A 57,671-nucleotide genomic window follows, 5' to 3' on the forward strand; every position below is an offset into this window, starting at 1 on the left:
CCTGCTTTAACGATAGTTGCGATGCCCTACCAGTCTCAGAAGATATCTACCCTACTAAATCCGAATGCACAATTATGTTAGCGCGAATTAAAGAGCGAAGGCCTGATGCTGTGCTCATGTGCGGCGAAGTCTATCGGTAACCGCGCTATACTCCAATAAAGTAAGCGGAGGATAAGCAAATGGCGCGTCGTCAGGATGTACCAATAGCCTTTAGAGCCTCAATCGTCATTGAGCCGAGTGGACGGAAAGTTGTCTCAACCGCTCGATTTATTGCTGAGCTTGAAAAGGTTAATCATCACTACAGCCCATCACAGGCTAACGACTACATAGTCAGATATGAAAGAAGCTGGAAGCTCATGGATGAGCAAGATAACGGATTAAATACTTACTTTATGTTCAACAGTTACTAAGCGTCACCACCTCAATGAACCTCGCTAATGCGGGGTTTTTTATTGGGAGTAAATCATGAGCGACTCATTCGAAAAGTGGCTCAACGAGCCTATCGGCCCTAACGGTGAACAACGCCGCTACGTCCTCAGCATACCACGTCAACACTTCGCTAAAACAGTATGGAACGATTGCGAGAAAGCAATCAAAGGGAAACGGACTTCATCTAAATAACTGGAGATTCCCTATGCGTATCGAAATAGAAAATTACGTCATCACTAGTGACGAATATCAGTTCACGCTCAGTTCAAAGAATGTGTTTGGCAATGATAGCAAGCATGCTGGGCAGACCTATGAAAAGACTGTCGGGTATTACCCAAAGCTGAGCCAGCTTATCACCGCATTGATTATGCGTAGCGTGATGAAGTCAGAAATTGATTCTTTGCAAGCTATGCAGCAGCACATCAACCGAGTAAGTCTTGCATGTGAAAAGGCACTGAAAGATTTCACATCCGAGCCGGTAAATGACGAGGTGGCTTAATGTGCGATGAAATTGACAGGGCCCAAGAGCTTGAGTCTCTGGACATAGAAATCGGTATCGCTAATCGCAAGCCAGCAATGGCATTCACTGGCTTCTGCCACTTCTCAGAGTGTCGACAGCCAATCACTCGCGGACTCTTCTGTGACGAAGGATGCCGTGACGACTTCGAAATTGATGAGCGAAGGAAAGGGAGAGTGGCATGAGTAGAGGAACGATTATTTGCCTGTGCGACCTGACTGGAATTATGGCGGGACCGTGGGTTACGGCTGGGTATGATGCAATTTTGATTGACCCTCAGCATATCGAGAAAAGTAACCAGGGAAGAATACGAAAGTGGCCAGAGACAGTTCTCACGGCAGCCGGCGCATTGGGTGACGTTATCCGGAAAGAGAAAATCGTTTTTGTTGCAGGGTTCCCGCCATGTACTGATGTGGCAGTAAGCGGTGCCGCCCACTTTGAAAAGAAACGCAAAGCTGATATCCACTTTCAAGCAAAGGCGGCACTGGTGGCTGAGCAATGCCGGATGATTGGCGAAATAACCGGAGCTCCCTGGTTCTTTGAAAACCCTATTAGCGTTTTCAGTGGCATATTCGGAAAACCAGATTTCATCTTTAATCCGAGCGACTTCGGCGGTTATCTGCCAGTTGATGACGCACATCCAACCTACCCCGATTACATTGCCCCGCGTGATGCCTATCCCAAGAAAACGTGCCTATGGACCGGTGGAGGGTTTGTTATGCCAGATAAGTTGCCAGTTCCTGTTCCTGAGGGTTATTCAACTCAGCATCTGAAGTTAGGTGGAAAGTCAGAACGTGTGAAGAACATTCGAAGTGCCACACCACGAGGTTTCGCTGAAGCTGTTTACCAAGCTAACGCTCCGCATCTTAAAGCAGTAAAGGAGGCGGCATGAACGAAATCAAACACCCCGCTATACGTTACCACGGTGGAAAATTCAGATTGGCACCGTGGGTTATCAGCCACTTTCCCGCCCACACCCATTATGTAGAACCATTCGGTGGCGCAGCCTCAGTGCTTTTAAGGAAAGAACGGAGCTACGCAGAGGTCTATAACGATTTAGATGGTGACGTAGTTAATCTCTTTTTAGTTCTGCGCGACATGACGCTGCGTGAATGCCTTATCGAGTCATTGATTCTGACCCCCTACTCTCGCGACGAATTTACAGGCGCATACGGCGAAGCAGAAACGATGGTCGAGAAGGCGCGGAAATTAGTAATCAGAGCAACAATGGGATTTGGTTCTGCCGGCGCAACAAAAGGAACAACCGGTTTTCGACTAGATACCAAGCGCAGTTCTGCAACCGCTCAGCACTTGTGGGCAAGGATGCCTGAAAACTTAGCGGCAGTTGGACAGAGATTCGAAGGTGTCCTGGTAGAGAATCGCGATGCAGTCCAATGCATGCTAGACCACGACACAGTTTCAACGCTTCACTTTGTTGACCCGCCATACGTCCATGACACCCGCGTCATTTCATCCCGATACTACCGCCATGAAATGGATAATGCCGCCCACTTAAACCTGCTCGATACCGTGAACAAGCTTGAGGGTATGGTCGTGCTTAGCGGCTACAACACGGATATGTATAACGACATTCTTGGCGGCTGGGCAAAGCAGGAAAAACAATCATCGGCAGCCGGACGAAAAGGCTCGGTTAAGCGCCTTGAGTGCCTGTGGCTGAGTCCTAATGTTTTATCTGGGAGTAAAGCAGCATGAAACTACCAAAAATATCAGACGGTGTATGGTTCTTTGTCGTCATCATCACATGGGCGGTGCTGGCAACTATTTACACGATTGAGAATGAAGCTGTTATGGGGATATTCGGATGATGGCTATGAAAATTGATTTCGCTAAGTGGAAAGTTGAAGAGGTACCGCTAGGAGTTACATGCTCATTTTGCAAAAAACCTGAAAGCGAGGTTCGCATTATTACCGGCCCATCGGTAAATATTTGCAATGAGTGCGTTGGCTTGTGCAATGAAATATTGGACGGGGAGGAATTGGCTCGGCGTAATTCAGCAATTGAGGACATTTTAAATATTCAGAATGGACTTGCTGATAGCTATCAGCCTATTGATGTTGCTGAGGCTATTTATAATGCTGGGTATCGAAAGGTTAATGGTGATTTATGAGTGTAGCTAGCTTTGTGATGACGTACCTAGATTGGATTCTGCTGCTTATCGGCGTATGCGCTGCGTTCTATCTCGTTTGGGTGAAAGGATGGTGACATGTGACTCCTGAAGAGAAACAAAGCGCCCTCCTATCAGCCGCAAAGAATTGTAACAGCGAAATCAAAACCACCCTAGCCGCTCTGCCGGCCAACACAAACAAAGACTCCATTACCCGCCCTATCATCCTGCGCCACTACGAGAAGATAAAGCCACTTGGCTACAAGCTGGCTTGGCTTCTTTTCGCCATTGGCGTTCTGAATGGTCAGTTTAAGTGGAATCGGTGATGGGATTGATAAAGAGATAAGAGGTCAACTATGAAAACAAGTAAGGAGTCACTTGGACCTGACTCGCTAGTAGACATGAAATTTATTACTGCGGACACCGGCATGACGTCCAAATGGTTTTATGATCTGATTAAGCGAGGGGTGTTCCCAAAACAAATTAAGCTTGGACGAATGTCTCGCTGGAAGTATTCTGATTATCTTGCGTGGAAATCGAACCTGGAAATCGAACCACGAAAAGCAGCATGAAAAACGAATTGGGGGTGTTATTGGGGGTATCCATATAACACCGCAATTTAAAACCCTTTAATTTAGCGCCTCTCAGACAATTTAATGAAGTCAGTCGGGGACACCATAACCTTGTCTACTTGAGCATTATCATAAGGTTTAAATGTTTTTCCTGTGCATACCATCAGTATCAATTTCTGCCGAATAATCCCCTGCACAAACCCATTCCTCAACCCTGTCTAAAAGCTGCAGGGGAGAGAGTTTTAGTCTACCTTTTATCGCACACTCCCAGATAATCATTACATGCCAGCCACCATCCCTGAGCTTTTCATAGACATTTTTATCCCGCACAACGTTTTTCCCAATTTTTTCCATCCAAAAATCAGTTCTCGTGGCAGGTGGTTTGAACAGATGGCAGTCATGCTTATGCCAAAAACAGCCATGAGTGAAAATTATTTTTCTATATTGTTCAATAACAAAATCAGGTTTTCCGGGCAATTCTTTTACCTGTGTTTGAAATTCAAATCCAAGATCTCCAAGCATAGTATTTAGCTTAAGTTCAATCTGCGTATCATGATTACGGATCGCCTTCATATTCTTACTGCGGATCTCAGGACTATGAACATCAGCCATAAAAACTCCAATAATCAGATAAAATCTATAACATACTGATTTAAATAGGTATTAAAACCACTAACACTCACTATAAGTCCGTTGTATATCATCCCTTCACTTTTCTCAGACATTATAGATTAAAGAGTGTGTGTATAAAAATCACACAAGCTAACTCTCTTTAAAGATCACACAGAAGAGGCTAGAATTATCAACAGATATTTAGATTCATAAAAATAAACTATAAAACAAGGAGATGTAGTATGCCATTCATGAATCAGGGACAATTGCAGTTACTGGGAGCGGATGCAGGCGCTTATTCTGAGGTAACAGATCGTGAAGCAACAGGAGATCGCAGCATTACTCTGGATCGTTATGAAAAAGACATATTAGCCAAATATTTCGATCTCAATGAATTCAACAGACGTGGAATAAGTAATAAAGAAAAATTACCAGAGAGAGTAAAATTATTAACTCTAGAAGATGAGGGGTTTGAAAATTTAGAAACCAAAGAAATCCTTATTGTTCATCCGAAAAAAAAAGGAAATGAGTTAAGATTATATATGAGTATAGAGTTTTATGGTAATACGGGGGATATATTTATAATATATACTAAAAATAACATATCTCTTCCAATAATTGGTTTTATTCCACTACAAACTTGGAAAAAATTTTCAGACGACAGTGATAAAGCTTGTCTAATAAGCACTCTGGATACTGATGATGACAAATATCAGAAAGGAATTTTACTTTCACAGGCCGGTATTCCCTTTGAGAGAACTAGTTTACTGTTTCCAAGAAACGTGGCTATAGCACGGCAAGCTCTCGAAAAAGCAAACTATCAATGTGAATATGGAAGCGCTCATAAAACATTTATATCCCCGATAACAAAGCTTGAGTTTATGGAAGCTCACCATCTAATACCGTTATCAGTGCAGAAGGATTTCTCAATTTCACTTGACCATATATGTAATATATTTTCACTATGCCCAAATTGTCATAGAAAAATTCACTTTGGTAGTGTTAAAAGTAAAGAGGAGATACTTGAAAGACTATATAGATCAAGAGAAAAACTGTTTCTTTCGAACTGGAAGCTGAGTTTCGAAAAATTATGTAATTACTATGGAATAACGATATAAATTTGTATGTATAAATTACAAAAACAGCTTTCAAAATTATTAACAGCACATACATCTGAAAGCTTGAAACTTTCAGATGTATGATTAGCAATTACATATCAATTAATTATCAAGCCACCTTACTACTTTTTTCAATTAAAGATGTAGCTTTTTCTAGTGCTTCAACCAGTTGGATTGCAACTGCTTCAATAACTTTTACACAAACAGAATTTCCAAATTGCTTATATATCTGCCCATGAGATACGGCATCAACAACAAACTCTTCTGGGAATCCCTGCAAACGGGCACATTCGCGCGGCGTAAGCTTTCTGGGATTTTTACCAATTTTACTTTGATCGATAAGGATTTCAGAACCATCTTTATAGTAACGGGCACTGATAGTATTAGCATATGGACTTTTCTCATTAAAAAGAGAATATCCAAACCCATTGCCTTTTGTTTTATGTTCTTCCTTTCTTTTCTTATGCCCGCTCCACAGCTTATCAGAGATAGTATATACATCTTTATTAAGGCTAATCTGGATCTCATCTAATTCATTCTGGGACTGAAGGATCTCACCTAAACGAGTTTGTGTCTTGGGAGCTTCAGGCCATGAGAACAGCGTATCAAAGTTCACCCCTTTAAAATAATCCTTATCAAAACCAATTATAAATATCCGCTCTCTGTTCTGAGGAACTCCGAAGTCTGCTGCACGTAAAACTTTATAATCAACCCAATAATTCAGGCGTTGAGACAAAGCATTACGAGCCTCATCGCTCATAGGAATAGCAGCCGGAATTTCTTTCTCATTTTTTCCCTGAAGAATATTAATAATTGTTTTAAGCGTATATCCTTTATTATGCCCTTGTAATTGCTTAACATTTTCAAGAAGAAATACTTTTGGCCTTTTTTCAGTGAGTATACGCTGGATCTCAAAGAACATGGTTCCCCGCGTATCACTGAACCCTTGTTTTAAACCTGCCTGCGAGAACGCCTGACACGGAAAACCACCCAAAAGAATATCATGATCAGCGATATCAGACGCCTTTATGGTAGTAATATCGCCATCGGGCATCTCGCCATAATTAGCCAGGTAAGTTTTTTGAGCAAACTTGTCCCACTCGGACGTAAAAACACAATATCCACCTAACTTCTGGAAAGGTAAGCGAATTCCACCAATTCCAGCAAACAGATCAATAAATGTGAATTTACTGTTTTCGATAGATTCTTGCTTGAAAGGGGAATTTACAGATTTAGTTCTCATGGCATCTTCCAGTTTAATGATCTCTTTCCACTTATTAAGTGTGGGGTTATGTTCACCGGACTCCCATCCCCTCACCGTGCGTTCACCAGATACACCCATTCCCAGAAGATTAGCAAAATCAGTCTTACCCAGACCCAGTCTTTTTCTTAAATTCTTGATATAGTATGCTTTGTTTTTTTTCATAGGTGCAGGCGATTCCATTACTTATCCGGTTTCTGTCCTGGTAATCATAGCGCTGTACAAAAACACATGCAATGGATAATTTATGTATATAAAACCTATTGATGAATTTATAAACGATTGTTCAAAACTATCAAGTTCAATGTCTGTTTCATACGGTCAGGTAGCTCCTAGTTTTATTTTTTCAAATACAGGGCGAAGGAATGGAACAAAATATTTTTCCATCACTCTGCCCCAGCTTATTTCTGTTTTAAAAGACATTCAGAATAACATTGATGAATTTAAGGTAAACAGTGATTATGTAGAAGACGACTGGAGATATTTGTTTTCAGAATATATTAACGATGATGTGATCAACGCATTATCAACAGTTCAGACCTTGCCATTATTTTCACTTATAAACAAAGTAATTACTAGTGCTAACAGCAATGACTCAAACTATGTTGAAAAATCAATGCACTTAGAAGAGGGTTATATCGAAAATGCTATTAATTACTTAAGTGGTCAGTTGCCAGACAATGAAGAATATTTATTCGAGTTAACAGAAAAAAATGTTCCTAATGAAATTATGTTTGGGATAAACAAGATATATTATGGCGCTCCGGGAACAGGAAAGAGTCATAGAATTAATGAATTAATAGGTTCGTCAAAATGCATAAGAACTGTTTTCTATCCAGATATGCAGTATTCTGATTTTGTAGGTAGTCTTAAACCCAGAACGATCGAAGACAGCAGTGGCAATAAAAAAGTAGTATATGAGTTTCGGGCCGGTCCATTTATAAGAGCAGTAATTGAAGCTCTTAATGTCAAAAATCTGAAAGTAAATGTATATCTTGTTATCGAAGAAATAAACAGAGCATCAGCACCTGCTGTTTTTGGTGAAATATTTCAGCTATTAGATCGCAACGGAATTGGGGAAAGTAAATATGAAATTGATATATCAGATCCTGATATGCTTGACTATATCAATGATAGAGTTGGTGAAAAAATAACAACATTAAAAATCCCTAGAAATTTAAGCATTCTGGCAACAATGAATAGCAGTGATCAGGCCGTAATGCCAATGGATACTGCGTTTAAGCGCCGCTGGCAATTTGAATATCTATTAATAAATTACAGTCAGGCAACAGAGGGAATTATTCCGATTGATATACTATCTGAAGATGGCGATGTAAAAACAGTCAACATTCACTGGAAAGATTTTGCAAAAATATTGAATGATGAACTGAAATCCCTAAAAATACCGGAAGATAGATTATTGGGACATAGATTTCTTGACGAAATTGAATTGAATACCCCAGAAATTGCGAGAGCAACGCTGGCAGGGAAATTATTAGTTTATCTTTGGGATGATGTGTTACGTCATGGTAAGAAGAACTTCATATTCCGTTCAGAGGAATTTAGCACTTACGGGGATTTATTTAACGCATTTATATCTGGAAAGCCTATTTTCAATGAAAATATAGAAGAGAAAATTGAGTCGGTAACGTCTAAGTATTAATCTTTTCGGAGTTAATAAGTTGAAAAATTTAACATTTTATAACGACCGAATGAATGTGAATAAGATCCCAACCTCTTTGAGCTCTTTTCTGGTATCAAAAGGTATTATCACTGACGATGACATAAATGTTCATTTCGTCGGGTTGGTATATTTTAAAAACAGACCATATATTTTCTTACCAAGAAACAGCGGCATTAGTGACATTGAAAATTTATCTGTTACTGATAAAGAAGGTATAGCCAGAGATCTTTTAAACGCAATTCATATATACCAACAGTCACCAAAAAACCTTGTCAAAAATGACGACTCTGGTGAAGGCTTTGTCGGAGAAAAAAGCCTAAGCCTGATCATTTCTCTTCTGGAGGATTTCAATCTTAACGGGTTATACAAACGCCGCACAAATAGAAAAACAATTAATTCAGGGAAAATAAACTGGAAAAAGACTATTCGTTCATTCTCCCCATACCCTACTGATGATGCGCCGTTTTATCTTGATTTAGAGGGAACAGAGAAGAGAACTGAATCTGATAATGAGATATCACGAATTCACTCGAAAATAATTAGGGGTATAAGCACAGATTTAGGCTGGCTTACTTACTCAGATAATTCTTATTATGAAAATACACTGAATTCCATACGTCATTCTGAAATGGATGTTGACGGACAGCTAGCCATTATTAAAAAAGAGCTGGAAAACACATACACTGAAAGAAATATTTTTTTATTAAACTCCATTTATCAGTATCTTCTAGATGCAAGTGGTAAAGAAAGCAACAATTTAATTACAGGCATAAAAGAATTTCATGGAATGTGGGAGCATATGCTTGGAAAGGTAATAGATAATAAAATATATATAAATCATAGGCTAACAGCCCCTGTGTATAAGATATCAGATGAATATATACTTGCATCGTCCAGAGGGCATAAGACGGATATTGTTATCAAAGAAAGTAATACTAATAGATTTATAATTATTGATGCCAAATATTATAAAGCTAGCAACATCCATGATGCTCCAGGATTATCCGATATAGTGAAACAATTTTATTATGCAAAAGCGTTAGGTTTACTTGAAAATGACGCTGAAGATATAAGAAGTGTTTTCATTTTCCCCGGTAAAAGTGGATATATAGAATCCATACATATGGCATTCAAAAGCTCTAATAAGAAATACTCTTATGATGACTGCCTTGATGATCAATATCCACTTATTTTATGTTTATATCAAGACCCAATAGAATTAGTTGGTTACTACTCTCATGGTAAAAAACTAAAAAAACTGACACAGGAAATAACAGATATCGGAACCAATAATGCTCCGATTTACTCATAGTTCCATTATGTTTTTTGTTGATAAATATAGTTAAATTGGGTGATATAAATAGCCTGTATCACCCCTTTGCTTCAATCTCCTACTTTACCAACTCCTGACGGGCAAGCTCTTTGAACCAGTTGCCAAGGCTGACACCTTCTTGTGTATATCCATACCGATATTAAGCTAAGCCTTTAAATAAAAGATTCTTTGATTAAATGTAAAGTATTTTGTAAAAAACACATCAATTTAGCCAGTATAACTTCAAGATCTCCATTTTCAGATTTAAAAAATAACGATCTCATCACTAACTCATGATAAAGCCGCTCAAGAGATATGTTTTCAAACTGATGATATGTATCGATATTCATCCATTTTTTGATTGTTTCAGTCTGGGTATCCGACCACTTTTTCATCACCACGCTCCGCTATGAATAAGCCCTTTGTGATAGCATAGTAACTATAAGCTTTTAGGCTTTTTCACCGGATTTTATGCGCCTAAAATGATTATTTAAAACTCAAATTCATCCGTTGGTATAAATGTTGGGATTCTTTATGAATAAAAAATAAAATTTTCTTTTAAATCATTTGAATACTTATACATTTGTTTCCTTCTGGGGACACCATAACCGCTTCTCATCGTGTCTCGTTCAGATTCAAATCACTTAAAAATCAAATAAAGACCAGATAGGTCAAAACCTCACTCATTTGAAACCATGTCAAAATTTAGCCATAAAAAAACTGCACCCTAGCTGTTGGGCATCCAACATTTGGGGTGCAGTTCAGCGGTATTGCGATCGGTAATCAATAGCGATCGCAGTGTTTCGGTTTTAAACACTGGCCCCCTGCGGAGGATCAAATGCCGTTAGCGTCAGCGCTGGGCCGGTATATTTCTCAATAGAAACCAACGCAGTATTACCGGAACAACCATTGGCTAACTGAGACGTTGGGATATCCAGCGTCAGGACGTTTGCCCCGCCGTTCTTACAAATACCGGTTGCAGGATCAAGGTCCGGCCATGCACCTTCATGGATACAAACGACGCCGGGCTTAATGCCGTCAGAAACTACCGCACCAACTAACACCTGCCCACGATCGTTAAAGGCTCTGACTAAATCACCATTGGCAATGCCGCGAGCTTTAGCATCCTCAGGATGAATAGTAATAGGCTCGCGATTATCAACAGCATAAAGCTCACGTAGCTTGGCATAGTTAAGCTGGCTGTGAAGACGGTGTGCCGGATGGGCAGTTAATAACTGGAGCTGGCCCTCTTTGGCTGACCCTTTCCACTCATCAGGCGCAAGCCATGTAGGGTGCGGTGGGCAATCTTTATAGCCATAACCTTCGATGGTTTTCGAGAAGATTTCTATTTTTCCACTTGGCGTACCTAATGGATTCATGACCGGGTCATCCCTAAACTCAGCATAGCGAACATATTTTGCGTTCTTTTCATTTTTACGCATTTCAATCAGCTTATTGTCCTGCCAGAACTGATTAAACTGCGGCATGGCAACACGCTGCGCACGAGCGCCCTTCTGTGCCGCGTCATAAAACTCTCGCAGCCAGTCCATCTCTTCTTTACCTTCAGTATAAACTTTACGGCCACCTGGTTTGAGTAACTCAGACATATCAGCAAATACATCAAAGTCATTGCGGGCTTCAAACTGCGGAGCGATGACCTGCTTCATCGGAACCAAATGCTGGTTACTGTAATCACCGGTCATAGTCAGATCATTACGTTCAAACGACGTGGTAATCGGTAAAACAATATCGGCATGCTTAGCTGCGGCAGTCCAGTAACATTCGGAGACCACAATCAGTTCTGGTTTTTGCCAGGCTTTAATCAAACGGTTGGTATCTTGATGATGCGTAAAGTTAGCACCGCCAGCCCACCAGATCATTTTGATGTCAGGGTAAGTCAGTTCATGGCCATTATGCTGATATTTAGTATTCGGTTTTTCCAGCGCTTCAACAATACGAGCCAGTGGGAAACTGTTCACTGCATCTGACGCTGCCCAGTCATTCCCTGCTGAAGATGTTCCGGCGACGGAGGATGATATCGCAGAAAGTACACCACCAGAGCGGGTCGGGTTACCGCCGTTAGAATAGTGATAGGAGAAGCCAAAACCACCACCTTCAGTACCAATTTGCCCCAACATGGCGGCCAGCGTCACCATCATCCAGTGTTTTTGCTCACCGTATTGCTGGCGCTGAATGCCCCATCCACCCATGAGCATGGTACTGTTTTTACTGAAGATCTCAGCCAATAATTCGAGTTGAGCCGCCGGTACGCCACAGATCTCCTCAGCCCAAGCTGCACTCTTCGGCGTATTGTCTTGCTTCCCGAGCAAGTACTCCTCGAAGCGATCATACCCAGTGGTGTATTTCTCCAGGAACGCCTTATCATGTAAGGACTTAGTGACTAAAGTATGCGCAATACCCAGCATCATAGCCACATCAGTCCCCATATTTGGGGCCAACCATTGCGCCTGTTCACCAAAGAAATCAATCGTTTCTGAACGCATTGGGTCAATGGCAATAATGGTTTTTCCTGAACTCTTGAGCTGATTGAAGAATTCAAGGCCTTGCTCGTCGGTACTGCTCCAAGCAATCTTCAGCGTATTCAGTGGATTAACACCCCACAAAACAACGACCTTTGAATGTTCCAGAATCATCGGGTAAGTGGTCTGTTGTTCATAAACTTCAACAGAACCCACCACGTGCGGCATAATCACTTGTGCAGCACCGGTCGAGTAATCGCCCAGATGACCTGAATATCCTCCCGCTAAGCTCATATAACGTTGAAGTAATGTTTGAGCCTTATGTAATACACCACTGGAGCGCCAACCATAGGAGCCAGCAAAGACCGATGCGGGGCCATTTTCTTGACGAATACGCATATGCTGCTCATGAATTAGCTTCATGGCATCATCCCAGGAAATTTTGACAAACTCGTCGCTGCCGCGCTTACCATCGGGTTTACCCGGTGCAGCAAGGAAGCTTTTGCGTACCATTGGGTATTTAATCTTGGCGTTGGTATTTATCTGATCAGGTGCGGTAGTCTGTAAGCTATTAGGTATTGTTGTGGCTAACGCGCCCTTCGATGAAACAACTTTGCCGTCTTTTACTTCAACATACATGGCGCCCCAGCGCCCTGCAGTCAGAATAGTCCCTGCGGGTGCATTAGCCCATGCTGGCAACGGAATGGCAGAAGAGATCACCATCGCTCCAGCAGTAACACCCGCACCTTTAATAAAACCTCTACGTGAAAGATCCATATGCCATCCTCGTTAGACTAGTGACTGTTGATGTCCTTGGCGTTGTACTGAAAATATTTGGTTAAAATGTCCAGGTCTTGTGGCGTGATATCGGTTCTTGCCCCCATGCCTTTTGCTACCGCAGGCCAGGCATTAACGGTGTAATGTTTGGAGGATATTTTGGCGTGACAGCCGGAACAGTAAACGTTATCCAGATTTTCTGCATAACCCCATAATGGCTGGCGATCCGATAAAACAGGTTCCGTAATGGTGACGGTGAGCGTGACCGGCCGCCATTGGTTGTCGTACTCGTCCTTAGTGAATTCCCCATTAATTTTTAACGCTTTTTCACCTTGCTCGGTTAACGAAGCCAAAATCAGGCGCTGACCTTTTTCTATATAAATAACTTGTTCAGCGCCTTTCATCTGAACCCCACTCAACATAATTTCTCGCTGAGTACCGTCAGTGTTAAGTACCTGTAGTGCAGTCGCCGGATAAGCCGTACCAAAATCCCCCAACTTAACGGGCTGAACCGGATAAACTTCTTTCGCTTCGGCAGATGTCTGTTTTGCCAAAGCCATCAATTCGTCTAACGCCTTGTCATCCATTTTGATTTCAGGCGGGAAATGGGCGATTCCTTTATGGCAATCAATACAGGTCTGCTGTTCTTTTATGGCCAGATTATGCATTTTTTGTGCATCGGCACTTTGTGCTGCGAGATCCATCGCATCAAACTGATGACAGGAGCGACAAGTGGCAGAATCATTTTCTTTGAGCTGCTGCCAAACGGTCTGGGCCATAGCCAGACGTTGTTCTTCGAATTTTTCAGGGGTGTCAATACTTCCGGTAATAAACTGGTGATAGACATCTTTGCCGGCTTTTATTTTTGCAATAATAAAATCGAGTGGTGCCTTAGGTATGTGGCAATCTGAACACTCAGCCCGGATACCTTTTTGATTTTTAAAGTGTATTGAAGCTTGATACTCATCATAAGGTGCTTGCATGGTATGGCAAGAAAGGCAAAAACTGGTTTCAGAGGTTTTATGCAATACATAGCTTCCACCACTAAAACCAATTATTCCTAATACAATCCCAATAAAAATCAATATATAAATTTTAGTTTTTTTTATTGCCATGTTTTTATAACCCTGTAATCAAAAAAATCAAACAAACACCAAGAATAGTAAAAACCATAGAAATAACTTTTGATAATATAGATTAATTATTATTAATATCTGAATAAGTCGGCAATGTCACAAAAATGAAAAATACAACATTTCAACCTCAAAATGAAATGCAAAAAATAAAAATAAAAACCCTATCGATATAAATTTTATTACATAACGAAATATTAATAAAATTTAATACTTGAGAAACAATCACCATCAATGACTTGATGGTAAGCAATTGAAAATAAATAAATAAAATAATCACTTAATTGCAGTGTAAAATTAAATATTAAAAATACACCTAGGGATTATAAGATCGAATGGCTGATAGAAAATTCAATGCCGCCATTATTTTATGATTTTACACATCAATCTCATTCTTATATCAAAGTTAGAATAATCACCTAACTTTGATATTTATCAATAAATCTACATTTTATCCATCGTCAATCTGAAGCACTAAACTATCGCATTAACAAAGGTTGCTATTAGGACAATATCCGCTGATTTCACCGTCAGACATGCTGCTAACTTGCCGCGCACCACCACTTTGACGTCGCGAAGTTTGACCTCCTGGCTGGATCTGCACGTGGATGCCCCAACCGGCATCGGTTATCGCAGGAAGGATAAACTTAGTGATGATGGTCCTTATGAGCTGGTTATTTTCCAGCAGGGATAGTGGTTAGTATATTCCATGAATGAGTTTTAGTTTTCATATGACACCAGACAACCATTAAATCCTTAAAGGAGGATATTTACCGGCATAAGCATTTTCCACTACATTTATATCAGTGTCGCCGATAGATTAAATTAAAATAATCACATCGAAATATTAATTCCAATTAATTTTCTGCTCTATTACGTGTATATAAAGTAACATATAATATCTTCAATGAATTTTTATGCATAAAATTCATTACATCAGTGAATTACAATGAGATTTAACACTTGAGAAAAGTCTTCAAATGTGAGTAATTAAATAGAAATTTAAACAAAATCAATACCTTTAATTCCATTACTACTATACTGAATAACCATGGGCAATAATAAAGTGAAATAAGGATACCCAGATGAGCGCTATCATTGTTGATGACCATCCGTTAGCCAGGATTGCTATCCGAAACTTACTGGAAAATGAAGGGATTACCGTATCACTTGAAGCGTCTGATGGTGCAGAAGCGCTAGCGCTGATTGAAAGTCATCAACCAGAGATTGTTATCTTAGATGTTGATATCCCAACACTCACAGGCATAGAAGTTGTTGAAGCACTAAGAAAAAAACAATATAACGGTATTATTATCGTTGTTTCAGCTAAAAATAATATCTTCTATGGCAAACGGAGTGCTGATGCAGGTGCAAATGCCTTCGTGAGTAAAAAAGAAGGTATGACAAATATTACTGCTGCGATAAATGCTGCCCAGAATGGATATAGCTATTTCCCCTTTTCATTAAGTGGATTTGTCGGCAGCCTCAACTCTGAAGAAGAAAAGCTGCAATCTCTCTCATCGCAAGAAATCAAAGTTATGCGGCATATTTTAAATAGTATGGATACCGCGCAGATTGCATCCGAGATGAACATCAGCAGTAAAACAGTCAGTACCTATAAAAGTCGTTTAATGGAAAAACTGGAGTGTAGGTCATTAATGGAGTTATTTTCATTTGCCAGTCGCAATAAGATTGGTTAGTCATTATGTCACAAAAATTTATCAGTATTTTCTTCTCGCTCATGATGCTGATGCCCTTGGCTTATGCAGACCCCGTCACGCCTATCGCGCTTGAACTGGCAGGTCACACTGAAGCAGACCTCCCGACAATAAAACTCAGCAATGATGAGCTACTTTGGTTAGCGAAAAAAAATAAGCTGACAGTGGCTGTCTATCCTCCCGAATATCCCCCGCTGGCATTTAGTAGTCTGACTGGGCGTTATCGGGGGATGAATGCAGATTATTTGGCGCTCTTACAAAGATCCCTTAATACTGACATAGAAGTAAAGCGCTACCCTGACCAACAGCAAGCCTTGGCGGCGATAAAATCGCGTGACGTAGATCTTATCCTCACCAAACAGACCGACTATATCGCTATCAATAGCCCTTTTATTGTCTCTGAACCGATAGTTCGCTCTTATCCCATGCTGGTGGCGCGGCAAGACGAAACAATGCAGCCGCTACATACGAATAAACGCGTCAACATTGCTATTTCAGGGGGATTTCCGTCAGAGGAATTTATCAAGCAATCATTTCCTAATGCCAATATTGTTTCTTTTGACAGTGAATATCGGGCGTTGGAATCGGTTGTCGAGCGACAAAGCGACTATTTTATTGGCAACAATCTCACCGGCAATATCGTCATGGCGAGGGATTTTCCCTATACGCTTAGCGTGGTCAAATTCTGGGAAAAACCGCAGATCAGTAACCGCTTCATCGCGTTAGAAAGCGAAAAGCTGCTCATTGATATTATCAATACATTCCTCAATGTAGAAAGAGATCAAATTCATAATCATGAAACTCAATTTTGGGTTGATGGTGTTAGCCTCTCACACCTTGCTAAACCACTTCCTCTGACGCCAAAAGAACAACTCTGGCTACAAAAAAATCCTAAGCTGCGTGTACTCATTAATCCTTACTATGCCCCTTTTACGATGGTGGATGAAAATTTGGAAATCCGGGGGCTTATTGGCGATATTCTTAATCTTATTCAACTAAAAACAGGCCTGGAATTCGAGCCCATTATCGTCAATTCTAACAGTGAAATGGCTAATATTATGCGCAAGGGTGATTGGGATATATTGCCCACGACAACCTACAGTTTAGAGCGTGAATATTATCTTTCTTTCACTCACCCTTTTATTGCGACACCATTTGTTGCAGTTGTCAGAGATAAACCTGATGGCATTACAAAATTATCTGCGGGCATGAAAGTCGCCATACCTGAATACCATACGCTGTATGAGCAGTTAAAAAGTCGATATCCCAATATTCAATGGATTAATGTCGATAATAGTAGTGTGGCGCTCAACATGGTGAAAGATGGTCGTGTAGATGCTTCTATCTATAATTTACTGTCTGCTCGGTATATGATTGACCATTATTATCTCGGAGAATTAAAATATTTCCGTATTGCTGATGATACACCAGCATTAATTAGTTTTGCATTCCCTCGAGGGAATACAGAGTTACAACAGATTCTTAATAAATCGCTCGACGATATTCCGCAAAAGGAAATATCACGTCTGGCGGCTAAATGGGCGAAAATGCCTAATGTTAAAATTGATACTTGGAATTTATATAACAAACAATTTTACTTGGTCATTGCGTTAGCTGCGCTGTTGATCTTTAGTAGTTTGTTATGGGGGCTTTATCTTTCCCGCGAAATCCGCATGAGAAAAAAAACACAAGCAGCACTCGAAACTCAACTCAGTTTTCGCCAAACACTCTCTAATGCGATTCCCATGCCAGTTTATGTCATATCACTGGAAGGTGAGTTACAGAGCTATAATAGTGCGTTTACAGATTTCTTTTCACCGGAGATGCGTGAAGAGATCCGCCCATCGTTATTTGATAGCCGCCACCCACTCGCCAATATCTTCTCAGTCATCCATCATGATATTGAAAAAGGTCTGATACCGGAATCCGTCCTTGCTCATCACTTGGTGCTCAATAACGGCCAAGAAGAGCGGCATATTGTGCATTGGCTGACCCTTTGCCTTATGCCCGCGAATGTTCCTGCAACCATTATTTGTGGCTGGCAAGATATCACCGAATCGAAGCAGTTAATGAAAGCGCTTCAGATAGAAAAAGACAAAGCGATACATGCCAATCAGGCAAAAAGCACTTTCTTAGCGAGCATGAGCCATGAAATTCGGACTCCGATTAGTACCATTATGGGCTTCTTAGAGTTGCTATCTACCCATAAACAATCTCCTGACGAAGATCAAGAATCGATTCAATTAGCCTATGCCACCGCCCAGCACTTGCTAGGATTAATCGGCGATGTCTTGGACATGGAGAAAATTGAATCCGGCAATTTTGAACTAGCGCCTGAATGGGTCGATGTGGAAGCTTTGATAACCAGTACGCTAAGAACATTTGCAGGGCTGGCGAAACAAAAAAATCTCCAGCTCATTTTTGTTAATCGATTAGTGAAAGGGGAATATCTGTGGCTTGACCCGCAAGCCCTAAGGCAGATATTAAGTAATTTCCTCAGCAATGCCATTAAATTTACACAACAAGGCAGCATTGAGGTCTGTGTCGAAACACATGCCAAGAGTAAGATGCAAACTCAATTAATATTGAGCGTGTCGGATACTGGCTCTGGAATCAGCCAACAAGATCAGCAAAAGTTGTTTACACCCTTTAGCCAAACGCAAGTAGGTAAACAGCAAATGGGGTCCGGCCTCGGTTTGGCAATATGTCGCGAACTGGTCTCACGCATGGGCGGTGAAATTAAGATGCTCAGTGAATTGGGCCAGGGAACGACCTTAACGGCTACGTTTACGCCGGAGGTTTCGCGTGACGCAGTTATCGCAACACTGACGTCAAAATACGCAACCGAGCTACCTAAAAATCTTAATATTCTCGTTGCTGATGACCATCCCAACAATCGCCTGCTGTTAAGACGCCAGTTAGATAAGTTGGGATATCATATCGACGAAGCTATAGATGGGGTTCAGGCATTAGAATTAATTAAGCGAAATAGCTATGACCTGCTGATTACAGATATCAATATGCCGAATATGGACGGCATTACCCTCACACGCCATATTCGAGGCTTCAATCAAGATATTGTTATTTGGGGATTAACGGCTAATGCGCAAGCAGAGGAGAAAGAGCGCTGCCTCGCCATAGGGATGAATTTATGTCTCTTTAAGCCAGTGAATTTGCAACAGTTAGAATCTTCATTACGCTTGATCGATATACGCCAGCCAAGATCTCGATTGGGGGAGCTTATCGATCTCGAATTACTCAAAACATTAACATTGGGTGATGACAAATTAATGCAGCAAATGTTGACGACTTCTCAAGTGGAAAATGGCAAAGACCTGACATCCGCTAAAGAGGCTGCTCGTATAGGAGATTGGGCCGCATTGCAAAATCATTTGCATCGTATTAATGGTTCAGCACAAATTTTAGGGGCTGCTGCCATACTTGCACTTTGTGAACGGTTGGAAAGTCATGAACCAATGCAGGTTCCAGACCCTATTATCGAAGAAGGATTGCAACAATTGGCGCAGCAACTAACTGAACTTAATGATGAAATAGACTTAATGTATCGGGCTTAAATAGACCGATTCGGATAAACAGAAAGCATGTTGATTATTGAGATATAGGAAAAGTAGCATATGAATAAAAACCGGATATCAAAAATTCTGTTTGGTGTCATGGCCTTTGTTGGCACCATTACATTGATTCCTGCAGCACAAGCATGTACCAGAGCAGTGTATCTAGGGCCGGAAGATTTAGTGATAACAGCAAGGTCGATGGATTGGAAAGAAGACCTGCATTCCGATTTGTGGATATTCCCGCGAGGAATGGAACGTACAGGTAATGCTGGACCAAACTCCGTAGTCTGGACATCAAAATATGGCAGCGTGATCACCGCAGCCTACAATATCGCCAGCACTGACGGTATGAATGAAAAGGGTTTAGTGGTGAACATGTTGTGGTTAGCTGAATCTCAATATCCAACGCCAGCCCCAGATAAGCCTAACCTTTCACTGGCTGCTTGGGGACAATATGTTCTCGATAATTTTGCCACTGTCGATGAAGCTGTTAAGACATTAAAAAATGAACCTATTTCCGTATTAACCAGTAAAGTACCGGGTCAAGAAAGGCTGGGGACCATTCATCTCACGCTTTCCGATCCCAGCGGAGATAGTGCTGTATTTGAATACATTGATGGAAAACTGACGATTCATCACAGCCGAGAGTACCAAGTTGTCACTAACTCGCCGACCTATGACAAACAATTAGCCATTGATTCATATTGGCAAAGAATTGGTGGTACTAACATGCTACCGGGCACCAACAGCTCCAGCGATCGTTTTGTTCGGGCACAGTTTTATATTAATGCGATCCCAAAATATACGGATAAGCAATTGGCCACAGCAAGTGTGCTGAGTGTTATTCGTTCTGTTTCTGTTCCTTATGGTATCAGTACCCCTGATGAACCAAATATTTCTTCCACCCGTTGGAGAACACTCTCGGATCAGAAAAATAAGATTTACTATTTTGAATCCACTCTAATGCCAAATACATTTTGGGTCGACTTTAACAAAGTTGATTTTTCAAAATCTGCTGAAGTTAAAAAACTGAAGATAAATACGCCTCAAGCAATTCAGTATACCGGTGATGTTTCTGCACATTTTCAACCTGCGAAACCCTTTGTATTTGAACCTGTAACACCTTCAGTATAACGGATTTGAAGGGAGTCACCTTCCCTTCAAATTTCAATCTATCAATTATGCGTCTATTTTAACGCTAACGCATTGAATGTATCTCTACCATCACTAAATCTGTTAATCCTGTGACTAGCAATTGCAATGAAAGCGTCACCAGAATAATACCTGAAATACGCGCCAGCGTATCCATCGCTCCCGTAGAAAGCCGACCATGTAATGGACCTGATACTAAAAAGGTCAACGCAATTGTCGGCGCCATCATTAATATCACGGCTGACAGCGTCAACATGCCTTCTAATGTACTATTGTGCGCTGCGGAAGATATCCCTACAGCAATCGTTCCTCCTCCCATCGATAACGGAAATAACAACGGCACCACAGCCAGATCACGAAATCGTTTAGGATTATCACTATCTAATGCGTGATTACTTTGCTCTACTTTGGTTCCACGCATCATCAATGGCCAGCCTTGAAACAGTAAAGCAGCCCCGCCAGTGACGGTTAAAGCGTGTGGGCTTAACCCTAATGCCATCAGCATGTAATTACCCAGCCAAATAACAAAGAGCATGATCACGACATATTCAAACGCCACACGCCAAGCTAATCGCTTCAGAATCGTGTTGGGTACACCATCTAAAATAATTGCCGCGGTGGCCATAGTAGCTGGAGGGCTAAACATTGACAAAAAAGTGATATACAACAATAAAAACTGAAGCAGCCACTGTTCCATGTTTTTTCCTATAATGTCTTGATGACTGACTGTGAATATAACGACACGCTATAACTATATTAAATATACGAGAATATTCCGCGATTCAGCAATGATTAAGTCACGACAGCGAGAATAATACGCTAGCGGTAAGGCGATCATAATCATTGTGGTTACCAATGTAATTATTAAAATCTACTATTGATAATGATTATCGTTTACTTTTTGTTTAAATTCAATAGCGCATTATTGGATTAGACATTGCATTTATGACTTCGAAGGATCGACGGTGAAAGTAATCAGCCTCACAATACCTTTAATTTTTGATAGGTTATGCCTATCTCCGCAGGTAAAGAATGTAGACGATATCTCTAAGCATCCTTGGGTAAATGAGTCGGTCACTGTTAATCAATCTTCTATTTCCTGAAATGCACAGTGATATTCAATCTGTATTATTAATAATTTAACCAAGGTTCTTTATGAAAAAGCACTCATTAGCAATTTTTGCCACATTGATTTTATCTGGCTGCGCGACAAAATGGGAGCCATTAAATAATCCGACACTAACGCTTCAAGAAGCTAAGAAGCTTTGTCATGAAAAAGCACAGGCTCAATACCCCGTCAGAAATGAGGTCGCAACAAGAAGTGTTCAACAGCCGACCTATATAAAATGTAATAAAAAAGACGATGGATGCTCTAGCAGTGGCTACAAATCAGATAAAGTCTTAGGTTTTGAGAGCTACGCCATGGATGTAAATGAAGACAGCAGAAATAGTATGTTTTTAGCTTGCATGGAAACTAACGGGTGGAAAAAACCAAATTGGTTAGATGCGTATCTCTGAAACATCCACAATGATATTCACCATGTCATTTAAGCGATAGAAAACCTCATCACTAATTTAGGTAACATATTGATATGTTACCCACTTAGTTAAATAAGCGAACTGACAAACTCTCTTCTTGTATGGAAACAAAGCTCAATGATAAGAAAGTCAATATTTGTCACGGCATTGATACTCTCTGGTTGTACGCCCAAACCAACACCTCCTGAAAATTTTAAGTCACTCAATAATCAACAACTATGCCAAGCTCTTGGATATAACTCAGACAAAGCAGTTGCGACTCTCAGTATATTGAATGAAATATCATCTAGAGGGGAATCAATCGATATGGATCAGTGTCATGCACTTGAAATGGCAACCAGAGAACATCCGGTAGATGTTCTTAAAACAGAACCGTGGGATGATTTTTCTCGTCAGGTAAACAAGAGAATCATGGAGGATATCCAAAAAATGCATCGAGAAGGAAGACTTTAAGCATTGTTTTCAAATAAATGTATCGGAGAGAGATACATTTATTTGAATGTAGCATGCTCATCAATATTAGCTATATCTCAGACAATATCATCGTAAATTAATTATTATCAACAAGAGCACCAACGAATAAAGTCAGGCAAACTCGCCTGACTTTATTGTATTAAAACACTCGTGGTCAATGAGGGTTAATGTACTTTTTTACCATCCACCACGATATGATGTGGAGAACGGGCTCTTGGATGAATGAAGAAATGCCCTTTCGGTGCAGTATCTGCTGTAATAGGAACTAACGTCACATTATTCTTATTCCCTTTCTTATCGTGTAGCGCATAAATAATGAAAGGAATCGCTAATACAACCAAGAAACTAACAGCCAGCAAACCGGCATAAATGTCATTAGCCTCTTTACCTGGCAAGCCAGACGGCGGGAAGAACGATACAACAAATGCAGTAATTGAAGTGATTAAGCCAATCGTTGCCACGGTAATCTTAACGGCATTTCCCCCTGGGATATTAAAGGTACGTTTGTTTTCTGGCTGTTTCCTGATCAACGTAATATAGCCGAGGAACAGCAAGAAATAACTGCACAGATAAATCACGACAGTTAAGGCTAGCGCAATCAGGAAGGACATATTATTACCGCCCCCCGTATTCGTCAGCACAATCAGCGCGATAGACGTAATCACTAACTGAGAAATAACCAAGGTAACGGGCACACCGTTCTTGTTCATTTTGGCAAAACGAGCAGGCAAAATACCTTGCTGCGCGGTGACTAACATTCCGCGAGAAGGCCCAACAATCCAAGCCGCAATTTCAGCCAGCACACCTAGCAGTAACAACGCGGCAATCACACGGATAGCCCACTCAAATCCCGGACCAAAATGATTAATCAGTACGGTAAAGCTCTGCATCACCCCCGCAGATAGGTTTATCTGCTCGTGAGGAATTACCGCCGCAATAGAAAGCCCACCAACGGAGCTTAAGCAAATCGCAGCAAACATAAGCAGCAACATGGCAAGCGGATAATCGCGACCAGGATTTTTCATTTCGTTGACATGGGTTGCAGAGGCCTCAACCCCCATATAACTCAAGATGAAAGCAACAAATACGACTAACGTTCCCATACTGGTAAAGTCAGGGAAGAATGTTGCCGCACTGATTTCAATGGCAACGGGTGCACCTGCGTGTAAATAGAAAATGACTAAAATAACTAATATTGCGGCGGGCAAAAGTATGCCAGCAAAGAAACCAATTTTCGCAATACGTGCGGTATTTTTAGTACCACCAAATTGGGTGAAAGCCAGTGCCCACAAAATAATCAGCGCGGCGATTGTTTTGACAACCGGCTCCTCATTCAATGCTGGCCATTTGAGGATATAAGAAAGTGCACCGAGTACAAAATAGAGCATTGGAATAAAGCCAATGGCGATTTGCAAATAACCAAAGGAAATGGCAGCAAATCCCCAACGTTCCCCTAATGTTTTAGAAACCCAAGTAAATACCCCACCTTCTTGCCAACCTTCAACTGTCGCCATTTCAGCGGCGCACAAGCCGACGGGAATAAACCAAAGCAATCCACCTAAAAGTAAGAAGAAAATAAGCGCAAAACCGGAAGTTGCAAAAGTTGGATATTCATAAACCGCCATCACCATGGATGCTGTTATCGCAAAAAAACCGAGTAGCGATAATTGTTTTGGCGTGGCGCTCGTTTGTGTACTCGCCATAATCACTCTCCTGAAGAAAGATAAGCCGATACTCATTGAATATTGCATGAGCATTACGGGGTAGTATTAATTACCACCCCGTAAATTAAGTTATCGAATCGTTTTATCCGTGGTTAAAACCACTCGCTTCTTCTTCAGTCAGAGGTTTCGTGACTGGGTGGTTTTTGAAATAGTCTAGCGCTCTTTTAATATCATCAATCAACAGGCTTCCGAGGTCGTAGCTCACCCCATGACGCACCAGAATACGCTGGATAACCAAATCTTCTCGGTTCGCCGGCATGGAATAGGCTGGGACCTGCCAACCGCGAGAGCGTAACTTATCGGCCAAGTCATAAAGGTTATATCCACCTAACGCCGCATTATCTTTCAGCTTCCATGCTAATGCTGGGATCCCTTTACTGCTGTCACCATCAAACAGCATTTCAAATGGCCCAATATTGCCAATTTCCTCAGCCAAATACTGGGCAGTGGCATAGCAAGCATTATGGATTTTTGCGTACCCTTCACGGCCCAGACGCAAGAAATTGTAGTACTGCGCAATGATCTGGCCTCCGGGGCGCGAGAAGTTCAGCGCAAAGGTGGGCATGTTGCCGCCAAGGTAATTGACGTTGAAAATGAGATCTTCAGGTAAATCAGAGGCTTCACGCCATACAACCCAGCCAGCCCCGAGTGGCGCCAAACCAAATTTATGGCCGGAAGTATTGATAGATTTTACTCTCGGCAAACGGAAATCCCACTCCAGTTCTGGCGCGCAGAATGGCGCAAGGAAGCCGCCGCTCGCGCCGTCAATATGCATAGGAATATCTAGGCCGGTATCTTTTTGCAGCTTATCAAGTGCATCACAAACCGCTTTAACCGGTTCGTACTGACAAGTAAAGGTGACGCCAAGTGTCGGCACCACACCGATGGTGTTTTCATCAACACGCTTGAGCACCTCTTCTGGGCTCATGATCAAACGGTCACCTTCTAACGGAATTTCACGCAATTCAACATCAAAGTAACGGGCAAATTTATGCCAACAAATCTGTACTGGCCCACAAATCATGTTCGGTTTATCGGTCGGCAGCCCTTTCGCAGCACGCTTATTTCGCCATTGCCATTTTAATGCTAGCCCTCCTAACATCGCGGCTTCAGAGGAGCCAATAGTGGAGCAACCCAAGGTCGTTTCTGGTGTTGGGGAGTTCCACAGATCAGCCAGCATTCGCACGCATCGTGCTTCAATTTCTGCTGTTTGCGGATATTCATCTTTATCGATCATGTTCTTATCGATCGACAAATCCATTAGTTCACGAATTTCGTCATCGACCCATGTTTGGCAAAAAGTGGCCAGATTTTGACGAGAATTACCGTCTAACATCAGTTCATCACGAATAGCGCTAAATACATTGCGCGCATTACGTTCTTTCGCTGGGAAAGTAGATTTAGGCATCGATTTCGCTAAATCAATAGAAGCATACACATCATCGTTTTCATTGTAGTTAGTAAATACGTTATTTTTATCCATGATCTCACCCTTAAGGAGAATGTATTAAATATTAATGTATTGACTGATACGATCCGAAAAAATTATCTTTCTTTCAGAACGATGTGGCAGGATTTCATTTTTAGCCTACACAATCATTGATGACTCTTTATGCTAGCTACAGAGTCATGTTCAACAACATTAAATGTATTACAAAAAGCTCAGAATGCCAGAATTCTTACTCATTTTGAGGTATTTTAATTTAACCAACTGTTTTTAATCATTTATTTTATTGAATTTTATTATCCATAACACGGATTAATTCTATTGGTGAAAATGTCATTTGTTACGTAATAGTAAAAGTTTTCAAATAATTAAATTAATAAAAAATTCACCGAAAACGCTAAAAACAAATGATTTACAATCGTCATCATCAGGAAAGTCATCATATTTGTTATGTTTTTTATTGATACCAAGTACAGGGAATATGGTAGTGTGCTTCTCTATCCTATATTTTTTATCGTCTATCAATAATCAGAAGAAACCATGGATAATTCACTACAAAAAGTTGCTGAACAATTACGTTGCCCAGATGGGGAGGACGGAAAAGCCTTAGGCCATATCATGAACATGCGTAATCTCCCTGTGATCATGAGCGGCATTCATCAGCTTTGTCTGAGTGAGGGTGATCATCTGCTTGAGTTGGGATACGGCAATGGCGGGTTGTTAGGTTATATTCTTTCTTTGGCCGAGAACCTCCACTATACCGGTTTGGAGTTTTCGCCATTAATGCATCACGAAGCTTTGGGCTTTAATCATCCGTATATTCAAGCGGGCTGGGCAGATTACCGTTTGTACGATGGCGTAACACTTCCGCTAGCCGATGCCACTGTCGATAAAGTGTTAACCGTCAATACGATATATTTTTGGCAGCAACCTGATGCATTACTCAAAGAGATCTGTCGAGTGTTGACCGTTGGTGGGCTTTTCTGTGTGACGTTTTGCGATAAAGCTTTCATGGCGAAACTGCCTTTTGTCGAGCATGGATTTCAATTGTATAGCGAGTCAGAAGTGCGCGCCTTAATGGCGAATTTGCCGTTAAAACTGCATGCGCAAGAGCGCAAAAAAGATAAAAGTATCAGTAAAACAGGCGAGATCGTTGACCGTGAGTTCATCAGTTTGGTATTCGAACGAACAGCTTAATCAGACACATCCCTACATTTAGGCTAATTCCACACCTAAAGAGACGATTAGCCATCAAACTTAAATATTTTAATTTATTGAAAAATAAAAATATTAAGTAAAAATTCAATATATCATTCAAAGCAAAATCATCAGCTACGGCAAGCTTTATACCCTAGTTCGCTTTCCAATAACCTGATAAAAAGTGTAAAATAGGCCCCCATCAAAGCACCAATCAATTTTTTATCACTTTTTTATATTTATTGAATTTAATTTCAAGAGGTTATAGAGATGAGTTTACCAAACTGTCCAAAGTGCAATTCTGAATTTACATGGCAGGACGGGGAAAAACTAAATTGCCCAGAGTGCGGAAATGAGTGGTCAGAAAACACGGCTTCATCCGCTGATGAAGAAGGTCTAGTGGTACGTGATGCCAATGGTAACCTGCTAGCTGACGGCGACTCAGTCACCGTAGTCAAAGATCTGAAAGTAAAAGGCAGCTCTTCAACGCTGAAAATTGGCACTAAAGTGAAAAGCATTCGCTTGGTTGAAGGTGACCACAATATCGATTGTAAAATTGATGGTTTTGGTCAGATGAAGCTCAAGTCTGAGTTTGTTAAAAAGAGCTAATGGCCTAAGTCTGCCTTTTGCCCCCTGTAGAGTGACAATATTCTCTGTAGCTTAGGAGATTCACTTGCATTGGGGGCCGTTCGTTCCACACCTCACTTAGTAGCGATTCTGTGCCTATGCCAACCTCCGCATAGTCGTCAGATACAACACAATCTATTCGTCACCAGTCAAAACACAAAATGAGTGTGAGACACCGAGCAAAAAAATCCGGTAGATAACATAGTAAGCCATGAAAAACATTACGTTATAGATAATGCATGTCTTGTGCATCAGTATTGATTAACTTATTTATAAAATCTGTCTTATCCATCAACTTGCAGTTTTTGATCACTTTCCTAGAATAATGCAACTGGACCATTGCTTCTTTGAATGAAATAAATTTTAGGATTAATGCATGCTTTAGTCCTAGTTTAGTCGATATCTTATCCGAGAAGAAATAGACCAATCCGCCGCCTGTTAATGCTCTATCGTGTTCAATCGAACTAATAAATGAATATTTTTTTAGCATAAGTCTTACTAGGGTGGCTGCAATATTATGCGAGAATTTCTTTGCAGGACACATTCTTGAACCTGCGCCGAATGGCATATAGCAGTCATCTAATTGATCGCGTTCTAACCATCTATCTGGATCATATAAATTTGGATGTTCAAATCCTTTCTCATGGCAAGCTAAAAAATCAAAAATCATGTTAATTCCTTCAGGTATAATCACTCCATGACTAGTATGATATTCGTGCTCTGCTATCCTATTTGTAATACCAAATAGTGGATATAATCTTAATGTTTCATCAAGTATCCTTTTTATTAAGTCATTATCATTCATATTTTCTTTAAGTCTAACTTGAAAATTAACATTCTGCGATAAAGCGACAATAGTATGAGCGATAAATTCTGATATTTGAATGACTCCCGTATGAAAGAATACGCCCATAATTAATTTCGCAACTATCTCTTGGCTTACACCAATGGATTTTTTTGATTTTAAATCGTAAATCACATCTAAATCACATTGAGAGCGTATATATCTTAAAACTGTTTCCCTCACCTCAACATCTGGAAAAGAAATAAATGAAATAGTTTCTTTAAAAGAAATGACATTTTTACTTAGCAACTCCAATATTTCATTTGAACATGGTTGGCCAAATATTTTAATATGAAAAAACTCTACCATTATAGTGATAATTTCATTTCTTATGATTGAAACTCCCGATTCCTTATCATTAAAGAATTGAAACCCTCTTCTTTTAAAAACATCATAAAGTATACTATCCATCTCATCTTGAGAAACAACCAACATTGGTTGAATGATTTTTTTAAGCTCCTTATATAACTCCCCGACTTCCATATTTTCCACATGACAATCAACTGGAGAATGAAAATACTCTATTAGCTTTCTAGTGACATCTTTCCCTTTATATTGATTATCCCTAAGCAGAGATTTAATTTCATGGCCCGTTACATTTTCATACGGTAAAAGAATAAAATCTTCACCTCCCCTGAAAATCTCATCCCTTCTTATTTTTGCCTCTGACTTTAATTTTCTATAAATCCACCTCATACACCACCTTCTTATGGCACATATAAGCGCATTTCTGAGAGATTTGTGACATATTATTTTATTTAGGATTTAACAATCCTTAAATAAAAAATGATTTAACATTACCTGCTTAATCAACACTCATCATTAGCTCAATCTACTTACAGTGAACTAAATTAAGGAAGTGGTGAGACAGGCTCATAATCATCAAAGAATGTATGTAAACCGATTTCACTTAACTCCAGCGGTGGCCGATCATCTACAATTGGCTTAAATGCTGGAAGTTTGTCTCCCCATTCTATCGCTCTAAAAAGGCACTCGGCAGCCCAGTCATAATGTGGTTCATAATAAGTTCGCCGAGGTATTGCGCATCGTATTAACTCATAAGGTGCTTTTATTCGCTTACTTGAATCCTGCGGATTATTGGCATCAATACGGCCTCGTTGTAATGAATCCATTGCCGTAGAAGCAAACCCTCCTTCAATGTAAGCTTGTGCAGATAAGCAGGTGGCAGGTCCCTGAGTATGGTCTAAATGGGGTAAACATTTCCCCGCATTAATATAAACGGCGAAGCAGCTGGCTGGTTCCAAAATATGTATTCCTCGCTTCTGGCAAGCATTAGCAAAATAATCAACTTGTCTCTGTCGGTCTTGAAGATAGTAATCATTAACGCCCTCGATTAACCCAACCGCTAGAGATTCCAAATCACGGCCAGCTAGACCGCCATAAGTAATAAATCCATCAGTACGAATGACCTTTGGATGCATTCTCTGCCAAAATATCTTATTTCTAAGCGCAATAAAACCGCCCATATTCACTAAGCCGCCTTTTTTTGCACTCATATGGCATCCATCTGCGTAGGAGAGCATTTCATTTACGATACCCAAACAACTTTTATCTTTATACCCAGGTTCATGACTCTTTATTATCCAAGCATTTTCAGATATGCGTGCTATATCTAAATAAAGCTGGGTATCAATTTTATTATACTTATCAATTATTGCTCTGACATTTTTGATATTTTCCATTGATACAGCTTGCCCACCATTTAAGTTATTTGGAACGACTAACTCTACTAGTGGTATTTTTTCGGCATATTCAATAAAGTAATCCTCAAATTTTTCTAAATTCATATTCCCTTTGAACCAACTATAGTTTTCCTCATCCAGATAGTCGGGACATATTAGGTCTACCGGCTCAGCTCCCCGCTGAAACGCCCAAGTGCTGGTAGTCGTAAAGTGTGTATTGGAGGGTACTTTGTCACCAGGCTTTACAAAAATCTCATAAATTGGTGCTTCAGCAGAGCGACCTTGATGTGAAGGAATAATGTATGGCATTTTAGTAAATGCTTGGCACGTCTCCTCGAAAATTTCGTAACTACGGCAATTGAAATAAGATTCATCACCTTCCATCATCGCCGACCACTGCCTGTCACTTAATGCCCCAGTGCCAGAATCAGTGACCATATTGATAAAAACATATTTCGCCGGCAATAGTCGGCCAGAATAGCCGTACTCTTGCATGATTTCTTTTCTTTTTTCTCGCGTTGTCGGAATACTATATTCGACCGCTTTTATTCGATAAGGGGGGGCTTTATCAAATGGCAGATCGGTTTCCCGCAACATATCTTCATTACTGATTCTCATTTTACGCCTCCTCATTAGTGAGAGTTATGGGTGATCAAATAAGGGCTCATATTCATCAAAAAAAGCCCTAAGTCCGATATCCCTTTTTTCTAGAGGGGGCCTAAGCTGATTCATTTTCTGGCGGACGTAAGGCGGAATTTTGTTCCCCCAGTTCATTGCGCGATAAAGCGACTCGGCACACCACTCATAGTGGGAGTCCATATATACCCGCCGAGGAAATGCACATCGAATTAATTCATAGGGTGCCAACTGAATTTTTTGAATATTAGTCGGGTCACTACTATCTTCTCTTCCCCGATGCAGTGAGTCCATAGAGGTAAAACCAACCCCACCTTCAATGTAAGCTTGCACACACAGTGCTGTACCGGGCCCGTGCTGCTTTTCTATATGTGGCAAACAATGCTCTGCAAGAATCCAAATACCCAATGTGCAAGCTGGGTTAAATGTTGCAATGCCCCTCTCTTTACACGCCTTCGCAAAAAAATCACACTGCCTTTGCTTATCTTCTAGATAATAATCGTTGACTCCCTCCATTAATCCTATGGCTAACGCTTCTAAATCACGACCAGCAAGCCCACCATAAGTTATAAATCCATCAATACGAATGAGCTTTGGTTGAAGCCGCTGATAATCTATTTTATTTCTTAATGCAACAAAGCCCCCCATATTGACAAGGCCAGCCTTTTTAGCGCTCATATGAGTAACATCAGCAAAAGACATCATTTCTTGAACGATTTCCAGACAAGTTTTATCTCCATAACCAGCCTCATGTTTTTTTATAATCCAGGCATTTTCGGAAATTCTTGCGGCATCTAATGAAAAAATCACATTTCTGCGGCTGTAATTATCAATGATCTGACGAACTTCACGAATATTCGCCATTGAAACTGGCTGACCGGCGCATAAGTTATTTGGAACGACCAATTCAACTAAGCCGATCCGATCACCTTGTTCAATAAATAGTTTCTTTAATTTTTCCGTATCAATATTCCCTTTAAACCATGAAGAATTATGTTCATCAAAATACTCAGGACAAGTCAGGTCAATAGGCTCGGCCTGCTGGTAATAGCAGTGCGCTCTGGTAGTAGTAAAATGGCAATTAGATGGAACAAGATCGCCATTATTGACAAAAAGCTCATAAATAATAGCTTCTCCTGACCTTCCTTGATGACAGGGCATGACATATTCCATCCCTGTGAATTTTTGTAAAACTTCTTTAAGTGGGTCCCAGCTCTTTGAATTAAAATAAGACTCATCTCCTAGCCACATCGCAGCCCACTGTCTGTCGCTCATAGCATTTGTGCCAGAATCAGTACACATATTGACATAGATATATTCAGCGGGAAGGTTAGGTGCTGACCAGTTGTACCTTTTAATCAACTCTTTTCTTTCCGCACGCGTAGTCGGCATGCTGTACTCCACGACTTTCACCCGATAGGGGGGCACTTTGTCAAAAGGGATATCGGTTGATGCCATCATTTCTTCATTGGATATTCTCATAATTCATTTCACCTTTGATTTCTAAGTAATTTCAGGTTTGAGTCAAAGTTTCCATCTTGATAAAGAAATGCTTAATCTCTCGTTGCATCAACAATATCCAAAATATATATCTCACATAAATAACTATAAATGATTACATATATACTTATCACACAATTAATTAAAGTCGTTAATTACATTGGAATTTTTTTGTACCACACCCGCATTCACAATTATTAATTTTGAATAATGAAATTGTCACTTTAATTATTTTAGCGCACTGACAAAATAGCCAAAAAGCAATTGAAAGTGCAATAATTAGCATAGTATCGAATCTTTAAGTGTCAAATATAACTGAAGTGAAAATCACAAAAACCGCATAAATTAATAAATAAGTTAGATATTTTTATCTATAAAAATATGAAACTCTCTAACTCACTAAGACTGTAAAACACTGCCCAACTTCACCATGGATATTAAAATGATACAGTCAATCTCAGTATCAATATTAAGCCATGTTTTTCATCAGAAAAACCTAAACATTGATAATAACCTTAATGTTCATGGTAATTTTATATTCATATCAATTATTAGACAATTAATCACTTTAACTAATTAATAAATTAAGAAGATATAAGCCATTATACTTTATGACGCTGTATTCCATCGGGAAAAATTTAATGGATATCATATTCCCTCACTATCATGATATTCATTATCAAAAAAAGCAGGTGCAACAACTTTGGCTATACTAAATTATCTCACCATACCAAAGCAAGATGTTGCCATGCTCTTGCAGAGTTCTCTACTCGGGAATAAACACCAGTTAGGAATATTATTATCAATAGAATAAATGGAGGATTATGACCAAGTTAACACATCTGCATTGGGAGCAAAAAAACATTCTTCTTTAAGAATAAGTCATTGAGGTAATTAACATGAGTCAAGATGAAAATTATGGCGACACTCTATTTTGTCAGGAAATTGCTGACGAAATGTATCGCCTAGAACTGGTTTCAAAAACCTACGATTTCATTAGCCAACGTCAAATATCCACACTCATTACGCAGCCTGATATGCGTTGTCTGGATATAGGTTCAGGTACTGGGAGTATGGCAAAATGGTTATCTGAACAGCCTAAGGTAAAAGAAGTTGTTGCGCTTGACAGATTCGTGAATTTATTAGAAAAAAAACTAACCATTTCAGAAAAGTTACATATTGTACAACACGATTTGAATAGTGATGATTATACTGGCGAGTTTGATCTTATCAATATTCGTTTTGTTCTTATGCATCTAAGAGATAGGGAGAAAATATTAAATAAAATATCCTCATGGTTAAAACCAAGTGGATGGTTGATTGTCTCTGATGTTATTGATTTATCGCCTGAAGAGGTGGATGACCCCCTTTATAGAAAAATCATGTCAACGATGTGGCAAGTTCTCATTGATTCCATTGGTACTGATAAAAATTGGTCTCACAAATTAAATTTACAATTTCAATATCTTGGCTATAGAAATATAACGAATGAAGTTTATCTACCACCAATTAGTAAAGATTCCCCTATGGCTGAATTTTGGTGTCTTACTTGGCGAGCCATGCATGATCGTTTGTTAGAAATGAGCGATCTAGATGAAAGAACTTTAACAGATGCTGAAAATAGGCTGATTCAGGGAGAGATGGTGGCTTTATCGCCAGGCATGATGACTTGCATTGGTCAAAAGTAAGATTTTGCTTTATACGGCTAATGGCGCAGCACAATCAGTGATGTCCTTATAGGAAGCCTTAACCAGTGCTCATTCATTAAGTTAACCTATTGATAAAAGGTTACTTAGGTATTTATTGCTGCCCTTCTTAACCATAAACTCTCCCGCACAATTCATTTAGATATATCTTTTTTGACTTCCCCTCTTGCAAACTTCGATATATCGATCTAGATTAGATATATCGAAATTATTTCGATATATCTAAAGGAGATAAATTATGTTTGGATTTTCAAAACGTGGTCACAGCCACTGTGGCGAACATCGGGAAGAACACCACCGCAGCGGTGAAAGAATGCATCGTGGTGGTCGTCACCCAATGGCCGGTAAGGGCCCGGAAGCAGGCAGAGGTGGGCGGCATGGTCGTGGTGAGAAGATGCAACGGCTGTTTGAGCACGGTGATTTACGTGTTGTCTTGTTGGCGCTACTGGATAAAAAACCCAGCCATGGCTATGAGCTCATTAAAGCAATCGAAGAGGCTTCTTCAGGACTGTATGTGCCAAGCCCAGGCGTTATCTACCCGACGCTGACACTGCTTGAAGAGCAAGATTTTGTCACCCCTGTTGCCACCGGCAATGGCCGTAAGAGCTACCAAATTACCGATGCTGGTAAGGTTGAGTTACAACAAAATCAAGCCATGGTTGATGTCATCTTTTCTCGACTGGCGCAGGTCAATCGCCGTCCTGAAGGGAATCTCGCTGAAGGCATTTCTGATGTGATGCACCGTTTACGTCATATTTTGCGCAGTAACATGGTGCGTTCAGACGTGACACCAGAGCAGGTACTCCGCATTAATGCCGCGTTAATGACCGCAGTAGAAGCCATTGAGAAAGAGTTAACACAACAATCGACAGACGCAACGACGGATGAACAGGAGAAAAACTGATGCCCGGCTATCGTTATCGAATCACCATTGAGCCTATGACTGACCGTAAAGGTGAGCCGATTGATAAAGCCCCTGTCACATTTGAAGCCGAGAATCATGATGAGATCCTCGGCATCATCGAGCGGTTACAGGCGCGCGAAGATCTGGATTTTGGCAAAGAGAAAACAGCGGCCTTCGCTTTGGGGCTGAAGTTATTCTCAGAAACCATGATGGAGAACCGCAAACATCCCTTATTCGCGCCGCTTCGTACTGCGTTTACTGAATTTATGATGCTGTTGAAAAAAGGGCCATCTCACGATCGTCACGAGCCCTAAAATCGAAAAGGCCATTGTTATGCGTGATGAGATGGGAATATCGTTTATCGAGGATATTCCCAGCATTTTTAACTCAAATCCGCACCGTTACTGGCAATGACTTTTTTATACCAATAGAAGGATTTCTTTTTCTTACGGGCTAAAGAACCCTTCCCTTGGTCATCACGATCAACATAGATAAAGCCGTAACGTTTGCTCATTTCGCCGGTCGAGGCAGAAACCAAATCGATGCAGCCCCATGAGGTGTATCCCATCACGGGGATACCATCGTCAATCGCCTCGCCCATGGCCTTAATATGCTCGCGCAAATAGCTGATGCGATAATCGTCTTCAATTTCACCCTGCGGGTTAATCTCATCTTTTGCACCCAAACCATTTTCAACCAGAAACAGTGGTTTCTGATAACGGTCATACATCATGTTCATGGTGATGCGTAGCCCCAATGGATCAATGCCCCACCCCCACTCGCTGGCCTCGATATGCGGGTTTTTCAGGGATTTAACGATGTTAGCAGCACTGCTGTTATGTTCGTTCATCTCAGCCGAAGCACAACGAGAGGCGTAATAGCTGAAGGAAACGAAATCTACCGTGTCTTTCAGAATATCGTCATCTCCTGCTTCTGTGATGATTGAAATGCCCTTCTCTCTGAACAGACGTTTGGTGTAGGCCGGATAAGCACCGCGCGCTTGCACATCAATGAAAAACAGATTCTCACGGTCTTTTTCCAATGCCGCCCAGACATCTTCCGGTTTACAGGTCCGTGGGTAGAAATTCCCCCCTGCGAGCATGCATCCGACCTGATTATGCGCATTGACCTCATGGGCAATCTTGGTTGCCAGTGCGCTGGCAAGCAGTTCGTGGTGAGCGGCCTGATATTTGACCTGCTCCTGATTTTCATTCGGTTCAAAGACTAATCCCGCACCTGAGAACGGGCTATGAAGCAGGATATTAATTTCGTTAAAGGTCAGCCAATACTTCACTAACCCATCAAAGGCTTCAAAACAGGTCCGCGCGTAGCGAGTGAAAAACTCGACCATCTTGCGGTTACGCCACGAACCGTATTCCGTCACGAGGTGCATCGGCACATCAAAATGGCACAGCGTCACTAACGGCTCGATATTGTGCTTTTTGCATTCACTAAACAGGTCACGATAAAAAGCGATTCCCTCAGCGTTTGGCGTCATTTCATCGCCATTCGGGTAGATCCGGCTCCATGCAATGGAGGTACGGAACACGGTGAATCCCATTTCAGCCATCAATGCGATATCGTCTTTATAGCGATGATAAAAATCTATCGCCTGATGGCTCGGGTAAAACTCATCGTCCCTTAAGGTAAAACGCTTTTCCTGCCCCAGTTTCACCGCTAAACGGTGTGGCCCATGGGGGATCATGTCAACCGTCGTCAGACCTTTACCACCTTCGAAACAAGCACCTTCGGCCTGGTTTGCAGCTAATGCGCCGCCCCATAAAAAACCGTCGGGAAATGTTGATACAGCCATGAAACACCTCGTTTTTCAGTTAATCTTTATTGCGTTCTGCGCCGCAACGGCATCGGTCGGATGGGCGGTATCGCCTGCATTATCCTCGACCGGAATATCCTCAAAACCCAGTAGCAGTGTGGTGACGAATGAAATCACGATTGCCAGAACCATGACGCCAAATACCCATACGATACTCATTGGATTTGCGGGGTCGAAGAACTGGACACTGGTAAACAGCCCAGGTGAGGCCATGGAATGACTGGCTAGCCCACCAATACCCGCTACCGCGCCACAAATAAACCCACTGATTAGGCTGGCGATTAATGGGCGTTTGAGTCGTAAAGCGACACCATAAAGTGCGGGTTCAGAAATACCGGCCACGATTGCCGAGGCCGCCGCAGCCAGTGCCGTCTGGCGTAACTCTGGGTTCTTGGTACGCCATGCAACAGCCAATGAAGAGCCGCCGAGCGAAAGGTTCGCACCAATTTCCGATGGCATGACCATGCCCTCTTTCCCGGTTTCGGCAATGGTTTGAATGATGGTCGGGGTGAATACACGGTGCATACCCGTCATCACCAGCAATGGCCAGAGTGCACCCATAATCGCCACAGAGAGCCAGCCCAGATAATCATGTACGCTGTACACCAGAGATGAAATGCCACTACCAATCCAGATCCCCAGCGGGCCGATGAAAATAATCGCGATAGGCGCAGAAATCAGCACAATCAGCATGGGTTTGAGGAAGTTTTTTGTTACCGCAGGGGTGATGCGATCAACCCAACGTTCGATATAAGAGAGCAACCAAGTCATGCACAACGCTGGGATCACGGTATAGGTATATTTCACCGCAGTGACCGAAACACCCATAAATTCAACATGCTGGCCTTGGGCGGCTTTCGCCATCAAATCAATAAAGGCGGGATGGACCAACACACCCGCAATGGCGATAGCCAGCGACATATTGGTTTTGAATTTGATGGCAGCAGAGGCGGCCACCATCACTGGCAGGAAGAAGAAAGCACCGTCACCAATCACATTAAGAATAATCAGTGTCGATGAGCCTTTCTCAAAGATACCGGTCATATCCAGTATCATTGCCAGCAATTTCACCATCGAACCGCCAATAATGGCGGGGATCAGCGGTGACATAGTGCCAATCAGTGCATCTAAAATGCCAGCCCCAATACGTCTTAAGGTGATTTTGTTTTTCTGTGGCTGAGCATTTTCAGGCAATGCGCCTTCTGGTAGGAGCTTCACTACTTCTGCATAGGCATATGCCACATTATTGCCAATGATGACCTGACATTGGTTTTCATTTCGCACCACGCCCAGTACACCACTGATCGATTTCAACTTTGCCAGATCAACCGCACTGTCATCATTGAGCACGAAACGTAAGCGTGTCATACAGTGAGTCACTGCCCCGACATTGTTGGCTCCGCCAATAGCCTCGACAATTTGCTGAGATACTGCGGCATAATTCTTTGACATGAGTAACAACTCCCCGTAACGACGCACGCTGAGCTAAGCGAACTATTTGCGGTCGAAGGGTCAGCGCCCTTACCAGCATAATGGTACAATTAGCCATTGTATTCATATAGTTATGATTAAAAAATCGACCAGTCAACCATCGAGATGTGTTCTTTTTAGACAAATAGGTAACCGGTTCCACATGAGAATCGTTAATTACGGATTGGATTTCAATAGCTATAGAAACAGTATTTCAATTTTGTGATGATGATCGGTATGTGTGTAGCAATTGATCCAATTCGGTAGGCAACTTCTTATTCGCAGTGGCATGTTCGCCGTGACGAGTCATAGTCACGTGTCCGTAGTGACATGTCCGCAGTAACATGTCCGTAGTAACATGTCCGTAGTAACATGTAGAATGACCGTCAATATTAAAAGCCAGGAAGAATCTATGTCGACGATGCAGGAAGTGGCAAAGAAAGCCGGTGTGTCAAAAGCCACTGTTTCTCGGGTTCTATCAGGCAAAGGCTATGTTAGCGAAGCGACCAAAGAACAGGTCTTTAAAGCGATTGAAGAGGCGGGATATCGGCCAAATTTATTGGCGCGGAATTTGGCGACAAACAAATCTGAATGTATCGGTTTCGTGGTCACCAATACACTTTACAATGGGAATTACTTTAGTGAAATTCTTTCTCAAGCTGCGAAGAAATTAGAAAATAATGGCCGGCAGTTAGTGTTAGTCGACGGAAAACACAGCGCCGAAGAAGAACGAGAAGCTATTCAATTCCTGCTAGACCTACGTTGTGATGCCATTATCATCTATCCCCGTTTTTTGACTGTCGATGACATGGATTTGATCATCGATAAATACAAACAGCCGATTATGGTGGTCAACAGAAAATTAAGAAAAAATGGTAGCCACTGTATTTTCAGCGATCATGCAGGTGCGAGTTACAACGCCACACAATATCTTATCGAACGCGGGCACCGTGATATCGCTTTTATCACGGGTTCGCTGGACTCCCCGACTGCTATTGAGCGCCTTTCCGGCTATAAGAGTGCGCTAACCGCCAGCTCTCTACCGATACAAGATTCGCTTATTGTGCAGGGAAAATGGACGCCAGCATGTGGCTTCGCGGCCGTAGAGTCATTACTCACAAGTCAGGTGCCGTTTAGCGCCATTATTGCTAGCAATGATGATATGGCTATTGGTGCGATGAAAAAGTTAAATGAAGCAAAGATTAAAATACCGGATGAAATATCTATCATTGGATTCGATAATATTCCATTGGGGCCATTTCTTAGCCCTTCGTTATCCAGTATTAAAGACCCCGTCAGCAGCATGATCAATGAAGTCATCAACCGGTTAATATCAATGCTGGACGGGGGCTACTTATCAAACGAAAATCTTTTTCAATCTGACCTAATCGTCAGAGACTCAGTTTGTCATGGCCCTTTCTGGGGCCAAAACATTGATCTATAAACATTGATCTATAAACATTGAGTCAAAAGAGTTAGCAAGAATTATTTAACCTGTACGCCTTCAACAGATAATATTAGCTCGACCTCTTGTGAGGCTGGGCCTAAATCGGTGGTGATATTAAAGTCTTTCAACTTAATATTACCATTCGCTTCGAAACCAGCGCGGTATCCGCCCCATGGATCACTGCCTTGACCTGTCAATTTACTTTCCAGTGTTACAGGCTTAGTGACGCCATTTAAGGTCAGATTCCCGACCACGGTATATCCTTCGCCGTTCTTCTTCACTTCAGTAGACTCAAATGTCGCCTGTGGGAATTTACTGACGTTCAGGAATTCTTTACTGCGCAGGTGTTTATCACGCTCTGCATGATTGGTATCAACGCTATTGGTGTTGATCACCACATTCACTTTATCGGCAGCCGGATTTTTCTCATCAAAGGTGAATGTTCCGTCGAAATCATTAAAGCTACCGTATAACCAGCTATAGCCTAAATGTTTAATCCGAAACTCGATAAAGGCATGTTGCCCTTCTTTATCGATTTTATAATCGGCGGCTACGGCGCTGCCGGCAGTCAACATCAGTGCGCCTACAGTCAGGCCCAATAGGGTCTTATTAAACATAGTTAATTCTCCATAATACAGTTGGTTAATCGGTGCTACGTCCCAGCATCCGTTTAAGGGTAATATCACCATCAATAAAGTGGTGCTTGATTGCAGCCAACCCATGCAATAGTGAAAGTACGACTACAGCCCAAGCCAGATAAAGATGTATCGTTCCGGCGGTATCCGCCTGATCAGGTAAACCCGTTAATGTCGCAGGCACAGAGAACCAACCAAATACATTGATAGGTTGCCCATCAGCCGTTGAGATTAAATAACCGCTGAACATAATACAAAATAGAATAATATATAAAGCCAAATGAGCGAATATCGCGCTGGCACGTGTCAAACGACTATAGCTTGATAAGGGTTTTGGTGGCGGTGAAATAAAACGCCAAATAACCCGAAATAGCATTACGGCAAATAATAAGCACCCAATACTTTTGTGTATTTCGGGTGCTTGATGATACCAGCCATCATAGTAGCCCAGCGTCACCATCCATAATCCCAAAGCAAACAGTGCATAAACGGTTAATGCCACCAGCCAGTGGATGCCAATAGTGATGCGCCCAAACTGTTCCTTGGTATTTTTCCAAAGCATAATGAGTCCCTTATTGCTCAATTCACAGCGCAATAATCAAACATTATGAAACATAAAATCAACACTTATTTGATATAAGATATATTTCCATACTGGCTTTCAGTTATTTTGCGCGAGTCGATCATCACTCGGTCAGTTTAATTGGCTGACTTTACTTATCTTGACACAGGCATAACAAATATAGAGAAATAAAAATGACGCTATATTAGTCAATGCCTCATCGCCTGCATAAATTCAATTAAGATAATGTCTATTTGTTATACATAAATCGCGTCATTCACGCATCGCAATAATGCTGAGTGATCGAGGGGAATACCCTGAAGTCGTCGACAGAAATCCCCCAAGCTGATAGTGATATCGGCTTGGGGGAAATAGGGTCTGAATTACTGAAGAGACTGCTGTAACATCCAGTTCAATACTTGTGCGGCTAATTTATCACTCGCCAAACCAAATGCTTCAACCACCTCATTCATGTCCGTGCCTTTTATTGGCTGACGGATTTCAAAATGGCGAGTCGCGATAATTCTACGATCCGAAATTCGTACCAGTCGGGCATCGAAACTGATCAGTACTTCACTGCGATCCGTTAGGTATACGCCTTGGAATGCAGAGAGATCACCGCTCAACTCGACATCTGCTTGCAAACTATCATCGTCACTACTGACGGCACGAATACGGCCATCTGCACGGAACTCCTGAATCAAGCGGTTACGCAGTAAAATCGGCGCAGGATCACTCCAGCGAGAGTTTTGATAGACTGCAATTTCCTGCCCTTGAGGTTGCACAGCAATGCGCGAACTGTTCAAGAATTGGCTGGTCATTGGTTGAGAAACTCGCAATGACCAATCCACGGTTTGTGCACGCGGCGTATTGGTTGCTGGCGGCACTGGCAATAGATAGACCTGCGAAATCGGTACAGTTGGGAGAATAGTGCAAGCTGATAGCAACATCGCCAGCATGGAGACCATCAGTAACCCAGTGCGGCGTCCTGCGCTGCGCATTACCTTAAGAGATATCATCGAGGCGTAAACTCCTGTGTTCTTTCACGACCACGCAGCAAGGCTGCTGGGTTTTCTTCCAAACGGGAAACAGCGGCGCGCAATGTGGCTAATGTTCTGCGCAGCTCATCCACCGCTGGCCCCAGTTCATTCATTCCTTGCATACCGTTATTGAGCGAAGTTTGATTTTCGCTGACCAATTTATTGAGGATCGTGCTGGTATTTTGCAATGACGCCATGGTCTTAGCTGCATCGCCGAGCAGTTGTTTCCCCTGCCCCTCCATCAATCCATTGGCATTACGCAGTAAGCGATTGGTTTGCGCTAACGTATCATTGGCCTGTTTACTGGCCTGCGCCAACTGCTGCAACATGGTACGGATATCTGAGCGTTGATCCGCCACAGTCTGAGTGACCAACGCCAGATTATCCAGCGTTCTGATCAGCCGTTGTTGGTTATCCGGTTCCAAAAGCTGATTCAAACGCACCAAGACTTCATTGGCGTTACTCATGAAACTCTCACCATTAGCTAATAGCTGGCTCATCGGCGATGGTGTGGCAACAATAATCGGGATTTCGCCATCTACCCCTTCGAGCAACGGGCTTGATTGGTTGCCGCTGCTGAACTGAATATTTGAGGTGCCCGTAATACCGGCTACCGTCAAGCGTGCTTGGGTATCTTGGCGAATGGGCGTTGATGCTGAAACTCGCACCCTCGCCCAAACTTTATTGGGGTTATCTCTGTCTAAACGTAGTTGCGTCACTTCACCGACACGAATCCCACTGTATTGCACTGTACTCCCTTGAGACAGGCCACTGACCGGTTCATTGAAGACAATATCGTACAGATTGAATTGGCGGTTTGAGCCAGCGTTGGTCAGCCATAGGCAAAATAATAGCGCGGCAGTGACCACAATGAGAGTGAACAAACCAATGACAACATGGTGCGCACGGGTTTCCATATTACAACCTCTCTCCACTATTCGTTGCTGCCTGATACGCAGCTCGGCCACGCGGGCCATGAAAATATGCCTGAATCCAGTCATCAGGGTATGCAGCGACGTTATCTAAAGTATCCACCACCAGCACTTTCTTCTGCGAAAGCACCGCCACTCGGTCACACAGTGTATAGAGTGTATCCAAATCGTGTGTCACTAAGAACACCGTCAAATTTAAAGCATCACGCAATGTCCGAATCAAACTGTCAAATGCTGCTGCCCCAATGGGGTCAAGGCCCGCCGTCGGTTCATCAAGAAACAAAATATCGGGATCCAATGCCAGCGCACGGGCTAAGGCGACGCGTTTAACCATGCCGCCCGAAAGTGACGCTGGATATTTACTGCCCGCACCTGGCGGCAAGCCTGCCAATGCCAGTTTAACTTGCGCCAAACGTTCCGCTTCATCCCGTGGCAATCCCGCATTTTCAATTAATGGCAGCGCCACGTTTTCAGTCACTGTGAGCGAGCTGAACAGCGCACCGCGTTGAAATAGAACACCAAATCGGCGTTCAACCATCGAGCGGGCCTGCCCCGACAGTGCCATTAAGTCCTGACCAAAAACATGAATCTGCCCACCCGTGGGGCGGCGCAATCCAACAATGCTGCGTAACAGCACGGATTTTCCTGTTCCTGATCCCCCCACTACGCCAAGGATCTCGCCACGCTGAACATCGAGATTCAGGTCTTGGTGAACCGTCTGTTTGCCAAAGCTGTTGACCAAACCGCGGATTTGAATGATTGCTTCTTGCGACATTTGGCTCACCATCCCATTTCCATGAAAAATAGCGCCGCGACGGCATCAAGCAAAATAACGACAAAGATAGAATGCACGACACTCGTGGTGGTATGAACCCCCACAGACTCGGCGCTACCGGTGACTTTAAAGCCTTCCAAACAACCAATAATGGCGATGAGGAAAGCGAAAATCGGCGCTTTACTGATCCCCACCAGAAAATGCTGCAATCCATTACTGCTTTGCATAATCGATAAGAACATCGTCGGCGAAATGTTTAGCGCTAAAGCGCACACCACCATGCCGCCGAAAATACCGCAGATCATGCCGATAAAGGTGAGCATCGGAAGTGAAATTAATAGCGCCAAGACTCTGGGCAACACCAGCAACTCGACCGGATTCAGCCCCAGCGTTTGGATGGCATCAATCTCTTCATTCGCTTTCATCAGCCCGATTTCAGCCGTAAAGGCGCTGGCTGTCCGTCCTGCCATCAAAATAGCGGTGAGCAAAACCGCAAACTCACGCAAGAAAGAAAACACCACCAGATCAACCGTAAAGATACCCGCACCGAAGGTGGTTAGCACCGTTGCACCGAGGAAAGCGATGACAGCCCCGACCAAAAAGGTCAGCAGCATAATGATGGGGACGGCATTCAAGCCAATTTGTTGAATATTGGCGATAAGCGACGTCATTCGCCAACGAGAGGGACGAAACATCGTGCTGAATAAAGCTTCGAGTGTTAGACCGACAAAGCCAAGTAATGACTTGAAGTCTTGCCATAAATTGTCCATCGAACGGCCAATATTGGACAATAACTCCAGCCAAAATGGTGAGGGCTTTTTGGTCGGCTCTGGTGCTAAATCGGGTAAAACACGGCTCACCGTTTCCAGTAAGACTCGGCGCTCTTCAGGTAATGTAGGGGCGAGTTCACGCAGTTGATTAACACGCTCCTCGCCCAGTAATAAGGCCAGTAAAGTCGCCCCAGCCGTGTCCATCGCGCCCAATTGGCTAAGATCAAACACCACCGTCGCCGGGAGATTGGCGCGTAATTGCGTCACTTCAGGTTCAAGGGTGCGGTAATGCGCTAATACCCAATCCCCCTTTGCGGCAACTCGGGCAGGTTGAGCCGAGCTATCGATATCGAGTTGTGCTGTAAACTGCCGCTCGGTCATAGAGAAAGCCTTACTCTTTATTAAGATACGGTGATGGTATCGTCAATATACCAAAACCCAATTCATAACCTTAAATAGATATATCACACACTTTAGCAAGAGTAATGACTAATCAGAGTATTGCCAGACAGATTATTAGGCGACAATTTAAGTATTCACCCACTGGGATATCACATTAGGCTTTTGCCAATTGTGGCGATTCTTTCCTCGGCATCGTAAACCAAACGACAGCGGCTAGCAGGATCAGTAGCGCACTGGCGGTGCCTAATACCAAACTATGTGAAGCCGAGAAAGCAAGCTTGGCGCTAGTCAGTAGCTGCTCATGCCCGCCCAGACGATTAACCACTTGGATAGTTTCGCTAATGGATGCGCTCGCCTGACTCACTAAATCTGCCGGTAAATCGGCCGGTAGCACAATAGAGGCGGTATAAGCGCGCGACAGCATCAAGCCAAATATGGCGACCCCGAGTCCAGCCCCCAGCTCATAAGCCATTCCTTCGACTGCGCCCGCCGCACCCGCTTTTTCAGGCGGAGCAGCACTCATGATGGCCGCCGTCGAGGCTAATAAAGAGGCCTCGATGCTGAAACCAAGCAATATCATCCATCCCCACGCCAGATAGGCTTGAGTGGCAAAATCGGTCCACGCCAGCCCCAGAAAACTCAGCGAGCTCAGTGCGATGCCTGCACTGGCGACGGCACGCAACCCCAGTTTAGCCACCAGCCAACCAGAAAGCGGCCCACTCACGCCACTGGCAATCATGAGCGGCAGTAGGAACATGCCGGCATCAAGTGGGCTTTTGCCCAAGACAAACTGCAATTCTTGCGTCAAAAGCAGCTCGAAACCCACCAAGGTGATCATCGCGGTCATTGCCATCACCATCCCCACCGCAATCACCCGCTGGCTGATCAACCGAAAATCGATCATTGGGGTTTGGCTTGAGAGTTGATGGCGCACAAATGCATATAGCATCACCCCACCGAACAGCGCTGTCAGGGAGGTTATCACCATATCGCCACCACCACGCAACCCCGTTTTGGCCGCATAGACCAGCATTAAAATTGCGGTAATCAAGACCAGTGCAGGAGCCAGTTTCCATGTTTGCTCTTTGCGAACAGGTTGACTGGGAATCACCACCAGCGTGGCGATAACCACAATGATGATAATGGGGATATTGATCAAAAATACCGAGCCCCAATAGAAGTACTCCATCAAGACGCCGCCCACCAGCGGCCCCATTGCGGCCCCCATGGTACCAATCGCGACCCATATCCCCAGCGCCATCGCGCGTTCCCGCTCATCAGTAAAGATATGGCGCACAGCGGATAAAGTGGCAGGCAAGATCATCGCGGCACCGATAGCCAGAAAGGCGCGAGCAACAATAAGCGCGGCAACCGAGGGGGCCAGCGCCGCCGCCAAAGAAGCCAATCCAAACAATACCGAGCCGATTAAGGCCAGTCGCTTAAAGCCTATGCGATCCCCCAACGCCCCCATTGGGAGTAATAAGCACGCCATGACCAGTGAGTAGATATCAATGATCCACAGCAATTCGCTGCCCGTTGCGGACAGGGCAATGCCTAACCGAGGCGCAGCGACATGTAATACGGTTGCATCAATCGATACAGGCAAATACATCAAGATAATAACGTAGAAAATAATCCACTTTTTAGACATAAAAACGCTCAAATAGGGCTATGAAATAATGTTGAACACACGTTCAAGATGCAAATAATAGCGGAAAGTTGAACTAACGTCCAATTCATCACATAATGGCGTGCACATTGATGTTCCAAATGATTGATGTTCCAAAGGACTGATGTGCCAACTAATTGATGTTTCAGATTAAGGAATTCTTTTGGCCTATTTGAACCGCGAAGAACGCCACGACACCATTTTGCAGGCCGCGATGCGTGTCGCCATTTCCGAGGGGATGGCTGCCACCACCGTGCGCCGTGTTGCCAGTGAAGCCGGTGTCGCTGTTGGGCAAGTCCATCACCACTTCTCGTCCGTTTCACGTCTACGCGCGGATGCTTTTTTGTGCCTAGTGAAACAATCACTCGCCGCGTTTATGGTCAGTAGCCAAGAGTTACCCGCCACTGAACGGGTGCTAAAGGTACTGGGTTATCCGCAAGATGAAGTGGGACAAAGAGAAACTCGGTTGTGGAATGAAGTCTCGATTTTGGCTGAGCGAGACGAACTGATTAAAGCAGCCTATGCCGTCTCGATGTCTGATTGGCATCAGGCCACGCTGGATGCCATCCATGCCGGCGTTGCCAGTGGTGTCTTTCGCGCAGAGTTGAATGCCAGTGATATCGCTTGGCGTTTGATCGGGCTGATTTGCGGTTTAGATGGCCTGATCCAATTTACGGAACTGGGCTTTTCCGAAGCAGAAATTATGCGCCACCTATCGGCCATCATGACAACCGAATTGCTCAAATAAGCTAATTAACCTTTGGTTTCAGCCGGTTTAACATACTGGCGGTTTTTGCCGTCAATAATTGGCTATAATCGCTATTTAATGATTATTATCCCCAGTCGAAGGGGATTATTGAGAAGATAAAATGACTCAACAATCTACTGTCGCCGATGTTATCTATTACAACGGCACAATTTATACGGCTGATACGGATAACACAGTTTGCAGCGCCATTGCGATAAGCCAAGGTTATATTCTGGCTACCGGTGGTGAGGAAATTAAGCAAAAATTCAGCGGCCCTGATACCCAACTTATCGATTTGGCTGGCAAATTTATGATGCCGGGTCTAATTGATAGCCATATGCACCCTTTCTGGGGCGGGAAACAACTGATTGGTTGTAACCTCAATTATGCCGCGCTGAGTGTTGAGCAAACACTGGATATTATCCAGAAGCACCTCGATAGTGACCCGTTTAAAGGCGAGAATGACTGGCTGACTGTGCGTGCTTGGCAGCGGCAAGCAATGACGCCGGTAGGGGCGGATATGAGCCGTGCGGCGTTGGATTCGCTCAACACTCGCCGTCCAGTTGCGCTGTTCTCGAATGACTGCCATACCTTAGCCGCCAATAGTCGTGCGCTGGCCCTGCTGGGTATCGATGAAAATACCCCTGTGCCACCCGATGGTAAAATTGCCCGCGATACCCACGGGAAGTTAACCGGTATTTTGGAAGATGCACCGGCCATGCGTGCCTTTGATAGCATCCCATCCGCGACACCAGAGAAGAACGTGCAAATTGCCGCCCATGTGCAGCAAGTGCTCAATGCTCAGGGTGTCACTACCGTAATGGATACCCGTGTTTTTGCCGAACAATTGCTAGCCTTCCGTCGGTTACATGAACGCGGTGAATTGACCTTACGTGTGCTCGGCGCAAAAGAAGTGACCCCTGATAGCCTGCAAGGGCCAGAAGATGCCGCGCGCGTAGTGCAAGAAGTGGTGGACTTTGGTCGCGAATGGGGCAGCCAAACATGGACACCGGCACCGGGTTTTGCCGTCGATCACCTAAAACTCTTTATTGATGGCGTATTACAGCCCCCGACCATGACGGCGGCGTTATTGAAACCCTATCGTGCAAACCGAGGTACCGCGCAGCAACCGGACTGGCAAGATACCGATCACTATGGCGATCTCTACTTTACCGCGCCAGTGGTCAATGCCGTGATTCTAGAGTGTGCGCGTGCCGGTCTGCATCCCCATACCCATACCGTGGGCGATGGCGCTATCGAGATGGTACTCGATGCAGTGGAACAGATGCGCGCGGCATTGCCAGGCAAAGATATCCGTCCAGGATTGGCGCACAACGAGTTGGTCGCCGCCCATCAATATGACCGTTTCGCCAAGCTTGGTGCAACGGCAGTGCTCTCCTTCCAGTGGGGTGGCTTGCCGGGTGTGTTGATTGATGAAGAGCGCGAGATGCTGGGCGAAGAGCGTTTTCAGCATATGGAGCCTGCTGCGCGTTTTCTGGATGCCGGTGCACGTCTCGCTTATGGCAGTGACTGGCCGATTGACCGCTTAGATGAGTGGTACAACCTGCAAGTGGGTATGACCCGCCGTGCGTGGGATCTTGAGGGTAATCCAGCCGGTCCACGGTTAGATAATGATCGGGATTTGACGCTGCTCGAAACACTGCGCTCCGCCACGATTGATGCTGCCTATATGATTGCCAAGGAGCAATATATTGGCTCACTGGAAGCGGGCAAGTTCGCCGATATCATTATTTTGAAGCAGAATTTGTTTGAACAGTCGCCGGAAACAATCTATCAAACTGAAATTGAACGCACGATCATCGGCGGTAAATCCGTCTATCCACTGCGGACTTAATATGCAATAAAGGTCGCTACTTTGACTCACCTGAATCACGGGTTTACGCCAGTGATTCAGGTAAATAGTAGCGGTAAACGTCACCCTCATTTAGCCTACATCGTGATGGGCTTTTAAAGCAGCCCCCCTTGTGTCAGAATCCGCTTCTTTATGTTTTATAGCTGCATAAAAATGCAGCATAACGGTGCTCGTTTACACCAGGAGATGATACGGTAATGCCACAAAATATTCAGTTGCGCAGAGTGCTTAAAACCCCCGCGCTGGTCGCTTTCGGCCTTGCCTACATGGTGCCATTAGGCGTATTTACCACCTACGGACAGGTGACCGTATTAAGTCAGGGCCATCTGCCCATTGCCTATCTGGTGACTGTTGCCACCATTTTGTTTACTGCCCTCAGTTATTGCCGGATGACGAGCGCCATGCCGCTATCAGGTTCCGCCTACTCATATGTCCAGCGCAGTTTTGGCGGGAAAACCGGTTTTCTGGTGGGTTGGGCACAAATTCTGGATTATCTGTTCCTGCCGATCCTGAACTATTTAGTTTTAGGCATTTTCTTGCATGAGGCATTCCCAGCGATCCCTGCCCCTGTATTTATTATTGCGTCTATCGTCAGTGTCAGCCTGCTGAATATTCTCGGTGTGCGGCTACTCACCTCAGTGAATTTCTCGCTGATCGCCGCACAGATGATCTTTATCGTATTATTTATCGCCCTGTCCTTCAGTCAGGCCGATTTAAGCCCCGCCGCGTTAATGAAACCGCTACTGGTGAACGCCGGTGATCTTTCAGGGTTGTTATCCGGCGCAGCAGTGCTCTGTTTAGCCTTCCTTGGCTTTGATGCCATTGCCACCATGGCAGAAGAGGCGCACGACGCGAAACGCACGCTACCGCGCGCTATTTTGTTTACCGTGATTAGCGCGGGAGCCATCTTTATTGCCGTCTCTTATGCCGCGCATTTGGCCTACCCAGATTGGCAGTCACTGATCCCCTATCAGGACACGGCGAGTTTGATTATCTCGGAGCACGTCGGCGGTAAGTGGATGTATAACTTCTTTATGGCGACTTACCTGACGGGTGTGTATGCCTCGGCCATGACCGCACAGACCAGCGTGTCGCGGATCTTCTATGCCATGGGCCGTGAAGGAGTGCTACCACGTCGAGTGTTCTTCCATCTGCATCGTAAGTTCCACACGCCATGGCGGGCCATTTTGTTCGTCGCCACTATTTCATTATTAGCCTTGTTCCTTGACCTGAATTTAGTGGTATCGATGATTAGCTTTGGTGCGCTGGGTGCGTTTACCTTTGTTAATTTGAGCGTGATAAAACATTTTCTAATCAATGAGAAGCGCCGTGGCGCATCTGCCCTGTTTAAATACGGGCTATTACCGCTGATGGGGTTTGTGATGTCAGCTTGGTTGTGGCTGCATTTGGAACAGCGCGCGTTAGAGGTGGGCTTGTTGTGGTTGCTTGCAGGCTTTATTTATCTGTTGTGGTTAACTCGCGGTTGGCGTAATTCCCCGCCGTCAGTGAATCCGGATGATATTTCGCACCTACTGTAATGCATTGAAATAACGGTAAAAGGGGCCACAGATAAACCGTATCGTTACGGATAAAGTGGCCATTGCGGAGCGAACAGGCAGATCGTAAAGACGCCGTGAATCCATCCATGGAGGCTCGAGCCGCGCCATCCTTGGCGCGGACGCTTTACTCTTCTGCCTGTCCTCACCGTTACCGATCGAGTCGTCAACATTCATCAACAGTCTGAGGGCCACTCGCGTGGCCCTCAATTATCGTCAATAACCTCTACGCGCCCTACCAACCGCCTCCCCCAGTTGCCATACTGCCATCGCATAGTGAGTGCTGTGGTTGTAACGGGTAATAGTGTAGAAATTCGGTAAACCGTACCAATACTGATAGCCCGTGCCGACATCAAGGCGTAATAAGCTGGCTTCCTGATAATCACCCAATGGGGTCGTCGGGCTTAGCCCTGCCGCTGATAAAGTCGAAACTGGGAATTTGGTTTTAAAGCCATTATCAAGAGAAGGTGCTTGGCCGTTCGCAAGAATGGCAACAGGGGCCCCTTTCGTCCAACCATGTGCTTTGAAGTAATTGGCAACGCTGCCAATCGCATCCTCTGGGTCCCATAAGTTGATATGCCCATTACCGTTAAAATCAACCGCATAGCTTTTAAATGATGATGGCATAAATTGGCCGTACCCCATCGCGCCTGCGTATGAGCCTTTCAAGCTGAGTGGGTCATTGCCCTCAGCCCGTGCCATCAATAAGAAGGTTTCTAGCTCACCGGTAAAGTATTCAGCCCGACGCGGATAAGCAAAGGAGAGTGTCGCTAACGCATCAATGATACGGGTCTTACCCATCACCCGGCCCCAACGCGTTTCAACACCGATGATACCGACGATAATCTCAGGCGGTACGCCGTAAATCTCATAAGCACGCTGAAGCGCCTCTTCATATTGATTCCAAAAAATCACACCCTTTTGCACATTATCAGGGGTAATAAATTGGTTACGATAGCGGTTCCAAGCCCCATTTGGCCCAGAAGGACGGCCTGACGTCGGTGCTTGCTTATCCATCAAACGGATAACCCAGTCCAGTTTTTGCGTTTGAGCCAATACATCATGCAATTGTTCACGTTCAAAACCGTGCTCACGCACCATTTTGTCGACAAAACGCGCGGTGTCAGGGTTATAAGCGAAATCACCGTTTTGCAGATGCCCTTGATGTTCCGGTTCAAGTAAAAAGCCGCTCTGAAGCAACGCTCCCGTAGGTTCAGCCGCTACAGGTGCCGCAGGCTTGCTACTACAGGCCGAGAGCAAAGCAAATAAGGGGAGAAGAACAACCAAGTAGCGCATTGAATACCCATGAAACATGCAAAAAAGTGATAGCTATGTTAAGCCATTGTTTGATCCGAACAAACAGGAAAATGTAGAGATAGTGCTTTAGCAAAAGGGGATAAGCACTTATGCACACATCGCTTGGTATTTAGTAGGGCGTTGGATCAGAATAAACCGGCTCGAGGCGCTTAGCCCGCAGGTTTCGTCCCATGTCGCAACTGCCGGTATTCGAGTATGGTCAACACAATCACCACCACATCCAAGAGCGTTATCAGAATCAACATCGGTGAGTGGGTGAAAGTATAACGATAGAGTTGATAAGCAATAAATAAGCTAAAAATAACAATGGCCATAGGATAATAGCCTAACTTTTTGCGCCACAGTCCGACAATAATCCACAATTTAATCGCACCGTGAGCGACCAAATAAAAAGCCGCAAAATGCAAACTGCTGATGGAAAGACTCTGTGCAGCATGCAGCAAATAATTCGCCACGACATCACCACGGTCTTCGATAAATTCAACCTGCGTAATGCGATGTAACAGATGAAGCAAAAATTGCGGGGTAATAAAGTAGGTTAAAATCCCAGCGATAATTTCCATCACGGCCAAGATAGCTTTCAATAGCAGGCTAACTTCAAATACCGCGTGGATATTCTGTTCTCCGAAGAGATTTTTTCGATCAAAACGATGAGTGACTTTCGCCATCGCGCTAATTCCTTGCGTAGTCAAACCTAAACAATCGCAACCCAAGACAGAATAGTAGCCGAATCCTGCGCTCGCCTCTACGAAGCGATATTTTAATCCGGCAAGTTAAAACATTCTCGGCGAACTCGCTCAATATGGATGGTCAAAAACATCAACTCTTCTTTACTGAGATCCTGCTGATAATACATTTTAATATGCCGCTGAATTTTAACGGCGCAGCGATAAGCCTCAACATAATTCTCTTTTATTGAATCATGTAACGACTCATCATCACTAGTGACGCCATTACGGCCCAACATACGCTGCGAAAAAAACTTCAAATGAGTGACAAAACGGTGATAACTCAAGCCATCTTCGTCGTATTCCAGCTTAAATTGGTACTTTACGATGTGTAGAATTTCCTGCATGACCTTCGTCACTTGCATCACTTCAGGCATATCGCCATTGAGTTGTGCATTGACTAAATGTAGCGCAATAAATCCCGCTTCATCTTCACGTAATTGCACGCCGAGCCGTTGCTGAATGATTTGCAAGGCTTCACGGCCTAAAGAGAACTCTTTGGGATAGAGCCTACGAATCTCCCACAGCAATCCATTGGCGATATCTAAACCTTGCTGATGGCGCTCGATCGCATAAAAACAGTGGTCAGTCAGTGAGATATAGATATTGTCATGTAACTTACCCAGCTTTGCTGTCGCCATAGTGATAATACAATCGCAGGTGATCATCACTTCTAATGGAATGGAGCTCAGCAACTCACTGAGCCGCGATACCCATTCATTGTCCTTCAGGGCGAACACTTTCTCGATCAGCGCATTGTCCAACGGCTCGCCAAGGCGTTTTTGGAAGCCAAGACCGCGCCCCATAATCACCTGTTCCTGCCCGTACTGATCGAGCACAATAACCACATTATTATTTAGTATTTTAGTGATGCGCATTTCTTAGCCCTGAAAACAAAAAAACCTGACTTAGTAGCATTCATCAAGCCACTCAATCAGGTTTTGCCCGCCATTGACGGTGACAATCCAACTCTAGCTAAATTACCATGTTACTCCTCGACAACAAGCCGCTAATAATGAAAAACGTGATGGGGATCTATCCATTATTCGGAGAAAAGGGATCGCGATACCCTTTAAGTCAACCAATGAGGCAATAAACCCACCAAACGACAAAATAAACGGCCCGAAGCTGAACAGTAAAAGCAAGAATAGTCTCATTCTCTCTTCTAGGCACGAAGTCGCAAATTAAGACTTTTCTTGCAAAAGATAAAATAAATTAAATAAATACCACCAATGAGTTTAAATGAAATATTTCATTTTCGTTTGAGAGTGATTCTTTATTACAAATCGCTCGCTTTGAATTGTATTAATAATATGTATAGAGAACCGTTAATATCTCTATAAAAAATATTAATAACTCTCGCGACGCTCACATTACTTTCCTTGGAAATATCGTTACCTCGCCTTAATTGATTTACATCATATGAAAGTAACAATTTATTTCATAAGGTGGAGGATAACCGATTAATTCTGATTTTTTTATTTTCGCCAGATAATGTCTTTAGCAAAGGTAATGTCGATGAATAACAATAAAAAACCACCCCAGGGTTCACTGAGTCGCCGCGAATTTATTCAAACATCTGCCGCAGTGACCGGTGCTGCGGCCATTGCGGGTTCAATCACCCTTCCTTTCTCCGCTCAGGCCAAATCAGTCCAAACACCTGCAACAAGCGAAGAAACCATTAAATACAGCGCGTGCTTGGTTAACTGTGGTAGCCGTTGCCCACTGAAAGTTCACGTCAAGAATGGCGAAATTATTAAAATTGCTAATGAAGCCATTTATGACGATTCGACTTTTGGCGAGCATCAAATTCGCCCGTGTTTACGTGGCCGATCCGTTCGCTGGAAAACATATCACCCCGACCGGGTGAAATACCCCATGCTACGTGTTGGTAAGCGCGGTGAAGGTAAATTTAAGCGTATTAGTTGGGATGAAGCGACCACGATTGTGGCGGACAACCTGAAAAAGACCATCGCACAATACGGTAACGAAGCCATTTATTATCAATACGGTTCCGGTTCGACCGGCGCTAATTTACAAGGCCGTAATGCCTGTAAAAGAATGCTGAGTTTACTGGGTGGTTTTCTCGATCAACACGGTACTTATTCAACCGCTCAAATAAATACCGTGATGCCTTATATTTATGGTAATGCTGATGAAACCTTGCTGGATGAAATTAAAAACTCAGATTTAGTGGTGATGTTTGGTCATAATCTGGCAGAAACACGTATGTCAGGCGGTGGCCAATATATCGAGACGATCCATGCGCTAGGCAAAAGTAAAGCCAAGGTCATTATTATTGACCCCCGAATGACTGACAGTGTCACCACCTTAAATGCAGAATGGATACCGATATTCCCTGGCACAGATGCCGCACTCGTCGCGGCATTAGGGTATGTCCTCATCAAGGAAAATCTCACCGATGAGGATTTCCTGCAAGAATATTGTGTCGGCTGGGATGCCACAACCCTACCCGATTCAGCCCCTGCCAATGGCTCGTATAAAGATTATATTTTAGGCAATGGCAATGACGGCGTAGAAAAAACGCCGCAATGGGCGAGCGAAATAACCGGTATCGACCCTGTGCGTATTACTCAATTGGCTCGAGAATTAGGCAATGCCCGCGCAGCTTGGATTTCACAAGGTTGGGGCATTCAACGCAGTGCCAACGGTGAGCAAGCCGCTCGCTCAATTATGATGCTACCGCTCATGACGGGGAATATTGGACGCGCAGGAACCAATACTGGCGCATGGGGTGGAAACGTAAAATACCCAGTCCCTGGATTCAGTATTCCTAACCCAGTGAAAACAGCCATTCCTTGCTTTATGTGGACGGATGCTATTTTCCGTGGCACCGAGATGACCGCGCAAAATGCCCATGTGAAGAATAAAGACAAACTTGATACCAATATTAAGTTTATGTGGAATTACGCCAGTAACGTTATTGGAAATCAGCATTCTGACCTGAATAAAACCCACAACATTTTACAAGATGAATCACTGTGCGAGTTTATTTTGGTGTGGGAAAACCACATGACTAACTCTGCCAAATATGCAGATTTACTCTTACCTGATGTCACCTCGGTGGAATCCAACGATCTGATTGATAACTCCTACGCCAGTGGCGCTTATCACTACGTCACGCGGTTACAAAATGCTATCGACCCGCTGTGGGAATGTCGCCCGTCGTATGATGTTTTAGCTGAAATCGCCACGAAGCTCGGCATTGGCGATGCCTTTACTGAAGGCCATACACAGCAAGAATGGATTGAGATCAGCTATAACAAGATGCGCGATAAAAATCCTGCATTACCCCCATTTGAGCAAACCGACGGCCAAGGCATTATCGACCGTATTTATGCTGACAGTAGCGAATATATTGCCTTAAAAGCCTTCCGTGATGACCCACTCAATCACCCACTCAAAACACCGTCCGGCAAAATTGAGATCTACTCCGAAGCACTGGCCAAACTGGAAAAAGAGTGGCAACTGGCACCGGGTGATCGCATTACCGCCGTCGCAGAATATTGCCCGACGTTTGAAGGTGTCAGTGATATCGACACCATGAAAACCTACCCGTTACAGATGACCGGTTTCCATATCAAAGGCCATACCCATTCTTCTTATTACAACGTCGCGATGTTGCGCGAAGCCGTTCCCCATCAGTTTTGGATGAACCCCATTGATGCGCAGGCTCGGGGCATTCAGCAAGGTGAAATGGTTGAGATTTTCAACGGCCGTGGTCGTATTCGTATTGCCGTCAAAATCACCGAAAGGGTCTTACCAGGCGTAATCACGGTGCCACAAGGGGCATGGCGTAATCTCAATAAAGAGGGCGTCGACGTCGGCGGGTGCATCAATACCTTAACCACGCTGCGACCTTCTCCTCTGGCGAAAGGTAACCCACAACATACCAATCTCGTTGAAGTAAAACGTGCATAAGGATCTGAAAAATGAAGCAATATGGTTTTTTTGTCGATTCAACCAAATGCACGGGCTGTAAAACCTGCCAGATCAGTTGCAAGGATGAAAAGAACTTGGACCTCGGGCCAAAGCTGCGCCGCGTGTATGAATATGGTGGTGGAAGTTGGGCCCAGCAAGGCAATATCTGGGTGCAAAACGTGTTCAATTACTATTTATCGATTGCCTGCAATCACTGCTCATCTCCCACTTGTGTGACCGGCTGCCCAACCGGTGCCATGCATAAACGTGAGGAAGACGGTTTGGTGGTGGTCAATCAAGACCTCTGCGTCGGCTGCCGCTATTGTGAAATGCGTTGTCCGTATGGCGCACCACAATTTGATGCCACGAAAAAACTGATGACCAAATGTGATGGCTGCTATCAGCGGGTGGCTGAAGGGCATAAGCCCGTTTGCGTCGAATCTTGCCCACAACGTGCGCTCGATTTCGATGACATCACCCGATTAAGAGATAAGTACGGTGAAACCAATGCCGTTGCGCCGTTACCACACGCGCATCTGACACAGCCTAATTTGGTCATTAGAGCTCATCGTGATGCCAAACCATCCGGCGACACATCAGGCCGCATCCAAAATCCGGCGGAGGTATAAAATGCATGAATTACCCTTAGTATTTTTCACGGTGCTGGGGCAAACCGCCGTCGGGTTGTTTGCACTGGCGCTAATGAGCCATAAACTCGGCATGACGACTGCATTACAGCTAAAACACGCCAATATTATCGGACTGATATTGATGATGGTGGGCCTGATCGTCGGCACATTACACGTTGGGCAACCGCTGAGGGCTGCCACCATGTTGATGGGAGTCGGCCGCTCGCCAATGAGTAACGAAATTCTGCTCAGTGGTCTGTTTGTTGCCATGGCCTGCGGCACCGTCTTTTTCTCAGTCATCGTCAAAAATACCGTACTGGCAGGCCTGTTCAATGTGGCTACGGTGATATTTGGGCTCGCCTTTGCTTGGTCAATTACCGAGGTATACCAACTGACAACCGTGCCAAACTGGGATACGTCCTACACTTCGCTGCAATTGTGGATGACGGTGCTGGTCGGCGGCGGTGCATTTGCCATGCTGGCGGGTGCTCGCCAGTTAGGTGCGACAGCCCTGCTCATCGGTGCGATTGTCACATTGGTGAATAAGCCCGGTTATCTCAGCTTCCTCGGGCAAAG

The 57,671-nt window shown here is 43.5% G+C and carries 51 protein-coding genes and 2 pseudogenes (1 of these 53 running past the window's edge); 28 read left to right on the forward strand and 25 right to left on the reverse strand.

Translation table 11 applies throughout. The features are described 5' to 3' along the window. Positions 1-179 precede the first annotated feature (179 nt). The 8 genes from BN68_RS23970 to BN68_RS14825 all read left to right on the forward strand — a co-directional run bounded on the left by BN68_RS23970 (position 180) and on the right by BN68_RS14825 (position 3,643). The gene (locus BN68_RS23970; protein ID WP_019211944.1) at positions 180-410 is read left to right on the forward strand and encodes a hypothetical protein; all 231 of its coding nucleotides are present in this window, start codon (positions 180-182) and stop codon (positions 408-410) included. Positions 411-465: 55 nt separating this feature from the next. Next, positions 466-621, forward strand: a complete 156-nt coding sequence (locus tag BN68_RS23975) for a hypothetical protein (RefSeq protein ID WP_155965387.1) — start codon at positions 466-468, stop codon at positions 619-621. 13 nt (positions 622-634) lie between these two features. Then, positions 635-928 carry a DUF5405 family protein gene (locus BN68_RS14795; protein ID WP_019211945.1) on the forward strand — a complete coding sequence of 98 codons (294 nt, stop codon included), beginning with the start codon at positions 635-637 and terminating at the stop codon, positions 926-928. 199 nt (positions 929-1,127) lie between these two features. Next, positions 1,128-1,838 carry a hypothetical protein gene (locus tag BN68_RS14805; protein ID WP_019211947.1) on the forward strand — a complete coding sequence of 237 codons (711 nt, stop codon included), beginning with the start codon at positions 1,128-1,130 and terminating at the stop codon, positions 1,836-1,838. Next, complete coding sequence (locus BN68_RS14810; protein WP_019211948.1) at positions 1,835-2,659, forward strand: DNA adenine methylase; 825 nt, start codon at positions 1,835-1,837, stop codon at positions 2,657-2,659. The genes BN68_RS14805 and BN68_RS14810 overlap by 4 nt, the downstream gene beginning before the upstream one ends. 109 nt (positions 2,660-2,768) lie before the next feature. Beyond that, the gene (locus tag BN68_RS14815; protein ID WP_019211950.1) at positions 2,769-3,074 is read left to right on the forward strand and encodes a ClpX C4-type zinc finger protein; all 306 of its coding nucleotides are present in this window, start codon (positions 2,769-2,771) and stop codon (positions 3,072-3,074) included. 98 nt (positions 3,075-3,172) lie between these two features. Beyond that, the gene (locus tag BN68_RS14820; protein ID WP_019211951.1) at positions 3,173-3,397 is read left to right on the forward strand and encodes a hypothetical protein; all 225 of its coding nucleotides are present in this window, start codon (positions 3,173-3,175) and stop codon (positions 3,395-3,397) included. Positions 3,398-3,427: 30 nt separating this feature from the next. Beyond that, positions 3,428-3,643, forward strand: a complete 216-nt coding sequence (locus BN68_RS14825; protein ID WP_019211952.1) for a helix-turn-helix transcriptional regulator — start codon at positions 3,428-3,430, stop codon at positions 3,641-3,643. A gap of 138 nt (positions 3,644-3,781) precedes the next feature. Here the strand turns inward: BN68_RS14825 and BN68_RS14830 are convergent, their stop codons facing one another. Next, complete coding sequence (locus BN68_RS14830; protein WP_019211953.1) at positions 3,782-4,255, reverse strand: very short patch repair endonuclease; 474 nt, start codon at positions 4,253-4,255, stop codon at positions 3,782-3,784. Positions 4,256-4,497: 242 nt separating this feature from the next. On the opposite strand from BN68_RS14830, the gene BN68_RS22990 reads away from it, so the two are divergent. Beyond that, complete coding sequence (locus BN68_RS22990; protein WP_019211954.1) at positions 4,498-5,373, forward strand: HNH endonuclease; 876 nt, start codon at positions 4,498-4,500, stop codon at positions 5,371-5,373. Positions 5,374-5,482: 109 nt separating this feature from the next. Here BN68_RS22990 and dcm read toward each other — a convergent pair whose 3' ends face one another. After that, positions 5,483-6,817, reverse strand: coding sequence for a DNA (cytosine-5-)-methyltransferase (gene dcm, locus BN68_RS14840; RefSeq protein WP_019211955.1), 1,335 nt, complete (start codon positions 6,815-6,817; stop codon positions 5,483-5,485). Between the two features lie 64 nt (positions 6,818-6,881). Between dcm and BN68_RS14845 the strand changes: the two genes are divergently transcribed. Both BN68_RS14845 and BN68_RS14850 read left to right on the forward strand, forming a co-directional pair. Beyond that, positions 6,882-8,297: an AAA family ATPase gene (locus BN68_RS14845; protein WP_019211956.1), complete on the forward strand. Its 1,416-nt coding sequence runs from the start codon at positions 6,882-6,884 to the stop codon at positions 8,295-8,297. Positions 8,298-8,316: 19 nt separating this feature from the next. Next, entirely contained in the window at positions 8,317-9,630 is a 1,314-nt protein-coding gene (locus BN68_RS14850) for an LlaJI family restriction endonuclease (protein WP_019211957.1), read from the forward strand. A gap of 173 nt (positions 9,631-9,803) precedes the next feature. Here the strand turns inward: BN68_RS14850 and BN68_RS14855 are convergent, their stop codons facing one another. The 4 genes and pseudogenes from BN68_RS14855 to BN68_RS24360 all read right to left on the reverse strand — a co-directional run. Further along, the gene (locus BN68_RS14855; protein ID WP_019211958.1) at positions 9,804-10,025 is read right to left on the reverse strand and encodes a DUF6387 family protein; all 222 of its coding nucleotides are present in this window, start codon (positions 10,023-10,025) and stop codon (positions 9,804-9,806) included. 414 nt (positions 10,026-10,439) lie between these two features. Then, positions 10,440-12,887 (reverse strand): trimethylamine-N-oxide reductase 2, encoded by a 2,448-nt coding sequence (locus tag BN68_RS14860; protein WP_019211959.1) that lies wholly within the window; start codon positions 12,885-12,887, stop codon positions 10,440-10,442. 17 nt (positions 12,888-12,904) lie between these two features. After that, positions 12,905-14,002, reverse strand: coding sequence for a NapC/NirT family cytochrome c (locus BN68_RS14865; protein ID WP_019211960.1), 1,098 nt, complete (start codon positions 14,000-14,002; stop codon positions 12,905-12,907). Positions 14,003-14,524: 522 nt separating this feature from the next. Next, positions 14,525-14,708 (reverse strand): annotated as a pseudogene (locus BN68_RS24360) (hypothetical protein); the annotation flags it as partial. Positions 14,709-15,105: 397 nt separating this feature from the next. Here BN68_RS24360 and evgA point away from each other — a divergent pair. From evgA to BN68_RS14880, 3 genes are all read left to right on the forward strand, one after another. After that, a complete protein-coding gene (gene evgA / locus BN68_RS14870) occupies positions 15,106-15,720 on the forward strand; it encodes an acid-sensing system DNA-binding response regulator EvgA (protein WP_019211961.1) in 615 nt (204 codons plus the stop codon). 5 nt (positions 15,721-15,725) lie between these two features. Further along, entirely contained in the window at positions 15,726-19,313 is a 3,588-nt protein-coding gene (locus tag BN68_RS14875; protein ID WP_019211962.1) for a response regulator, read from the forward strand. Between the two features lie 99 nt (positions 19,314-19,412). Beyond that, entirely contained in the window at positions 19,413-20,447 is a 1,035-nt protein-coding gene (locus BN68_RS14880) for a linear amide C-N hydrolase (protein ID WP_408068271.1), read from the forward strand. 64 nt (positions 20,448-20,511) lie between these two features. Here the strand turns inward: BN68_RS14880 and BN68_RS14885 are convergent, their stop codons facing one another. Further along, a complete protein-coding gene (locus tag BN68_RS14885) occupies positions 20,512-21,162 on the reverse strand; it encodes a MarC family protein (protein ID WP_019211964.1) in 651 nt (216 codons plus the stop codon). A 458-nt stretch (positions 21,163-21,620) separates the two neighbouring features. On the opposite strand from BN68_RS14885, the gene BN68_RS14890 reads away from it, so the two are divergent. Together BN68_RS14890 and BN68_RS14895 are read left to right on the forward strand one after the other, a co-directional pair. Beyond that, positions 21,621-21,983, forward strand: coding sequence for a hypothetical protein (locus tag BN68_RS14890; RefSeq protein ID WP_019211965.1), 363 nt, complete (start codon positions 21,621-21,623; stop codon positions 21,981-21,983). A 138-nt stretch (positions 21,984-22,121) separates the two neighbouring features. Further along, a complete protein-coding gene (locus tag BN68_RS14895; protein WP_019211966.1) occupies positions 22,122-22,457 on the forward strand; it encodes a hypothetical protein in 336 nt (111 codons plus the stop codon). 185 nt (positions 22,458-22,642) lie between these two features. Here BN68_RS14895 and gadC read toward each other — a convergent pair whose 3' ends face one another. Both gadC and BN68_RS14905 read right to left on the reverse strand, forming a co-directional pair. Then, positions 22,643-24,181 (reverse strand): glutamate:gamma-aminobutyrate antiporter, encoded by a 1,539-nt coding sequence (gadC, locus tag BN68_RS14900; RefSeq protein ID WP_019211967.1) that lies wholly within the window; start codon positions 24,179-24,181, stop codon positions 22,643-22,645. A 103-nt stretch (positions 24,182-24,284) separates the two neighbouring features. Next, positions 24,285-25,685 carry a glutamate decarboxylase gene (locus BN68_RS14905; protein WP_019211968.1) on the reverse strand — a complete coding sequence of 467 codons (1,401 nt, stop codon included), beginning with the start codon at positions 25,683-25,685 and terminating at the stop codon, positions 24,285-24,287. A gap of 504 nt (positions 25,686-26,189) precedes the next feature. Between BN68_RS14905 and BN68_RS14910 the strand changes: the two genes are divergently transcribed. Both BN68_RS14910 and BN68_RS14915 read left to right on the forward strand, forming a co-directional pair. Further along, a complete protein-coding gene (locus BN68_RS14910; protein WP_019211969.1) occupies positions 26,190-26,846 on the forward strand; it encodes a class I SAM-dependent methyltransferase in 657 nt (218 codons plus the stop codon). Between the two features lie 270 nt (positions 26,847-27,116). Continuing rightward, a complete protein-coding gene (locus BN68_RS14915) occupies positions 27,117-27,455 on the forward strand; it encodes a zinc ribbon domain-containing protein YjdM (protein ID WP_019211970.1) in 339 nt (112 codons plus the stop codon). A gap of 244 nt (positions 27,456-27,699) precedes the next feature. Here the strand turns inward: BN68_RS14915 and BN68_RS14920 are convergent, their stop codons facing one another. The 3 genes from BN68_RS14920 to BN68_RS14930 all read right to left on the reverse strand — a co-directional run bounded on the left by BN68_RS14920 (position 27,700) and on the right by BN68_RS14930 (position 32,138). Next, entirely contained in the window at positions 27,700-29,013 is a 1,314-nt protein-coding gene (locus BN68_RS14920; protein ID WP_019211971.1) for a cytochrome P450, read from the reverse strand. A 155-nt stretch (positions 29,014-29,168) separates the two neighbouring features. Next, positions 29,169-30,638: a tryptophanase gene (locus BN68_RS14925; RefSeq protein WP_019211972.1), complete on the reverse strand. Its 1,470-nt coding sequence runs from the start codon at positions 30,636-30,638 to the stop codon at positions 29,169-29,171. 24 nt (positions 30,639-30,662) lie between these two features. Further along, positions 30,663-32,138, reverse strand: a complete 1,476-nt coding sequence (locus tag BN68_RS14930; protein ID WP_019211973.1) for a tryptophanase — start codon at positions 32,136-32,138, stop codon at positions 30,663-30,665. Between the two features lie 917 nt (positions 32,139-33,055). Here BN68_RS14930 and BN68_RS14935 point away from each other — a divergent pair. The 3 genes from BN68_RS14935 (at position 33,056) to BN68_RS14945 (ending at position 35,080) form a co-directional block, all read left to right on the forward strand. Further along, on the forward strand, positions 33,056-33,844 hold the full coding sequence (locus BN68_RS14935; RefSeq protein ID WP_019211974.1) for a class I SAM-dependent methyltransferase: 789 nt from the start codon (positions 33,056-33,058) through the stop codon (positions 33,842-33,844). 256 nt (positions 33,845-34,100) lie between these two features. Beyond that, positions 34,101-34,766, forward strand: a complete 666-nt coding sequence (locus BN68_RS14940) for a PadR family transcriptional regulator (RefSeq protein ID WP_019211975.1) — start codon at positions 34,101-34,103, stop codon at positions 34,764-34,766. Further along, entirely contained in the window at positions 34,766-35,080 is a 315-nt protein-coding gene (locus BN68_RS14945) for a DUF3861 domain-containing protein (RefSeq protein WP_019211976.1), read from the forward strand. The genes BN68_RS14940 and BN68_RS14945 overlap by 1 nt, the downstream gene beginning before the upstream one ends. Before the next feature lie 68 nt (positions 35,081-35,148). Here BN68_RS14945 and BN68_RS14950 read toward each other — a convergent pair whose 3' ends face one another. Further along, positions 35,149-36,579: a 6-phospho-beta-glucosidase gene (locus tag BN68_RS14950; protein WP_019211977.1), complete on the reverse strand. Its 1,431-nt coding sequence runs from the start codon at positions 36,577-36,579 to the stop codon at positions 35,149-35,151. Between the two features lie 15 nt (positions 36,580-36,594). Continuing rightward, positions 36,595-38,052, reverse strand: a complete 1,458-nt coding sequence (ascF, locus tag BN68_RS14955) for a PTS cellobiose/arbutin/salicin transporter subunit IIBC (protein ID WP_019211978.1) — start codon at positions 38,050-38,052, stop codon at positions 36,595-36,597. A gap of 430 nt (positions 38,053-38,482) precedes the next feature. On the opposite strand from ascF, the gene BN68_RS14960 reads away from it, so the two are divergent. Continuing rightward, complete coding sequence (locus BN68_RS14960; RefSeq protein WP_019211979.1) at positions 38,483-39,514, forward strand: LacI family DNA-binding transcriptional regulator; 1,032 nt, start codon at positions 38,483-38,485, stop codon at positions 39,512-39,514. Positions 39,515-39,555: 41 nt separating this feature from the next. Here the strand turns inward: BN68_RS14960 and BN68_RS14965 are convergent, their stop codons facing one another. The 7 genes from BN68_RS14965 to BN68_RS14995 all read right to left on the reverse strand — a co-directional run bounded on the left by BN68_RS14965 (position 39,556) and on the right by BN68_RS14995 (position 46,284). After that, on the reverse strand, positions 39,556-40,134 hold the full coding sequence (locus tag BN68_RS14965; protein WP_019211980.1) for a YceI family protein: 579 nt from the start codon (positions 40,132-40,134) through the stop codon (positions 39,556-39,558). Positions 40,135-40,159: 25 nt separating this feature from the next. Beyond that, positions 40,160-40,714, reverse strand: coding sequence for a cytochrome b (locus BN68_RS14970; RefSeq protein WP_019211981.1), 555 nt, complete (start codon positions 40,712-40,714; stop codon positions 40,160-40,162). A 383-nt stretch (positions 40,715-41,097) separates the two neighbouring features. After that, positions 41,098-41,733: an ABC-type transport auxiliary lipoprotein family protein gene (locus BN68_RS14975; protein WP_019211982.1), complete on the reverse strand. Its 636-nt coding sequence runs from the start codon at positions 41,731-41,733 to the stop codon at positions 41,098-41,100. Continuing rightward, entirely contained in the window at positions 41,730-42,671 is a 942-nt protein-coding gene (locus BN68_RS14980; RefSeq protein WP_019211983.1) for an MlaD family protein, read from the reverse strand. The genes BN68_RS14975 and BN68_RS14980 overlap by 4 nt, the downstream gene beginning before the upstream one ends. A gap of 1 nt (position 42,672) precedes the next feature. Beyond that, positions 42,673-43,473: an ABC transporter ATP-binding protein gene (locus BN68_RS14985; RefSeq protein ID WP_019211984.1), complete on the reverse strand. Its 801-nt coding sequence runs from the start codon at positions 43,471-43,473 to the stop codon at positions 42,673-42,675. Next, on the reverse strand, positions 43,467-44,612 hold the full coding sequence (locus BN68_RS14990; protein WP_019211985.1) for an MlaE family ABC transporter permease: 1,146 nt from the start codon (positions 44,610-44,612) through the stop codon (positions 43,467-43,469). The genes BN68_RS14985 and BN68_RS14990 overlap by 7 nt, the downstream gene beginning before the upstream one ends. Before the next feature lie 175 nt (positions 44,613-44,787). Continuing rightward, on the reverse strand, positions 44,788-46,284 hold the full coding sequence (locus BN68_RS14995; protein WP_019211986.1) for a SmvA family efflux MFS transporter: 1,497 nt from the start codon (positions 46,282-46,284) through the stop codon (positions 44,788-44,790). A 181-nt stretch (positions 46,285-46,465) separates the two neighbouring features. On the opposite strand from BN68_RS14995, the gene BN68_RS15000 reads away from it, so the two are divergent. From BN68_RS15000 to BN68_RS15010, 3 genes are all read left to right on the forward strand, one after another. Continuing rightward, complete coding sequence (locus BN68_RS15000) at positions 46,466-47,050, forward strand: TetR family transcriptional regulator (protein WP_042806844.1); 585 nt, start codon at positions 46,466-46,468, stop codon at positions 47,048-47,050. A gap of 121 nt (positions 47,051-47,171) precedes the next feature. Then, complete coding sequence (locus tag BN68_RS15005) at positions 47,172-48,905, forward strand: amidohydrolase (protein WP_019211987.1); 1,734 nt, start codon at positions 47,172-47,174, stop codon at positions 48,903-48,905. A gap of 215 nt (positions 48,906-49,120) precedes the next feature. Continuing rightward, a complete protein-coding gene (locus BN68_RS15010) occupies positions 49,121-50,461 on the forward strand; it encodes an APC family permease (protein ID WP_019211988.1) in 1,341 nt (446 codons plus the stop codon). A 43-nt stretch (positions 50,462-50,504) separates the two neighbouring features. Here the strand turns inward: BN68_RS15010 and BN68_RS24160 are convergent. From BN68_RS24160 to licT, 4 genes and pseudogenes are all read right to left on the reverse strand, one after another. Next, positions 50,505-50,570 (reverse strand): annotated as a pseudogene (locus BN68_RS24160) (gluconate 5-dehydrogenase); the annotation flags it as partial. 125 nt (positions 50,571-50,695) lie between these two features. After that, on the reverse strand, positions 50,696-51,775 hold the full coding sequence (gene mltB, locus BN68_RS15015) for a lytic murein transglycosylase B (protein ID WP_019211989.1): 1,080 nt from the start codon (positions 51,773-51,775) through the stop codon (positions 50,696-50,698). Between the two features lie 170 nt (positions 51,776-51,945). Then, a complete protein-coding gene (locus tag BN68_RS15020; RefSeq protein ID WP_019211990.1) occupies positions 51,946-52,464 on the reverse strand; it encodes a DUF2127 domain-containing protein in 519 nt (172 codons plus the stop codon). A gap of 92 nt (positions 52,465-52,556) precedes the next feature. Beyond that, positions 52,557-53,402 (reverse strand): BglG family transcription antiterminator LicT, encoded by an 846-nt coding sequence (licT, locus tag BN68_RS15025; RefSeq protein WP_019211991.1) that lies wholly within the window; start codon positions 53,400-53,402, stop codon positions 52,557-52,559. A 640-nt stretch (positions 53,403-54,042) separates the two neighbouring features. Here licT and BN68_RS15030 point away from each other — a divergent pair. The 3 genes in view from BN68_RS15030 to BN68_RS15040 are tightly spaced (at most 11 nt apart) and all read left to right on the forward strand, a layout consistent with a single transcriptional unit that may run on beyond the window. Next, positions 54,043-56,466 (forward strand): DmsA/YnfE/YnfF family dimethyl sulfoxide reductase, encoded by a 2,424-nt coding sequence (locus BN68_RS15030; protein ID WP_019211992.1) that lies wholly within the window; start codon positions 54,043-54,045, stop codon positions 56,464-56,466. 11 nt (positions 56,467-56,477) lie between these two features. Then, the gene (locus tag BN68_RS15035; protein WP_019211993.1) at positions 56,478-57,095 is read left to right on the forward strand and encodes a DMSO/selenate family reductase complex B subunit; all 618 of its coding nucleotides are present in this window, start codon (positions 56,478-56,480) and stop codon (positions 57,093-57,095) included. 1 nt (position 57,096) lies between these two features. Beyond that, on the forward strand, positions 57,097-57,671 hold the 5' portion of the coding sequence (locus BN68_RS15040) for a dimethyl sulfoxide reductase anchor subunit family protein (protein ID WP_019211994.1). Its footprint extends 202 nt past the window's final position; only the first 575 of its 777 coding nucleotides appear in the window; its start codon is at positions 57,097-57,099; the stop codon falls past the right edge of the window.

The organism is Yersinia massiliensis CCUG 53443, from assembly GCF_000312485.1.
Lineage (GTDB): Bacteria > Pseudomonadota > Gammaproteobacteria > Enterobacterales > Enterobacteriaceae > Yersinia > Yersinia massiliensis.

What these genes read in the sequence shown, in the direction of transcription:
- ascF (WP_019211978.1), bottom strand. Translation starts at nt 38,052, where the DNA reads ATGTCAAAGAATTATGCCGCAGTATCTCAGCAAATTGTCGAGGCTATT.
- BN68_RS15030 (WP_019211992.1), top strand. Translation starts at nt 54,043, where the DNA reads ATGAATAACAATAAAAAACCACCCCAGGGTTCACTGAGTCGCCGCGAA.
- BN68_RS15035 (WP_019211993.1), top strand. Translation starts at nt 56,478, where the DNA reads ATGAAGCAATATGGTTTTTTTGTCGATTCAACCAAATGCACGGGCTGT.
- BN68_RS14995 (WP_019211986.1), bottom strand. Translation starts at nt 46,284, where the DNA reads ATGTCTAAAAAGTGGATTATTTTCTACGTTATTATCTTGATGTATTTG.
- BN68_RS15005 (WP_019211987.1), top strand. Translation starts at nt 47,172, where the DNA reads ATGACTCAACAATCTACTGTCGCCGATGTTATCTATTACAACGGCACA.
- BN68_RS14815 (WP_019211950.1), top strand. Translation starts at nt 2,769, where the DNA reads ATGATGGCTATGAAAATTGATTTCGCTAAGTGGAAAGTTGAAGAGGTA.
- BN68_RS14910 (WP_019211969.1), top strand. Translation starts at nt 26,190, where the DNA reads ATGGATAATTCACTACAAAAAGTTGCTGAACAATTACGTTGCCCAGAT.
- BN68_RS22990 (WP_019211954.1), top strand. Translation starts at nt 4,498, where the DNA reads ATGCCATTCATGAATCAGGGACAATTGCAGTTACTGGGAGCGGATGCA.
- BN68_RS14825 (WP_019211952.1), top strand. Translation starts at nt 3,428, where the DNA reads ATGAAAACAAGTAAGGAGTCACTTGGACCTGACTCGCTAGTAGACATG.
- licT (WP_019211991.1), bottom strand. Translation starts at nt 53,402, where the DNA reads ATGCGCATCACTAAAATACTAAATAATAATGTGGTTATTGTGCTCGAT.
- BN68_RS14845 (WP_019211956.1), top strand. Translation starts at nt 6,882, where the DNA reads ATGTATATAAAACCTATTGATGAATTTATAAACGATTGTTCAAAACTA.
- BN68_RS14905 (WP_019211968.1), bottom strand. Translation starts at nt 25,685, where the DNA reads ATGGATAAAAATAACGTATTTACTAACTACAATGAAAACGATGATGTG.
- BN68_RS23975 (WP_155965387.1), top strand. Translation starts at nt 466, where the DNA reads ATGAGCGACTCATTCGAAAAGTGGCTCAACGAGCCTATCGGCCCTAAC.
- BN68_RS14940 (WP_019211975.1), top strand. Translation starts at nt 34,101, where the DNA reads ATGTTTGGATTTTCAAAACGTGGTCACAGCCACTGTGGCGAACATCGG.
- BN68_RS14885 (WP_019211964.1), bottom strand. Translation starts at nt 21,162, where the DNA reads ATGGAACAGTGGCTGCTTCAGTTTTTATTGTTGTATATCACTTTTTTG.
- dcm (WP_019211955.1), bottom strand. Translation starts at nt 6,817, where the DNA reads ATGGAATCGCCTGCACCTATGAAAAAAAACAAAGCATACTATATCAAG.
- BN68_RS14970 (WP_019211981.1), bottom strand. Translation starts at nt 40,714, where the DNA reads ATGCTTTGGAAAAATACCAAGGAACAGTTTGGGCGCATCACTATTGGC.
- BN68_RS14975 (WP_019211982.1), bottom strand. Translation starts at nt 41,733, where the DNA reads ATGATATCTCTTAAGGTAATGCGCAGCGCAGGACGCCGCACTGGGTTA.
- BN68_RS14805 (WP_019211947.1), top strand. Translation starts at nt 1,128, where the DNA reads ATGAGTAGAGGAACGATTATTTGCCTGTGCGACCTGACTGGAATTATG.
- BN68_RS14875 (WP_019211962.1), top strand. Translation starts at nt 15,726, where the DNA reads ATGTCACAAAAATTTATCAGTATTTTCTTCTCGCTCATGATGCTGATG.
- BN68_RS14920 (WP_019211971.1), bottom strand. Translation starts at nt 29,013, where the DNA reads ATGAGGTGGATTTATAGAAAATTAAAGTCAGAGGCAAAAATAAGAAGG.
- BN68_RS15020 (WP_019211990.1), bottom strand. Translation starts at nt 52,464, where the DNA reads ATGGCGAAAGTCACTCATCGTTTTGATCGAAAAAATCTCTTCGGAGAA.
- BN68_RS14895 (WP_019211966.1), top strand. Translation starts at nt 22,122, where the DNA reads ATGATAAGAAAGTCAATATTTGTCACGGCATTGATACTCTCTGGTTGT.
- BN68_RS14830 (WP_019211953.1), bottom strand. Translation starts at nt 4,255, where the DNA reads ATGGCTGATGTTCATAGTCCTGAGATCCGCAGTAAGAATATGAAGGCG.
- BN68_RS14990 (WP_019211985.1), bottom strand. Translation starts at nt 44,612, where the DNA reads ATGACCGAGCGGCAGTTTACAGCACAACTCGATATCGATAGCTCGGCT.
- BN68_RS14860 (WP_019211959.1), bottom strand. Translation starts at nt 12,887, where the DNA reads ATGGATCTTTCACGTAGAGGTTTTATTAAAGGTGCGGGTGTTACTGCT.
- BN68_RS14930 (WP_019211973.1), bottom strand. Translation starts at nt 32,138, where the DNA reads ATGAGAATATCCAATGAAGAAATGATGGCATCAACCGATATCCCTTTT.
- BN68_RS14855 (WP_019211958.1), bottom strand. Translation starts at nt 10,025, where the DNA reads ATGAAAAAGTGGTCGGATACCCAGACTGAAACAATCAAAAAATGGATG.
- BN68_RS14915 (WP_019211970.1), top strand. Translation starts at nt 27,117, where the DNA reads ATGAGTTTACCAAACTGTCCAAAGTGCAATTCTGAATTTACATGGCAG.
- BN68_RS14960 (WP_019211979.1), top strand. Translation starts at nt 38,483, where the DNA reads ATGTCGACGATGCAGGAAGTGGCAAAGAAAGCCGGTGTGTCAAAAGCC.
- BN68_RS14950 (WP_019211977.1), bottom strand. Translation starts at nt 36,579, where the DNA reads ATGGCTGTATCAACATTTCCCGACGGTTTTTTATGGGGCGGCGCATTA.
- mltB (WP_019211989.1), bottom strand. Translation starts at nt 51,775, where the DNA reads ATGCGCTACTTGGTTGTTCTTCTCCCCTTATTTGCTTTGCTCTCGGCC.
- BN68_RS14965 (WP_019211980.1), bottom strand. Translation starts at nt 40,134, where the DNA reads ATGTTTAATAAGACCCTATTGGGCCTGACTGTAGGCGCACTGATGTTG.
- BN68_RS14985 (WP_019211984.1), bottom strand. Translation starts at nt 43,473, where the DNA reads ATGGTGAGCCAAATGTCGCAAGAAGCAATCATTCAAATCCGCGGTTTG.
- BN68_RS14795 (WP_019211945.1), top strand. Translation starts at nt 635, where the DNA reads ATGCGTATCGAAATAGAAAATTACGTCATCACTAGTGACGAATATCAG.
- BN68_RS14925 (WP_019211972.1), bottom strand. Translation starts at nt 30,638, where the DNA reads ATGAGAATCAGTAATGAAGATATGTTGCGGGAAACCGATCTGCCATTT.
- BN68_RS14980 (WP_019211983.1), bottom strand. Translation starts at nt 42,671, where the DNA reads ATGGAAACCCGTGCGCACCATGTTGTCATTGGTTTGTTCACTCTCATT.
- BN68_RS14945 (WP_019211976.1), top strand. Translation starts at nt 34,766, where the DNA reads ATGCCCGGCTATCGTTATCGAATCACCATTGAGCCTATGACTGACCGT.
- BN68_RS23970 (WP_019211944.1), top strand. Translation starts at nt 180, where the DNA reads ATGGCGCGTCGTCAGGATGTACCAATAGCCTTTAGAGCCTCAATCGTC.
- BN68_RS14880 (WP_408068271.1), top strand. Translation starts at nt 19,413, where the DNA reads ATGGCCTTTGTTGGCACCATTACATTGATTCCTGCAGCACAAGCATGT.
- BN68_RS14890 (WP_019211965.1), top strand. Translation starts at nt 21,621, where the DNA reads ATGAAAAAGCACTCATTAGCAATTTTTGCCACATTGATTTTATCTGGC.
- BN68_RS14865 (WP_019211960.1), bottom strand. Translation starts at nt 14,002, where the DNA reads ATGGCAATAAAAAAAACTAAAATTTATATATTGATTTTTATTGGGATT.
- gadC (WP_019211967.1), bottom strand. Translation starts at nt 24,181, where the DNA reads ATGGCGAGTACACAAACGAGCGCCACGCCAAAACAATTATCGCTACTC.
- BN68_RS15010 (WP_019211988.1), top strand. Translation starts at nt 49,121, where the DNA reads ATGCCACAAAATATTCAGTTGCGCAGAGTGCTTAAAACCCCCGCGCTG.
- BN68_RS14935 (WP_019211974.1), top strand. Translation starts at nt 33,056, where the DNA reads ATGAGTCAAGATGAAAATTATGGCGACACTCTATTTTGTCAGGAAATT.
- BN68_RS14810 (WP_019211948.1), top strand. Translation starts at nt 1,835, where the DNA reads ATGAACGAAATCAAACACCCCGCTATACGTTACCACGGTGGAAAATTC.
- evgA (WP_019211961.1), top strand. Translation starts at nt 15,106, where the DNA reads ATGAGCGCTATCATTGTTGATGACCATCCGTTAGCCAGGATTGCTATC.